We start from the raw sequence: 57,671 nt of genomic DNA, 5'->3' as shown, positions 1-57,671 counted from the left end.
AAGTACTCGTCCGGCCGCCCCAGCTCATCGAGCATATCGACAACTGTCTCGAGCAGAGGACCAGCATCCCCAGAAATCCGCCCCGTATCGGCAGCAAGCCCAACAGCCTCATCAAACGAAAGCAACTCAAACGAGAAAGGAACGACATACGACCCAGAACGCTTAGCCATAACCCAAAGTCCCCTCAACATAAAAAGAGGCCCGAATCAACAACGAGCCCTTCCCATTCAAAATATCAGCCAAACACCGCTTTGCAGCAGAATCAAGGCCACAGCCAAGTGGCCTAACCCACCAGTTGCAAACAACCACGTAAACGACCTGGGAGCGGTTTGGGGCTTTGCTCGATACAAGTTCCGCACGAGCCGAAGGCCACTTAATGTGGCCTTCGTGCGAGCAGGACTGTCCGCAGTAGCGAGCAATGCCCCAAACCGCGTCCCCCAGTAACGCCTACGAGAAGTCAGCAACCTGAGCAGTCAGCGCCTCCAGGATCTCCTTGAGCTCAGCTGCACGGTCCCTCTTCTTCTGGACCACCGCGGGCGCGGCCTTGGCCACAAAGCCCTCGTTGGCGAGCGTCTTCTCGCAGCCGGCGAGCTCCTTCTGGGTTGCGGCAATCTCCTTCTCCAGACGTGCCTTCTCGGCCGAAAGATCGACCTTGCCCTCGAGCACCACAAAGACCTCGACGCCGCTGTCGACCATGGCGATGCTCGCGGCCGGCTTCTCAACATCGGTACCCATGACCAGCGAGGCGGTATTGGCCAGCGGCTCGATGGTCGAGCGCAGGCTCTCGAGCTTCTCGATGTCCTCGGCACCGGCACGCACGACCACGTCGAGCTCGGCCTTGGGGCTCAAGCGATAACGCGAACGCGTGGCGCGGGCGGCAGAAACGACGGTGCGACACAGCTCAAACGCGCGCTCGGCGTCCTCGTCGACATACTTGACATAGTCGGCAGGCTCGGGCCACTTGGCGATCATGAGCGCCTCGGCGCGGTCCACGTTGCCCTTGGCGTCCAGGTCGAGCACGCTCGCCGGCATGTTGTCCCAGATCTCCTCGGTGACAAACGGCATGAGCGGGTGCATCAGGCGAATAGAGGTATCGAGCACAAAGATCAGGTTTCGCTGCGCCTGCAGACGGCCCTCGCCCTTCAGGCGCGCCTTGGTGACTTCGACGTACCAGTCGCAGACCTCGTTCCAGAAGAACTGCTGAACGCCGCGGGCCATGTCGCCAAAGGTGTAGTTCTCGATGCCCTCTGTGACCATCTTGACGGCCTTGGCCAGACGGCTGAACATCCAGGCGTCGGCCGGCGTCTCCACGACGGGCTCGCCGGGCGTGTAGCCCTCCATGTTCATAAGCAGGAAGCGGCTCGCGTTCCAGATCTTGGTCACAAACGACTTGGCCTGCTCGGTACGCGGGCTGTCGATAAGCTTCTTGGTCTTCTTATCGATGTTCGCGTCAAACTTGACGTCCTGGTTGTTGGTGCAGAGCGTCAGCAGGTTGTAACGCATGGCATCGGCGCCGTACATGCCAATGAGGTCCATGGGGTCAACGCCGTTGCCCTTGGACTTGGACATGCGGCTGCCGTCCTTGGCAAGAATCGTCGGGTAGATGACGACGTCCTTAAACGGCACCTCGTCCAGGAAGTACAGCGAGCTCATGACCATGCGGGCGACCCACAGCGCGATGATGTCGCGCGCGGTGACGAGCGCCGTCGTGGGGTGATGTCCCTCGAGCAGCTCCGGCTTTTGGGGCCAGCCCTGCGTGGCGAAAGTCCACAGCTGCGAGCTGAACCAGGTGTCCAGCACGTTCTCGTCCTGATGCACGTGATGACCGCCGCACTTAGGGCACACGTCGGTGTCCTCGGTAAGGGCATCCTCCCAGCCGCAGTCCTCGCAGTAGAACACGGGAATACGGTGGCCCCACCACAGCTGGCGGCTGATGCACCAGTCCTTGAGGTTCTCCATCCAGGTGGTATAGGTCTGCGTCCAACGCGCGGGGTGGAAGGTCACCTTGCCGGAGTTGACGGCATCGAGCGCCGGCCCCTTGAGCTTGTCGACGGCCACAAACCACTGCTCGGACAGCCACGGCTCCAGTGCGGAGTCGCAACGGTAGCAGTGCATGACGGAGTGATCGTGATCCTCGACGTGATCGAGCAGGTCGTGCTCCTCAAACCACTTGATGACGGCCTCGCGGCACTCCTCGCGGGTCATGCCGGTAAACTCGCCGTAGCCCTCGACGACCACCGCATGCTCGTCAAAGATGTTGATCTGCGGCAGGCCGTGGGCCTGACCCATGGCGTAGTCGTTGGGGTCGTGGGCCGGGGTGACCTTGACAAAGCCGGAGCCAAAGTTGGCGTCGACATGCCAATCCTCAAAGATGGGGATCTCACGGTCGACGATGGGGAGCTTGACGGTCTTACCCACAAAGGCGGCCTTCTCGGGGTCCTTCGGGGAGACGGCCACGCCCGTGTCGCCGAGCATGGTCTCGGGGCGCGTAGTGGCGACGACGATGTAGTCCTGGCCGTTGACCGGCTCGGTCAGCGGGTAGCGCAGGTGCCACAGGTGACCCTTCTCGTCCTTGTACTCGGCCTCGTCGTCCGAGATGGCGGTGGTGCAGTTGGGGCACCAGTTGACGATGCGCTTGCCGCGGTAGATCAGGCCGTCGTGGTACCAGTCGCAGAACACCTTGCGCACGGCCTGGGCGTAGTCCTCGTCCATGGTAAAGCGCTCGTTATCAAAGTCGACGGAGCAGCCCATACGCTTGATCTGCTCGACGATGATGCCGCCGTACTCGTGGGTCCAATCCCAGCAGGCGTCGACAAACTTATCGCGGCCGATCTCCAGGCGGCTGATGCCCTCGCTCTTGAGCTTCTTGTCGACCTTGGTCTGCGTGGCGATACCGGCGTGGTCGGTACCGAGCACCCAGCGGGTGGACCTGCCGCGCATGCGGGCCATGCGGACGATGGCATCCTGGATGGAATCGTCGGTGGCGTGACCCATGTGGAGCTTGCCGGTCACGTTGGGAGGCGGAATGGTGACAGTGCAGTCGCCCACGCCCTCACGGCGCTTGTAGTAGCCGCCGTCGAGCCACTTCTGCAGGATCGCCGGCTCGTTGGTCGACGGATCGTAGTTTTTGGGCATTTCTTCCATATATCTCTCCCTGTCCCGCCGGCGTGTCCGCCTGCTTAGGTATCGATTACTTCAGTCTGTAATGACTTCGCTGAGGCTTAAACAAACACACAGAATAACACAGGTAGTTGGGGTTATTGCGTATATATAAAATAGCCTCCGACCGCGGGTGGTCGGAGGCTATTCAAATTCACATTTGCGAAACCTACCATTTAGGGACAGGTTTATTTTGGTCGGTTTTATATGGGCAAACGTCATTCTCCCTGATAAAACCTGCCAAAATAAACCTGTCCCTTTTTGGCAGGTTAGCCGTAGATGCGCTGGGGCTGCTCGGTGCCCTTTACGGAGGCTTCGGTCACGATGACCTTGGCGACTCCTTCCTCGCTCGGCAGGTCGAACATCGTCTGCTGCAGCACGTCCTCGCAGATGGAGCGCAGGCCGCGGGCGCCGGTCTTGCGGGCAAGCGCCATGCGGGCAATCTCGTGCAGGGCGGCGTCCTCAAACTCAAGCTCAACGTCCTCGAGCTGGAACATCTTGCGGTACTGACGCACAACGGCGTTCTTTGGCTCGGTCAGGATCGATACCAGGTCGTCCTCGTCGAGCGCCTGTGTCTGGGTGACGACGGGCGTACGTCCCACAAACTCGGGGATCATACCAAAGGCGTTGAGGTCCTGCGGGAGCACCTGACGCAGCAGGTCGTTCTCGTCGACCGAGGTTGGGCCGGCGATCTCGGAGTTAAAGCCCACGCCCTTGTTGCCCACGCGATCGGCGATAATCTTGTCCAGACCCACAAAGGCACCGCCGCAGATAAACAAGATATTGGTCGTGTCGATCTGCAGCAGCTCCTGCTGGGGGTGCTTGCGGCCGCCGGTGGGCGGAACGCTTGCCACCGTGCCCTCAAGGATCTTAAGCAGCGCCTGCTGAACGCCCTCGCCCGAAACGTCGCGGGTGATGGAGAGGTTCTCGGCCTTGCGGGCTATCTTGTCGATCTCGTCCACGTAGATGATGCCGACCTGCGCACGCTCGATATCGCCATCGGCAGCATTGATGAGCTTGAGCAGGATGTTCTCCACGTCCTCGCCCACGTAACCGGCCTCGGTGAGTGCGGTGGCGTCGGCGATGGCAAACGGCACCTCGAGGATGCGCGCGAGCGTCTGGGCGAGCAAGGTCTTACCGGTACCGGTGGGACCGAGCAGCAAGATGTTGGACTTGGCGAGCTCCACCTCGTCCATATCGTCGTCGAGCCGCGAACCCGCACCCGAGGCCTCGTCAAAGGCCGAAAGCGCGGCGCCGCCCTCGATCACGCGACGGTAGTGGTTGTACACGGCAACCGACATGGCGCGCTTGGCGTCTTCCTGACCCATGACATAGGCCGAAAGCTCGTCATAGATCTCGTGCGGGGTCGGCACGTGCGTAATGACCTGACGCACGTCGTCCTCGAGCTCAAAGCCCTCGGCCTCGGGATCCATGGCAGGCTGCCCGGCAGCCTGACCGTGGTCGTTGAGGAAGCCCGGCAGCTTGCCGTTGCAGGCGGCATCCATAAAGTCCGAAGCCAGCGACTCCTCCAAGATCTCGGAGCAGGCGGCAACGCACTCGTCGCAGATAAAGATGTTGGTGGGGCCCTTTACAAGGCGGCGCACCTGACCCTGCTCTTTTCCGCAGAAGGAGCAGCGGATGGGGTTGCCGTTCTCGTCAAAGTTGTCCTGCATGTTACCGGCCATCCTAGGCGTCCTTCGCGGCAAGATCGCGCGAGGTAACGATACGGTCGATCAGGCCGTAGTCAAGCGCCTCGGCAGCGGTCAGGTAGTTGTCGCGCTCGGTATCGGCCTGGACCTTCTCGATCGGCTGGCCCGAGGCGTCGGACAAGATCTGGTTGAGCTCGCGACGGGTCTTCTTGATCTCCTCGGCCACGATCTCGATCTCGGTCTGCTGACCCTGGGCACCGCCACTGGGCTGGTGAATCATGACCTTGGAGTGCGGCAGGCAGAAGCGCTTGCCCTTGGCGCCGGCCGAAAGCAGCACGGCGGCCATAGACGCGGCCATACCGACGCAAATGGTGGAGACCTGCGGCTTTATAAAGTTCATAGTGTCCAGAATCGCCAGGCCGGAGTAGACCTCGCCACCGGGCGAATTGATGTAGAGCGAGATATCCTTCTCGGCATCCTGGCTCTCAAGATGCAGCAGCTGGGCAACGACCAGGTTGGCACTGACGGAGTTGATCTCCTCGCCCAAGAAGATGATGCGGTCGTTGAGCAGGCGCGAATAGATATCGTAGCTGCGCTCGCCGCGCGGCGTCTGCTCGATAACGTATGGCACGAGGGCGGAATCGAACTTAGCGATCATACGCATCTCCATTTCTCTCTTGCGGACCAAATTGGTTCTAGATAAACGTACGGTGCCCGCATGCTATGCATTGGCTGGCACCGTACGAAGCAACCGAATAACCGGTTTATAACTTTACCCCATCACGGGCGCCTGCATGCGCTCGCGGGAAAGGTGGCGAGAATTACTCGGCGTCCTTGGCGGTCTCGTCGACCTCGGTCACCTTGGCGTTCTCGACCAGGTGGTCGACGGCCTTGGAGCGACGGATGGACTCGCGGACGGCAGGCATGCGTCCATCGGCGATGAACTCGGCCTTGGAAGCCTCGACGTCCTTGACGCCGGCCTTCTCGAACTCGGCGTTGACGTCGTCCTCGGTGACCTCGATCTTGAGCTCACGCGCGAGGGCGTCGAGCGCCAGGGACTCGCGGGCAACATCGTTGGCCTGCTTGTGCAGGTCGCCGATGAACTGCTCCATGGTCAGGCCGGAAGCGGGCAGCCAGGTGTCCAGCGTCATGCCGCGGGCAGCGAGGTTGGACAGGAAGTTCTGGCCAAGCTCCTCAAAGACAGACTGCTCGTAGTCGGCGTCCATCTCCTCGAGCTGCAGACGCTCGGCGAGAGCGGCGACGCAACGGTTCTCCTTCTCGGCCGGAAGGCGGGAAGCCTTGTCCTGCTCGATCTCGAGCTTGATGGCGTCGCGCATAGCGTCGATGCTGTCGAAGCCAAAGTCGGACTTGACAAGCTCGTCGGTGAGCTCGGGGGTGTTGCGGACCTTGATGCCCTTGACGGTGATCTCGACGGTGTGGGTCTCGGCCTCCTCGCCATCCTCGACCTCGTCGGTCCAGGTGACGGTCTTGACGTCGTCGACGTTAGCACCGATCAGAGCCTCGTTGAACTCCTTGGGGTTGCTGTCGCTACCGGCGATGAGCATGCGGCCCTCGGCAGCGAAGTTGTCGGCGTTCTCGACGGCCTTGAGGTCGACGGTAACGTAGTCCTCGGCCTCGACGGCGCGACCCTCGACGTCCTCGAAGGTGGCACGGTAGTTGAGGAGCATCTCGACCTGGTTGTTGATCTCGGACTCGGTGACCTCCGCGGGAGGCATCTCGATCTCGACGGCGTCGTAGGAGGAGAGCTCGGCAGCAGGACGCAGGGAGAACTCGACGGTGTAGGTGTAGTCCTCGTGATCCTTGGCGAGGTCGAGCTCCTTGTAGTCACCGTTCTTGGTGGGGACGATGTCCAGCTCGTTGAGGACGGCGGGCTCGTTGGCGGCGATCAGATCGTTGGTGGCCTGAGCGAGGGTGGCCTCGGCGCCAAGAGCAGCGTCGATGACCGGACGGGGAGCCTTGCCGGCACGGAAGCCCGGGAAGCGGTACTTCTTGGCGGTGTCCTTGTAGGCCTTCTTGATCGCGGCGTCGACGTCGGCGGCCGGGATGGTGACCGTAGCGGTGAGCTTGGCGTCCTTGACGTCAGAAGCGGTGATGTTCAACACGTTCCTCCTCATACTGCCCAGCTTATCTGAGGTGCTGGTACCTTTATGCAACAAAGTGTCGCGACGGCCGAGGCCGACGCAGGTGCGTTGGTGCGGGCGAAAGGACTCGAACCTTCACGGGAATCCCACCAGAACCTAAATCTGGCGCGTCTACCAATTCCGCCACGCCCGCATGAGCGCACAGACTAGGAATGATAGCAGATACGAACGGCAAGCGCACGCACACCTTTTTAGGCCCACGACCTCACCACGAGTTACAGCGGAACAGGGTAGCTAATTTGGGACGGGGCTTTTTTTAGCTACCCCGCTTTTGGGGGTAGCTAAAAAAGCCCCGTCCCAAATTAGCTACCCCCATCGGCTATCTCCTGCAGCCCACAATTCGGTTGAAAAGTGGGCTGCAGTTTCCTCGGGCTTGCCAAAGAGCGGCGGCTGCCGCGCCTCGCCTACTCCCCCAGCAGGGCCTTCTCGGGCGTGATCGGCAGCGAGCGAACCTGGTGGCCGGTGGCGTGCGCCACGGCCGAGGCAACGGCGGCGAGCGGTGTGTTGATGACGACCTCGCCGATCGACTTGGCGCCAAACGGGCCCGTCGGCTCGTAGCTCGGCTCAAAGGCCACGCGAATGCTGCCGATATCCAGGCGCGTGGGCAGCTTGTAGCTCATAAAGTTACCGGTGCGCAGGCGGCCGCGGTCGTCGTGCTCGACAATCTCGTAGAGTGCGTGACCGATGCCCTGGGCAATGCCGCCCTCGGCCTGGACACGCGCGAGTGCCTCGTTGATCACGGTGCCGCAGTCCACAGCCGCCGCATAGTCCACCACAGTCACCTTGCCGGTGGCCTTGTCGACCTCGACCTCGGCAATGCCGGCCATAAACGGCGGAGGCGAAACGGGCAGGCAGGCAGAAGCATGCGAGGTGAGCGCGTCGCCGCCCGCGATGTTCTTGACGCACAGGTTGGCAAAGTCGCGCAGCGTGAGGTAGCGGCCGCACTCGCGAGCGGCGCGCTCGTCAGACAGACGCACGTACTGGCCGTCGAAGACCACGTCGGCGGCGTCCACGTCCCACATCTGGGCGGCCTTGGCGCAGATCTTCTCGCGCAGCTCGGTCGCGGCATTCTTGGCTGCCAGGCCCGTCACGTACGTGCCCGAGCTCGCGTACGAGCCGGCATCGAACGGCGAGACGTCGGTGTCCACGCCGCGCACCACGATAAGCGAGCTCTCCACGCCCAGCTCCTCGGCGGCAATCTGCGCCAGGATCGTGTCGACACCCATGCCGTTATCGGTGGCGCCGGTGCCGATGGTAATGAAGCCATCCTCCTCCAGGCGCATGTCGATGCCGGCGATATCCACATTGGAAATGCCCGAGCCCTGCATGGTGAGCGCGCAGCCCAGGGCGCGCACGCGGTCGCCCAGGTCCACGGCCAGCGGCTTGTCGCGCCAGCCGATCATGTCCATCGCACGCAGCAGGCAGCGGTCGAGCGCGCAGGCGTTGAGCTTTTCGTTGTAGTACTGCGGCATAATCTCGCCCTCGCGCACGATGTTCTTAAGGCGCAGGTCGGCGGGGTCCATGTGCAGCATGTCGGCGAGCTCGTTGACGGCGCTCTCCACGGCAAACTGGCCCTGGGTGGCGCCGTAGCCGCGATACGCACCGCCGCGGTTGGTGTTGGTGTAGACGGCGTCCCACCTAAAGCGGCTCGCCTTCACGTGGTTGTAGATGGGCAGGCTCTTGTGACCCGAGAGGCCGATCGTCGTGGTGGCATGCTCGCCATACGCGCCGGCGTTGGACAACGTGTGCAGGTCGATGGCCGTGATGGTGCCGTCTTTCATGGCGCCCAGCTTGACGGTCATCTGCATCTGGTGACGCGAGTTGCCCGCAGTGATGGTCTCCTCGCGGGTGTAGCAGCAATAGCTCGGACGGCCAGTCTGCTGCGTCACGAACGCCACGAAGATCTCGCAGCAGCCCGTCTGCTTGGAGCCAAAGCCGCCGCCGATGCGCGGCTTAATAACCTGCACCTGCGACTGCGGAATGTCGAGCGACTGCGCGACCATGCGGCGCACATGAAAGGGCACCTGCGTGGAGGTGGTCACCGAGATGCGGCCGAACGCGTCGGTCGTCGCGAAGGCACGGAAGGTCTCCATGGGCGCGGTCTGCGTGGCCTGGCTGGTGTAAGTGCGCTCAAAGACGATGTCGCTCTGGGCGAAGGCCTCGTCCAGGTCGCCAAAATCGCTGGTACCGCTGCACACCAGGTTGCGAGCAACGTCGCCGCCCTGCGGGAACATAAAGGTCACGTCGCCCTCGGGGTGGACCACGATGTCGTTATCGAGCGCCTGGGTAAAGTCGAGCAGAGGCTCGAGCACCTCGTAGTCGACCTTGATGAGCTTGAGCGCCTTGTCGGCGGCCTCCTCGGTCTCGGCGGCGACGATCGCCACCTCCTCGTTTTGGTAGCGCACCAGGTTCTCGAGGATCAGGCGGTCGTAGGGGCTCGGCTGCGGATAGCTCTGGCCGGCGATGGTAAAGCGGCGCTTGGGCACGTCCTCGTAGGTGTAGACGCCCACCACGCCGGGCACCTTCAGGGCGCTCGACGTATCGATGGAGCGGATCTTGGCACGGGCATACGGGCTGCGCTTGAGCTTGACGATAAGGGCGCCGGCGGGCACCAGGTCTCCTGTGTAGACGGGACGCCCCTCGAGCAGGGCCTTCGAGTCCTTCTTGGGCTGCTTATGGGTGATCTGCTTGTACGAGACGCCATCGCAGCTGGTGTCGTTGACCGGAAGCTCGGGCATCTCAAAGCCCACCTGCACACCGGACTCGTTAAGGAAGCGGACGATGGCGCGCAGCTGGCTCTCGTAGCCGCTGCAACGGCAGAGGTTGCCGGCGAGCTGGCGCGAGAGCTCTTCGCGCGTGGCGACGAGGCTCGGGTCCTCCTTGGCGGCGCGGGCAAGCGCCAGCACGTTCATGATGAGGCCGGAGGCGCAAAAACCGCACTGCTCGGCGCCTTCGGCAGCCATTGCGTGGGCGAGCGCCTCGGACTCGGCCTTGAGGCCCTCGAGCGTGGTGACGGAGCGGCCCTCGACGCGCGCAGCGGGAACCGAGCAGCTCAGCACCGGGTCGCCATCGAGCCACACCGTGCACAGGCCGCAGTTGGTGGTTTCGCAGGCGCAGCGCACCGACGCGCAGCCCTGCTCGCGCAGCAGCGCAAAGAGCATGGTGTCGGGGGCAATCTGAACCTTGACCTTGCGGCCGTTGAGCGTAAAGGAAAGATCGATGAGTTTGGCAGCCATTAGCGCACCTCGCTAGAATCGACGCCGGGCACGCGGCGGCAGGAATACTCGTCCGTGGCAAACTTAGGCACTTGCACGCCCTCGAGCTCGCGGGCAAGCGAGGCCGAAAGCTCGATGCCGGCGGCGCGGCGCACGGCCTGCACGGCAAGCGGCGCCGAGATACGACGACGGTACTCGGCCGAGCCCCACAGGTTGGTGCCGTAGCTCAGCGCGCGTACGGACGCGGCCAGGGCGCGCAGCTCGTCCTCGGAAGGCTGCTCGCTCACCAGGCCGCACGCCTCGCCCTGCAGCAGGGTCGCGCGCAGCGGGCGTGCGCCCACGGTGACATGCCAGCTGTTGTCCCACCAGGCAGCGGTGACATTAAGCGAGGGGAAGTCGGTCGCGGCCTTGCGCACGGCCTCGTAGCTTGCGCGGTAATCGTGCTTAACGACCACCACGTGCTCGATCACGTCGCGCACGTAGCCCATATCCACGAACTCGGCGAGCGGCACGCGGCCGGCACCCGTCAGCTCAACGTACGAATCGAGCGCCAAAAAGGCCGAGAGCACGTCCGAGAAACCAAAGCGACCGTAGATGCTGCCGCCCACCGTGGCGGTGTTGCGCAGCTGCACGCCCACGATATCGTGGACGGCGAACTCAAAGACATGGTTGACAAGCGCGTTGAGCTCGGCATGGCGCTCGAGCTGGCGCAGGGTGCACATGGCACCGATGCGAAACTCGGTCTCGGTCTCCTCGATCTGATCGAGTCCGCAGGCCGAAAGGTCAATCGCCGTCGCCACGCGACGCGAACCCAGGCGCATCCAGATGCCGCCGCCCACAATCTTGTTGTTGCGGTTCTTCTGTAAGAGCTCATAGGCTTCGGCCGCGTTTCCAACGCGAACGTAGGTACCGAACTTGAGCACGTTCTCCCCCATCTCTTCACTTGTCCAGTACCTCTAAGTGTACCAAACGAGGGCGCACAGCCCTCGCCACCATAGAAAAAGGCTCCCAGCCTGATGGCTGGGAGCCTCATCACATGCTATGTCAAGCGAAGATTTAGCAGACGCCCTGGGCGAGCATGGCGTCGGCGACCTTCAGGAAGCCGGCGATGTTGGCGCCCATGACAAAGTTGCCCTCCTGGCCGTACTCCTTGGCGGTGTCGTCCACGTTGTGGAACATGCCGCGCATGAGCTGCTCGAGCTTGCCGTCGACCTCCTCGAAGGTCCATGACAGGTGCTCGGCGTTCTGGCTCATCTCCAGGCCGGACACGAGCACGCCGCCGGCGTTGGCAGCCTTACCGGGCATAAAGGCGACGCCGTTCTCCTGGAAGTAAGTCGTGGCCTCGATGGTCGTGGGCATGTTCGCGCCCTCGCCGACCACCTTGCAGCCGTTGGCGACGAGCGCCTGGGCGTCCTCGAGCAGCAGCGTGTTCTCGCGAGCGCAGGGCAGCGCGATATCGCAGGGCAGCTGCCACACGCCGCGGCCGTCTCCCTCGTGCCACACGGCGTTGGGCTTCTCGTCAACATACATGGCGAGCGTGACGCCCTTGTCGTGGCCGGAGCGCTTCTTGTTGTAGACGTGCTCGAGCACGGTGTAGTCGATGCCGTCGGGATCCTCGACCCAGCCGTGGGTATCGGAGCAGGCGAGCACCTTGCCGCCGAGCTGGGCGACCTTCTGGACCGCGTAGATAGCGACGTTACCGGAGCCGTGAACGACAACGTTCTTGCCCTCGAAGGAGTCGCCGCGGCTCTTGAGGTACTCGTCCACAAAGTAGACCAGACCGTAACCGGTGGCCTCGGTACGGGCGAGCGAGCCGCCAAAGGAGAGGCCCTTGCCGGTAAGGACGCCGGTCCACTCGTTGGTCAGGCGCTTGTACTGACCGAACATGTAGGCAACCTCGCGGCCGCCAACGCCCAGGTCGCCGGCGGGAACGTCGGTGTTGGGGCCAATGTGGCGATAGAGCTCGGTCATGAAGGACTGGCAGAAGTGCATGATCTCGTTGTTGGACTTGCCCTTGGGGTCAAAGTCGGAGCCGCCCTTGCCGCCGCCCATGGGAAGGGTGGTCAGGCTGTTCTTGAGGATCTGCTCCAGACCCAGGAACTTGAGCATACCCAGGGTGACCGTCGGGTTAAAGCGCAGGCCGCCCTTGTAGGGTCCAATGGCAGAGTTGAACTCGACGCGGTAACCGCGGTTGACCTGAACCTTGCCCTGATCGTCGACCCAGGGAACACGGAACATGACGATGCGCTCGGGCTCGACGAGGCGCTCCAGCAGGGCGGCCTCCTCGTACTCGGGGTGGGCATCGAGCGCCGGCTGGATGGTGCCGAGGATCTCGGTCGCGGCCTGGATGAACTCAGGCTGCTCGGGATAGCGGGCCTTGAGCTCTTCGAGAACTTTCTGCGTGTAGCTCATGCTTCCTCCAATGATGGGAAACGAAAATGTCGGTCACGGCACCCTATGCGCCGCGAACTTTATCGTGTATGGATAATATCGCACTGTTGCAGCAAAGTTTCGCATAAGCCGACGAGCAGATGTTTCATTTTGATTACGATGCAGGTAGAAGCGTTTTTGAGCACCCGACGTACAAATCGCGTGTTTCGAAGCTGTTTCGTCCACATGTTCCAAACCACCACAAAGGTGCCTGTCCCCAATGTGGTGGTGTTGGTGGTTAGAGGACGAGCTGGTGGTAGTCGGCAGGGGTTATGCGGCCTTCGGTGACAGCGCGGAAGGCGGCGAGTGCATCGCCCGAGAACGGCATGGCCCAGCACAGGCCGCAACCTGCGGTAATGGAGCCGGGCAAAGGCATAATGCGCCCGGGCACGCCGGCATCCAGGCACAGCCGCTCGCATTCCATCACATCGAAGGTGCTATCGAACGAAACGATGATCTTGCGTTCGTGGTCGAGGGCATCACCGGACGGGCCTTCGCGGTGTGCCTCACGATACGCCGCGGCGGCCGCTTCCTCTTCCGCAGTATGTCCACAGCCACCGCAACCACAGGTACAGGGCTCGGAACCATCGCAAGTGCAAGGCTCTCCCGTGTCGGGGCAAATATCGTGAGACATGGCAACTCCAATCGTCTAGGCGAGTAACTCGGCCGCCGCAAACTCCTCGGGCGTATTGACGTTCTCGAAGCAGAGCGTCGAACCCGCGGACTTAACAATCTGCGGCTCATCCATATAACCAGCCTGAACGCGATTGATCAGGCAGCGAATCCGCTGGCGGTCGCAGGCGAGCAACTCTTGGGCAACCGGCGCACACGCGTCACGGCGCCAGACGGCGCAAAGCGGCTCAATCCCCCGCTCCTCGCGCGGTACGCACACGTCGAGCGCCTCGGCCTCAACACGATCGGCAAGCGTGCCGATGAGCTCCGGCGAGACAAACGGCATATCGCAGGCGACGATCGCCACGAGCGGCAATCGGGTCGCGGCCAACGAGCTCGCGATGCCGCGCATGGCACCCGCCGGCCCTTCAAGGTCCGCCACCACACGCGGCACCAGGCCGCCAAACGCGTGCTCCTCAAGATAGGCAAGCTCGCTGGGACGCGAAGTTGTCACGACCAACTCGCCGGCAACTGGCGCCAGCCGACCAAGCACGCGCTCGATGAGCGGCTCGCCGCAAAACGCCATGCGCGCCTTATCGCAGCCCATGCGCGACGACAACCCGCCCGCCTGGACGACACAAGAAAGATCGGCCCGTCTTACGGTAGTCATACGGCAAACCACCCCCATCGGCATGCTCAAAACCCGGCACACGAAGCCAAATGCCGTCGCCGATAAAGCCGGCGGCACGGCAAACCCATGCAAAAACAAAACAGCGCCTTTGCGGCACGCAGCAAGACCGCGAGCACAAAAGCGCTGGTAGCGTATGGCGGGAACGTATGTGAATCGAACACATCCAAGACGTTTTGCACGCCTCGCAACGGTTTTGAGGACCGCGGAGCCCACCGGAGCCCATCCGTTCCCGAGTGCGGAGGTATTTTACCAAACCGTGCAGCCAATCTAGCGCAGGGACCTCAGGCCGCCGGCATCCTTGTCGAGCACCGTAAAGCGCACGGCATCCAGGTGCTCCAAGATGCTGATGGCGCGTTTGCGCGACACACCCAGGGCCTCGCGCAGTACGCTCGTGGTCGCAGCGCCGCCGGCTGTCTCAATGGCGGCGGCGACGAGCTCACGCGCATGGGCCTCGGCGGCGGCAGACAGGGCAACGTCGCGCTCGACCTTAACGATCGAGCGGTTGAGCGAAAGCTCGCGCAGGGCACGCGTCATGGTGTCGCGACCGAGCTGCAGCTGTTCGCCCACCTCGGGAAGCGCCGGTGCATCCAGGCCAGCCTCGTCAAGCAGCGCGACGATGCGCTCGCAAGCCTCTCGCACCACGCGTGCCGCCGCGGCGGCCGAATGCGGATCGAATACCTCGGCGCCCTCGGCGGCGCACACGCCACGCGAGCAGCCCTCGGCAATCAGAGCCGAGGCAACGCCTTCATCAGCGGCAGGCCACGCAGCATGGGCAACGGCGCCAGGCGTAAAGCCCGTCTCCTTGGGAGCCGCCGCGTGCATGGCTGACAGGGTCGCCGCCAGCGCATCCATAGCGGCGTCGAGCGCGGAAGAATCTGCATACAGCGAGCCATCCGAGCCAGCAAGCGCGCAAGCAGCGCCCTGCGCCACCAGCCCGCGCAGCGCGGTATCGACCTCGCCGATACCAAGATCCAAACCCCTAGCAACATCAACGGCCGCAACCGGCAACGTCTGCAGCGCCAACCACGCCTCAACACCAGCGACGGCATCGCCGGCCTCAAGCGCTGCAAGCAGCGTGCGCTCCCCCGCCGAAAGCTCGCGCGAGCGACGGCAGCGCGAAAGCAGCACACGCCCGCCGCCAATGAGCATAACGGGCGAATACGACAGCACCACGGCATGGTCTCCGGCTCGCAGCGGCAGCGGCTCCTCCAAGCGCACTTGTACGGTACGGGTCTCGCCCACCGCCATGGGGGCCTCACCCTCCAAAAGCATGATGCGGCCAACAACCTCGGCCGTGCCGGCCATCACATGCACGCGCGCGCCCGACTCGAGCACGCGCGGCTTGGCGCCCTCGCGACCCAGGTAGGTGAATGTCATCATAAAGCGCAACGTCTGACCAAAACGGCCCTCCACGCCGAGCATCTCACCGCGATCGAGCGCGGCGACAGCATCGCCCACCAAGTTGAGCGCCACGCGCTGTCCGGGCAGTGCCAGCGGCGTGTCACCATGCACCTGAATCCCGCGCACGCGACAGACCGTACGCGACGGCAAGGCCATCAGCTCGTTGCCCACCGCAACCGGCGCATCGTGCAGCGTTCCCGTCACGACGGTGCCGACGCCCTTGATCGTAAAGCAGCGGTCAATCGGCAGGCGCGGCGCAGCATCGCCACGCTCGGCACGCTCGCGACAGGAATCCCAGTAGGCACTTACCTGCTCGTCGAGCACCGCAAGGAGCCCGTCGATCCCCTCGCCCGTCTTAGACGACACGGGCACAATCGGCGCGCCCGCAAACACGGTACCCGACAAAAAGTCATCGACATCGAGCTCGGCCAGCTCAATCATTTCGCTATCGGCCAGGTCGCACATCGTCAGCGCGACCACCATATGCGTAACGCCCAGCAGCTCCAGCACATGCACGTGCTCGCGGGTCTGCGGCATAACGCCCTCGACGGCCGAGACCACCAGCACGGCCACGTCGATACCCGTGGCGCCCTGCACCATGGCGCGCAAGTAATGCGCGTGGCCCGGCACGTCGACCAGGCCCACGATCTTGCCGCTCGGCAACGCCAGCTCGCCAAAGCCGAGCTCCACGGTCATACCGCGACGGCGCTCAACCTCCAGACGGTCGGGATTCTTGCCGGTCAGAGCCTCGATCAGTGCCGACTTACCGTGGTCGACGTGGCCCGCCGTGCCAACGATAACGGGACACTCCACCAGCGCCTGAACCTCACTCATCGTGCAACCGCCTTCTCAACGCACGCGACGAGCGTCGATGCCGCCGTCTCGACATCGCGGTCGCCCACGAGCGTGCGCACATCAAACAGAATGCGGTCGTGCGAGGCGCGCGTGACGACCGGCGTATCGAAGTCTTGGACGAGCGAGCGCTTGAGCGCGTCGAGGGACAGGCGCCCGTCGACCGGGCAGACGGCCACGCACATCGTGGGTAGCTCCACGGTAGGCAGCGAGCCGCCGCCGGGAGTCGACGACTCCTCGACGATTTCCACCTGCACGGCGCACGGACAGCCAGCCTTATCGAGGCCCGCCACCATCAGCTCGCGCAGCTTGCGTGCGCGACGCTCCAGATGAGCCTGCGGAAGCGTGAGCATGTTGAGCACCGGCACCTCACGATGGGCCACATCCGCCCCATCCATGTAAATGCGCAGTGTAGCCTCGAGCGCTGCCAGCGCGAGCTTGCCCGGGCGCAGGGCACGCATGAGCGGATGCGACCCGCAGGCCTGGACCAGATCGCGACGGCCCATGATAATGCCCGCCTGTGCGGCACCGAGCAGCTTATCGCCCGAGCACGACACGATATCGAGCCCCGCCGCGACCGAAGCCGGCGTGGGCTCCTCACCGCCGCGCACCAGGATATCATCGGGCAACAGCGCGCCCGAGCCCTGGTCCTCGTAGAACAGCAGGCCATGCTTGTGAGCAAGCGCCGCAAGCTCCCGAGAACCCACCTCCTCGTGAAAACCCTCGATGCGATAGTTGGAAGGATGAACCTTAAGGATCATCGCCGTATCGGGCGTGATGGCGCGCTCGTAGTCGCTCAAATGCGTGCGGTTGGTGGCCCCGACCTCGACGAGTTTGGCGCCCGAGGCCACCATGACATCGGGAATGCGGAAGCTGCCGCCAATCTCGACAAGCTCGCCGCGGCTGACGATGACCTCCTTGCCCGCGGCATGGGTTGCCAACACCAACAGCACGGCGGCCGCGTTATTGTTGACGACCAGCGCATCCTCGGCACCGGTAAGCGAGCGGATGAGTTGCGCGGCATGCTCTTTGCGCGACCCGCGCGAGCAGGTGTCCACGCTGTACTCGAGCGTGCTGTAGCCGCGTGCGACCTCGGCCACGGCCTTGGCGGCCGACTCCGCGAGCGGGGCTCGACCCAGATTTGTATGGATAACAACACCCGTGGCGTTGACGGCGGGACGCAGGCTCGGCAGCGCGGAGCGATGCGCACGCCACTCGATAGCCGATGCCAGCTCGCGCTTAGAGCGCGGGGCGGCACCGGCGCGAATGGCGGCGCGCTCCTCGTCGAGCTCGGCCGTGACGGCGGCATGCACCACCGCGTCGCAGGTCTCCCCCGCCGCCTTCACCACCGGCCACTCGGCAAGCAGCTCGTTGACGGAAGGAATGGCGCGCAGGCGGACGCGCACCTCATCGGACATGTTCTGGCTATCGCTCATGTGCGGCCTTTCAAAAGAAACGTGGATCAGTCGAATACATCAGCTGAGTCAATTACTCGTCATTATCCCCGCGCGCGACAATCTTTTCCACGCGAACGGCGTTTTCCTGGGTGAGCGCTGCACCCGTCAACGGGTCCCAGCGCAGCGGCGTGTGGTCGAGCGGCCCGACACCCAGGGCCTGCCGGCCACCACCCTCAGCACCCAATGCGCGTCCGCCGGGAGCGGCCGAGGTGAAGATGCACGCCGGATGCAGATACGGCGTCGTCTCCACGCGCACGCGATCGCGGCCCATGTCGCTCACAAGCTCGACGACCTCGCCATCGGCGATACCCATGTGAGCGGCGACATCCGCGTTCATCTGCACGGCGTCCAAGTCCGACCCCGCCTCGGCGGCACCGGCCGCCGCGAGCCTGCGCGAGGTATGCGACTCAAAGGGTCGATTGCCGCTAATGAGGCGAAACATCCCCGGGCCAGGCTCCACCATGGGAGCGATCCAGTTGGGTACACGACCCAGGCCGGCTCGTTCCCATACGTCACTTGCCAGCGCAATTTTGCCGCCGGCAAGCGGAATCACCGGCTCACCCGTGCGCGACGGCAGCGCCACGCCCGTATCGGCCCAACCGCGCTCCTTGAGTGCGGCAAGATCAATCCCAAACGGAGCCACCTGAGCAGCGGCCAGATCGTCGAACGTAAAGTCGAAGCACTCGCCAACGCCGCAGGCCGCAGCCAACCCGGCAAAAATCTCCCGCCCCGGTCTCGTGTCGTCATGCAAAATGGGCAGCACGGCGTTGCGGTAGAACACGCGCGAATCGTTGACGCCCACGACCGTGCCCACGCCGCGGTCGGCCTCCAGATACGTCACGTCGGGCAGCACGAAGTCAGAAGCACGCGCCGTCTCGGACCAGCGAATATCAATCGTCACGAGCAAGTCGAGCTGCTGCAAAATACCCAACCAAGCCTGTGCATTGCCATAGCCCGCACCGGGGTTACTGGCATAGACGATGAGCCCACGCAAATCGCCGGCAAGAATCGACTGACCGATGGTCGTGCACAGGCCGCGCACCGGATCGACCAGTGGATAACGCTCGGACCCCAGCTTGGGCCTGCGCGGCACCGGCGGCGTCGCAAAGCGTGCGGGATCGAGATCGCCCAACACAAGCGGCGTGGGCGGATTGAGCGCACCGCCCTCATGCCCGATGCAGCCCAGCAGCACATCGACCAAGCAAATTGCGCGCGCGGTCTGGGTGCTATTGGCATACGCGATACCGATGCCGCCATGAAAGCCCGCATCCACCACAGTGGCAGGCGCTGCGGCAGCGAGATCGCGCGCCGTGGCGACAATCTCTGCGGCCGGCACGTCGCACATCGACTCGGCCCACTCGGGCGTCCAAGCACTGGCCGCCTGCGCCAGCTCGTCAAAACCCGTGGTATAGCGGTCCACGAACTCGTGATCGTACAGGTCCTCGGCAATCAACACGTGGACAATACCCAACAGCAGCGCCAAGTCGCAGCCCGGGCGCACGCGGAGCCAGCGATCGGCAAGCGCGGCCGAGCCGCTGCGCCGGGGGTCAACCACGATGATCTTCGCCCCGCGCCGGCGCGCATCGTTGAGCGCATCGACGGCCCCCATCGTCGACGAATCGACAATGGAACGCCCCAGGTACATGATGCAGTCGGTATGCGCCAGGTCGGAGGCGGGACTATAGCCCAGGCTGTGCTCCCAACCGGTAAGTCGGCTCACCTCGCAGGCGCCATCGGCACCGTACACGTTGGGCGAACCCAGCGCATGCATAAAACGATACGCCCAGTAGCGGTCGAACGAGGGCACACCAAGTGTCATGCCCAGCGCACGGGGCCCGCGCTCGTCAACAATCCCCAAAAGGCGCTCGGCAATCTGCGCGAACGCCTCGTCCCAAGTAATCGCATCAAACCCCGAGCCATCCCGGCGGCGTCGCATGGGGTGCACGATGCGGTCGCGCTCGTCAAACGGCATTGCCAGGCGATGCCGTCCGCGGGCGCACAGGGCACGCGCCGCGCACGGATGTCCCGGCACTGGCAACTCGGCCACCACACGCCCATCCTCAACATGGGCCGCAAAGGCGCAATCGGCATAGCATCCCCCGCATGTCGTCACCACGGAGCGACCGTCATGCATAGCTCTCGATGCCATCTCGATTATTCCTTCCAGCTCAGGGGTTCAGGCCCCACCACACCACAGCTCTGCCACCAGCTGCCGCGACGCAAAACCCGCAGCATCCACCGCAGCAAGACACGAAGAGCCTCCCAAAAGGCAGACGCCCCTCGGGAGGCCCGTACGTCATTCCGGTTTATTACGCCTCGGACTTCTTGGCGTAGATAAACCAGTAGCCGAGCGCGACCAGAACCGCGCCGCCCACGATGTTGCCCAGCGTGGCGGCGGACAGGTTAAACGCAATGCCCGCGGCGTTGAGCGCATCGGCGCCGGCGACGTCGGCACCATAGCCGCACGCGTGCATCACGGCACCCATGGGCAAAAAGTACATGTTGGCGACGCAGTGCTCAAAACCGCAGGCCACAAAGGCGGCGATGGGCAGCAGAATGCCCACAACCTTATCGACCACGGTCTTGCCGGCGGTACCGATCCACACGGCCAGGCACACAAAGATGTTGCACAGGATGCCGCGGAAGAAGATCGTCACCCAGTCGATCGTCACCTTGCCGGCGGCGACGCTCACCATGGAATTAGCGACCGCCTCGCCGTTGAGCTTGTAAATGCCGGCCATGTACACCAAAAAGACGATGAACAGGGCACCGACAAAGTTACCGACCCATACGACGACCCAAGCCTTGAGCATCTGGACCAGGGTGATCTTTTTGCTCTTGAGTGCGCAGACCATAAGCGAATTGCCGGTAAACAGCTCGGCGCCGCACACCAGCACCAGCACCAGGCCCAGGCAAAAGCTCAAGCCGCCCACAAAGCGCTGGGCGCCCCAGCCGAGCGTGCTATCGCTCAAAAACACGGTAAAGAACAGGCCGCCGAAGGCGATGAACGCACCGGCGAACATCGCCAAGATAAAAGCCTTTGCGACCGGCAGGTTGGCCTTGGTCACACCGGCGGCCTCGGTCTTTGCCTCGATCGCGGCGGGTGCCAGGCAATCGGGAGCGGGATACTCCACCTTGGTATCTGCCATGTCAATCACTTCTTTCCTAATGGGCAGGGACAAGCGCTTCTACAGCTCCTGCCCCAAGCGGACAAAGTGGGAAAAGTCGTTGGCGGCCACGGCGTCGTACACGGCGTCGACGGCGTCAAAGACCTCCGGGGACATGGGGTTGTAGAACTCCGTGTCGCCCGGCTGAATCCCTACGAAGACGATATCATCGCATGATTGCTCGATCTCTTCGATCAGAATCGAGAGCGGAAGCGAATGTGTGGTGAACATCGACTTGCGCGCGACGTCGGTCTTATCGAGCAGTCGGATGGATCCGACGGGAAGGGCCATGTCGGCGGCATCGACCAAAACGAGGCGTGGCGGACGCTCGCGCTTGACCTCGATGATGTCGTCCTCGGGCGTCTGGCCGCCATCGATGGTGTACCAGCCGGCAAGAGGCGCGTCCTCCATCTTTTTGGAGAGCACGGGGCCGGCGGCATCGTCGGCGCGCAGCACGCTTCCCGCCGTGAGCACAATGCCCGCAAAGGGCGCACCGTTCACGCGGCCATCGACATCGCGGCCCATTACTGCAGCCTCCCCGTCAGATACACGCCCGATACGTCGCGCACGCGCTCAACCAGGTCGCGGAACTTCATCAGAAACGCGACCTGCTGGGCATGCAGGCCAAAGTCGTCGTCGAACACCGAGATACCGGCCTTGGCCGAGCCGCGAAAGCCGCGCTCGTCGAGCAGCGTGTCGCATGCCTCGAGCAGGGACGGCACCGCGGCCTTGTCGAGCTGGCACTCGCCAAAGGAGCTGATGGCCTCAAACTTTGTCCGGGCTTCCCCCTCCGGCAGCGCGTCGACCAGCGAATAGAACACGTCCACCGGCACCGACAGGCGCGGCTCAAAGCAATCGAGCACGCCGGTGTGGTGGCCCACGCCGAGCGTGTAGTACAGCACGTCGCAGGCCTCCTGGGGAACGTCTTCCTCGGTCTCGACAAACTTGCGCGTGAGCTCGTAGAAGACCACCTGGTCGGGCTCGTGGGCCAAGCAGGGGTCGGCGACGCCCTCGGCGGCCTCTACGCTCGCGCGCGAGGCGTCACCGAAGGAGCCGCCGAGCATACCGGGGCCCGCAAAGTAACCAGAGCGGTCCGTAAGCTCCATCTAGCGACCTCCGGCCAGCACCAGATCCTGCAGCGCCGAGTAGACCTCGACGCGGCGGGGATCATCCTGCTTGTCGATCAGCAGCGCCATGGCACCGCGGATGTCGCCCTTGGGCGCGCCCTCGAGCGTGTCCATAAACTCGTTGGCCAGGTCGCGGCCGTAGCGGTAGCCGCTCATGGCGCGAGCCTCGCGCTCGATAGCCACGCGCAGCTTGTACGGCACGCCGGGGTGCAGAATATCGGCCTGCTCGCCTTCGGCCTCCACCGTGGTCTCGGCATGGAGCTTTTGGTCCAGCAGACCAAGCGCCATGGCAAAACCGTAGATGGTCTGCGCGGGGCTGGGCGGGCAGCCGGGGATGTACACGTCGACCGGCAAGATCTTGTCCGTGCCGCCCCACACGCAGTAGTTGTCGTAGAAGATGCCGCCGGTGCAGCCGCATGCGCCGTAGGACACCACGATCTTGGGATCGGGCGCGGCCTCAAAGGCACGCAGGGCCGGCATGCGCATGGCACGCGTCACGGCACCGGTGTACAGCAGGATGTCGGCATGACGGGGCGAGGGCACGACCTTGATACCAAAACGCTCCACGTCAAAGACGGGTGTGATGGAACCGAAGATCTCGATCTCGCAGCCGTTGCAGCCGCCGCAGTCAACACGGTAGACGTATACCGAGCGCTTGATCTTCTTAAGAAGGGCGGCCTTGGCCTTCTCGATGCTCTCGTCGAGCTCGATCTTGGTCGGGCGGTACTGAAGCCGCTCGGGCAAAAGCGTGGGTTCGGCCATGGTTACTCCTCCTTCGAATCAAAATCCATGATGATGCCCTCGACCGGCGCGGGACCGGCGGGAATCTCGGGCGCATCGGGGTTGAGCTCGCGGTCGATATACTCCGGGTTCACGCCGTGGCCGCCCAGATACTCCATGCCGGGGCCCTGGGGCTCGCCGGACGTAAGCGTCTCGTTGGCGGCCATGCCGGCAGCGTTGCCGGTCTTTACGGCCGAGGCGGCGCGCAGGGCGTCGAGCTCGCGCTTGCACTCCTGGCACATACCGACGGTGCGGGCGGCCTGCTCGGCCTCCATGCCGCCGGCCTTTTGCAGCAGGCGCTTGGCGTAGTCGATCTCCTTGTGCGGGGCAAACGGCTTGCCGCAGCGCGAGCAGTGCTCGAGCGTGTAGACGCTCTTGCTGGTGAGGTCGTCCTTGCTCATGACGGCCAGCTCAAACTCCTCGGTGAGCTTGATGGCCTCCATGGGGCAGGCTTCCTCGCAGCGGCCGCAAAAGATGCAGCGGCCGTAGTCGATCGACCAGGTGATGGTGTCGGCCGCAAGGTCGGTGTCCATGCGAATGGCATCGGCCGGGCACGCCACGCCGCAGGCTCCGCAGGCGATGCAGAGCTCGGCATTGTGCTCGGGCTTGCCGCGCATGTCCTTGTTGGTGGGGAACGGCGCAAACGGGTACTTGACCGTCGCGTCGCCGGCCTTGGCGTTAACCTTCCAAAGCTTCAGCATATTAGAGCGCCTCCTCATCGAGCGGAGCGGCCATGGTGCCCTCGCCCGCAAGCGGCGACTTGTCGCGCCAGACGTTCTCGAACTGCTCCTTGTCGAGCACGTGGTCGCGCTTGGCGGCGATATCGGTCACCGTCACGCGGTCGGTGCAGGAGTAGCACGGGTCGAGCGAGCCGACGATCAACGCAGCGTCACCCACGGTGTTGCCGCGGAACATGTAGCGCAGGACCGGCCAGTTGCTGTACGTGGCGGCCTTGGCGCGCCAGCGGTAGCACTTCTGGTTGTTGCCGAGCATGGCCCAGTGCACGTCCTCGCCGCGCGGAGCCTCGGTGGCGCCGATGGCGTACTTGTGCGGGGTGTACTCCCAATCCGTGGTGAGGATGGGGCCCGACGGGCAATTCTCGAGCATGGTCTCGATCATGTCGATCGAATCGTAGACCTCCTGGATGCGAACGGCGGTACGGCCGAAGGCATCGCAGGTGTCGGCCGTAGCGGCGTGCATCTTTTGGACATCCGGATCGGCGTAGCCGTCGAAGGGATGGTCAAAGCGCACGTCGCGGGCATAGCCCGAGCCACGCATGAGCGGGCCAACCGGCGAGAAGTCGCGTGCAATCTTGCGGTCCAAGATGCCGATGCCACTCGTACGCTCGATAAAGTTGGGCGTGGAGAGCAGCACGTCGACGAGCTCCTGAACCTCGGAGCGCAGCTGGTGGATGGTCGTGAGCGTGGAGAGCTTCTGCTCGGCCAAAATGTCGCGACGCACGCCGCCAATCACGTTGAGGCCGTAGGTCTTGCGGTGACCGGAGAGCTTCTCGGCCAGATCCATGGACTTCTCGCGGACGCGGAAGAACTGCTGGAAGCCGGAGTCGAAGCCCGTGTAGTGCGACGCCAGGCCAATATTGAGCAGATGCGAGTGCAGGCGCTCGACCTCGAGCATGATGGCGCGGATGTACTGGGCGCGCGGCGGGACATGAATGCCCTGGGCGCGCTCGACGGCCTCGGCGTAGGCCACCGAGTGGGCGCAGCCGCAGATGCCGCAGATACGGTCGGCGAGGAACGTCACGGCGTCATAGTTCAGGCGTGTCTCGGCAACCTTCTCCATGCCGCGGTGCACGTAGAACAGACGGTAGTCGGCGTCGACGATCGTCTCGCCCTCGACGAACAGGCGGAAGTGGCCGGGCTCGTCGGAGGTAATGTGCAACGGGCCCATGGGGACGAGTGTCGTCTCCTTGCCCTTGGTATCGGCCAAGAACTCGTAGTTTTCCATGTCGCTCGCGGGAGCGGGACGGAAGCGGTAGTCCATGGAGTCCTTGCGCAGCGGGTACAGGCCGCTGGGCCAATCGTCGGGAAGCACCAGGCGGCGACGATCGGGCAGGCCCTCGGGGATCAGGCCGAACATGTCGCGCAGCTCGCGCTCGCCCCACACGCAGGCGGGGACGAACGGCGTCACGGACGGGAACGTCATCTTGGCGGGATCGACCTCGGTGCGCACGGTCACCCAGCCGGGGTCCTCCCCCTCCATGGAGATGACGTAGTACACGGCGTAGCGACCGCACAGACTGCGCTCGTCGTTGCCGACGATCACGGGAATCCAGCCGTAGCGCTCGTAATACAGGTAGTGGACGGCCTCGGGCAGCTTGTCCTGCTTGACGGTGATCGTCAGCTGGTCCTCGCACTGCCACTCGACCTTCTCGATGCAGCCCGGAACGGCGCGGCGCAGGGCCTCGACATGGCTCTCGCAGCGACGGGCATACACCTTGTTCTCAGTTTCAATCATTCGTTACTCCACCTCGCTCTGAGCGGTCTCGGAGCCAAAGAATTCGCGGAACATCGGGGCCGTATGCAGGGCATCGGTATCCTGATCAAGCACGATGGCGACGGCGTTCTCAACACCGCGCACAACGGGCAGAGGCGTGGCAAGACCAAACCAGATCAGGCACACGGCAAGCAGGGCCTCGGGGACGAGCATCCAGACGCTCGACTCGCGACGCTCGGTATCGACGGGCTCATGCAGGGTCTTACCAAAGACCGACGAGATGACGACGCGCGTCAGGCCGCTAATGGCAACGGTCAGGGCGAGCGCCACGATCACGACAAGCCACCAGGGGCTACCGGCGGCAAAGGCCGCCACAAAGGTGCCGAACTCCGAGATGAACATGGCAAAGGGCGGAAAACCAGCCAGCGCCAAAAAGCCGATAACCATAAGGGCGGCCGTAATGGGCGCACGCTCGACGATACCGCGAATCTGGGTAAGGTCACGCGTGCCAAAGGCATGCTCGACGTTCTCAGTCAGGCAGAAGCACAGGGACTTGGCAAGGCCGTGGAACATGCTGTGCAACAGAGCCGCGGCGATACCAAGCGGACCACCAATACCCAAGCAGAGCATGATGACGCCAGCGTTCTCGCACGAAGAGTACGCAAGCTTGCGCTTGATATCGGTCTGCGCAAAGAGAGCAAAGCTCGAGAACACAATCGACAGCACGCCGATCACCAGCAAGAGCAGGCTCGGGAAGTCGTTGCCGATGGCATGGGAGGCGAGCATGTCAAAGCGGATGATGATGAGCATGGAGCACTTGAGCACCACGCCCGACAGCAGCGCCGAAATGGAACCCGGTGCCTGGGAGAGCGTATCGGGCATCCAGGTGTGCATCGGGAAGACCTCGGCCTTGGTGCCAAAGCCAATCACGATAAACGCGAACGCCAGGCGCACGATCGCCGGGTCGAGCTTGTCGGCCTCGGGAAGAATGCCCGAGAGGAACGCGGCCATATGCGGGTTCGAGATCACATCGGCGGCGTTGGCGTAGATCAACAGCGTGCCAAACAGACCAAAGGCCACGCCCGCGGTGCAGACCATGATGTATTTCCACGTGGCCTCGAGGGCGTGACGCGTGTTCTTGAGAGCCACGAGCAGTGCCGAAGCCAACGTGGTTGCCTCGATGGCCGCCCACATAATGATGATGTTGTTGGTCGTCGCTGCCAAAAGCATCGTGAACAGGAACAGGCTGTAGAACGCGTAGTACTGCTTTACCTGCGAGGGACCATAGGTGCCCTCGGCGACGAGCTGACGGACCAGGCCAACCGAGTACACGGCGATGCAAAAGCCGATGACACCGATGATAAGTACGAACAGCGCGCCCAGGGCGTCGACATGGAACCAGGGGTCGAGTGCCCAGATCTCGCCGCCGTCCGTAAAGACGGGCAATGCGATGGCGAGCGAGCCGGCAAGCACGACGACCGCCGAGACGGCATGGCAGAGCTCAAAGACACCACGCGCCGCGGTCTTGGGAACGATGGCCATGATGGCGGACAGGGCCAGGGGGCACACAACGAGTGCCAGTAGCATTGTGGAAGTATCCATGTGCCTAGCCCTTCAGATCGGAAAGGTCGTGCGAATCGAGCGACTGGTAGGTACGCCAAATCTTGAGCACGACGACGGACATGATGATGACCGCGAAGATGGCATCGGTTGCGATACCGGTCTCGACGATCTCGGGAGCCGTGGGCGCCAGCAGGGCGAGCGTCACGTGGCTTCCGTTTTCCATAAGGCAGTATCCAAAGATCTGCTTCATGATGTTGCGCTGCGTGATGATGCAAGACAGGCCCACAAAGAAGTGCGCAAAGCTGATGGCCAGGGCAGGCGTGGCGACCTCGGCGGTGGGAAGCTTGATCTGCGTCACGACGGCAAAGCAGACGGCCACCTCGACGGCAATGAGGCAGATGGTCCACGCCGGCTTGGTGCCGTGCGAAAGCCCCAGATCGCTCGGCTCGCCCATCTTGCGATAGGCATACGAGAGGATGAGCGGCACCAGGACGACCTTAGTCACAAATGCCGACACGGCCCACATGAGCAGCTCGGAGGCGCCGGTGACGTTGCCGAGGGTGGCAAGCAGGCCCACCAGAATCAGCGACTGCACCGCATACCAGCGGATGGCGACCTTAATGGATTTGCTGATGACGACCATGGTCGAGGTAACGATCAAAAGGCCGCCCAGCAAGTTGACAAGTTGGTAACCCATGTTCTACCTCCTAACCGATCCAGCTGGCCGAAAGAGGGCCGCTAACGATGACCATGATGACGAGCACGACGAACACGAAGGCCATGGCCTTGGGGAGGGGCGCTCCGGCGGCGACTTCCTCGGACGGCTCGCCGGGCAGGCAGTAACCCATCCACTTGAGGAACCACGCAAAGGTGGCGACCGTCTCGGCCACCATGATGAGCACGAGTACCATGATCGCGGCGTTGCCCGCACCGACGGTAAAGCCGCCGGCGATGATCTGGAACTTGGAGAAGAACGTGTTCATGGGCGGCACGCCGGCGATAGCGAGCGCGGCGATTGCAAAGCCAATGCCGCTGACGGGGTACTTCTTGAGCACGCCGCGAAGCTTAGGCAGCATACGCGTGCCAAGCGTAAAGGAGAACGAACCGGCGACGAGGAAGAACAAAGTCTTGGCAAAGGCGTGGTTAAAGATGTGGCAGACGGCGCCGTCAAAGGCGAGCTGGCTACCAAAGACCGAAAGGCCCAGGCCAAAGAACACATAGGAGAGCTGGGCGATCGTTGAGAAGGCCAGCAGGCGCTTCATGTCCTTTTGCGGCAGATACATGAGGAAGCCAAAGAGCATGGTAATCATGGCGTCGATAACGGCGACCCAGCCCACGATCTGGGGCACGTCGCCGGCAGAGACGAGCGCACGCGCGAACACGCACACGCCAACCTTCACCATCGAGGCGCCGTGGAGGTAGGCCGACACAGGCGTCGGCGCTTCCATGGCCGAAGGCAGCCACATGTACATGGGGACCTGCGCGGACTTTGCCCAGGCGGCAAAGAGCACCATCAAAAGCGCCGCGGCCTTAACGCTCGTATCGAGACCCGAGATGGCCGTGATAGCGAACGTGCCGGTGTTGGCGAAGAGCACGGCAGCGCCCAGGTACAGGCCAAGCGCACCGATATGCGTGATGATGAGGGCCTTCATGCCGGCCTTCTTGGCCGTCGGCGTCATGTAATAGCTAATAAGACCCCAGGAGCAGGCACCCGTGATCTCAAAGAACACGAGCTGGCCCACGAGCGTGGAGCTATACACCAAGCCGGCCATGGCACCAATAAAGGTGGAGAGGTAGGCATAGAAGCGGCGACGCGGCAGGTCGGGATGCTCGCGGTTGCTCTGGCTCATGTACGGGATCGAATAGATCACGACAAGAAAGCCGATGCCCACAAAGGCGGGCGCAAGCAGCGTCGACATGCGATCGAACACAAAGCCCAGCACGAGCGCTTTGCCAAACGATACAAACGGAACCGAAAGCTCGGGAAAGCCCGCCTGTGCATACATGGCGGCAAGCGCCACGCTCGACACGGTGGCGATGGCCGCAGCGACGGCCGACGTCCACTTGGCATACGGACGCGGCAGGATGGCCACGACCAGCGAACCAACCATGGGCGCCAGGATGGCGACCAGGCCGAGAAGGGACAGACTGGTAGAAAGTGTCATTGTTACTCCCCTCTCCTACACGCCGACGATGACGAAGACAAACGCCAGAACGGCGACGCCCACGACGGCCCAAGTCTGATTACCGAGCACCTTGAAGCGCGAACGAGAGCAGGAGTTCTCGATCACACCGCACACGACAAAGTCGATCAGGCACTTAACAAGGAAGATGACCGCGCCCAGAATGGCTGCGACACCCATGGCCTGAGGCTCTCCCCAAGGTACGAAGATCGCGCAGAACCATGAGACGATCACGACCTGCTTCATGGACATGGCGAGCTTGGCCATGGCGAGCGACGGGCCGGAAAGCTCGGCAAGCGGGCCCTCCTGAAGCTCCTGCTCGGCTTCGGCCTGGTCAAACGGCAGCTTACCCAGCTCCATATAGCAGGCGGCGGCAAAGGCGATGCCCGCAAGGACGACCGCGACGGGCGCCTGGATATCTCCGGCCAGGATGCGCTGGCCCATGGTGGCGATATCGGTCGAGCCGCACACGAGCGCCGTGGCGAACAGCGCCAACAGCATGGAAGGCTCGATAAGCACACTCATGAGCAGCTCGCGGATGCCGCCGATACCGGCGTAGGCGTTGGACGAATCGACGCCAGCCAGCGAGAAGAAGAAGCGCGCGAGCGCCAAGCTGTACATGATGGTGATAGCGTCACCGAAGACCGGCATGGGGCTTTCGGCCGTAAAGATAGGAAGGCCCATGGCGAGCATAAAGGTGACGGCAAAAAACAGCGGGGGCATGATGCGGATGGCGAAGCTCGCGTCCTCGCTCACCGACTCGGGGCGAGCCAGGAGCTTGGCGATATCGCGGTAGTCCTGCAAGATGCTCGGACCGCGGCGGTTGTGCATCTTGGCGCGGATCACGCGGCCGAGACCGGAGAAGAACGGCGCGACGGCCATGACGACCACGCCCTGCAGAACGGCAAGTACGATGTTGTTCATACGCTCCCCTCCTTAACCCATAAACACGGCGAGTGCCAAGAAGGCCACCAGCGCCACGACGATATAGACGATATACAGGCTGTAGTCGCCGCTCTCGAGCTTAGTCGAGACCTGGGCGAGCCACTCGACGCCACGATGCGGAGCGTCCACAAGCACGCGGTCGGGCACGGGCTCCACGGCCTCGGCAACACCGGTGAGCTTTTGGAAGAAGCGCGCGATCGACCAGCAGATGGCCGTGCAGCGGTCACGCAGGTCGTACAGCGGCTTCATAAACCAGGCGACGTCGGAGGCAAAGGTGGTGGCGACGACGGGCATCTCGGCATCGGGGGCATAACCGCACGCCCACGGCTGAGACTTCTGCGCCGGTCCAACCTGCTTTGCCTTACGGAAGGCGCAGGCGATTGCCACAAGCACCACAAGCGCAATGGCGATTGCGGGCGTGGAGGTCGCAGCGCCGGAGTACTGGTTCATAAGCTCCATGCCCTCAGACGCAAAGATGCCACCCGCAGGGTTGAGCACCGAAGATGCAACGTCGACGAGCACCGGCGCGATGACCGGAGAGCCAATGCCGAGTACGACACAGATGGCAGCCAGCAGACCCTGGGCAAAGACCATGGGCGCCGGAACCTCTTTGGCGTTGGCAGCGGCCTCGGAGCGCGGGGCCGATACAAACGAGACACCGTACGCCTTGACAAAGCAGGTCACCGCAAGCGCGCCCGTGATGGCAAGCGCGACGGCCGAGAACACGGCCACGATCATGACGGGCTTGTCGGCAAGCGTCGACACGTTAAAGAGCGACTGGTAGGTAAACCACTCGGACACAAAGCCGTTAAAGGGCGGAATGGCCGAGATGGCAAGCGCGCCAATAAGGAAGCAGATAGCCGTAGCCGGCATGCGGCGGAACAGACCGCCCATCTTCTCCATATTGCGCGTGCCCGTGGCATAGAGCAGCGCGCCGGCACCCAAGAACAGCTCGCCCTTAAACATGGCGTGGTTGAACGTGTGATAGAGCGCAGCCATCAGCGCCAGGACGGCGATGCCGGTGTAGCCGAGTGCCTGCGCGCAAATCGACGCGCCCACGCCCAGTAGGATGATGCCGATGTTCTCGACGGAATGGTAGGCCAAAAGGCGCTTGATATCGTGCTCTTGCAGGGCGAAGGCAACGCCGAGGACCGACGAGACCGCGCCGATTACGAGCACGAGCATGCCCCACCACGTCTGAACGCCCGAGGCGCCCAGCAGGTCGAGACCCACCTTGAGGATGCCGAAGATACCGATCTTGATCATGCCGCCGGACATAAGGGCGGACACGTTGGACGGTGCCTCGGGGTGCGCCTTGGGCAGCCACGAATGCAGCGGGATAATACCGGCCTTGGCACCAAAGCCAAAGAAGGCAAGCACAAAGCAGACCGAGGCGATGGTGGGATCGAAGGCCGTGGAGCGGATGTCGGCAAAGGCAAACGAGCCGCCAGCATGGTTGGCAAGGATCAGGAAGCTCGCCATGATGAGCACGAAGCCCACGTGGGCAATCACAAAGTAGAGCCAACCGCCATGGATGGAGTTCTCGTTCTCCTCGATCACGACCAGGAAGTACGAGGTCAGCGACATGAGCTCAAAGGCGACCAGGAACCAGAACACGTTGTCGGCCGTGAGCACCAGCAGCATGGACGCGACAAAGGTGTTAAAGAAGAAGCCCGCGCGGGCCTTCTTGCCCGGATACTCGTCAAAGTAGTTAAGGCCGTAGATCGACCCGGCAAACGCCAATACCGATATGAGTGCGACAAAGACACCCGACAGGCGGTTGAGCAGCAGTTGGAACCGAGCGAACGGGAAAAACAGCACGGTATCGATGACGGTAACGTCGCCGAGAACGGCCTGGATACCGGCGGCAAACGAAAGCACCGCTGCAGCGGCACCAAAAAGGCAGCCAGCGGTCTTGGCGGCGTTATCGGACTTGATCAGCAGAACAGAGGCGAGCGCGCCGATGCACGAGACGGCAAGCGATGCGACAAACAGCGTCATGCTATCCATTGTTTACGCTCCCTTCTGCTTTCTCGGACAGGCCCTGGGCCACAGCAGCGACGTCGACGGCAGGGCTGTTCTCGATAGAGCGCAGGCGTTTGGCCTCGTCGAGCTCGCGATCGGCCGTGCCGCCCATGACGGTCAGCGCCTTGGTGGGACAGGCCGCCACGCAATGCGGGCCGTCCGGGTCAAAGGCGCACAGGTCGCACTTGACGGCGCACGTGTACTGACCAGGAGCCCACGTAAGCAGGCTGCTCAGGGACTTAGGATACGAAGGCGTCGGGTCGCACATGCCTGCGACGCCGGCGATGGACGTGCCATCGGGGTGGATGGCACCGAAGGGGCACGCGATGGCGCACAGCCTGCACCCGATGCACTCCTGCTCCTTGACGTGGATGCGGTCGCCGTCGTGCTCGATGGCGTTCACCGGGCAGACCTCGGCGCAGGGGGCACCCTCGCAATGGTGGCAGGCAAGGGCGGCCGAGATGCCGCCGGTCTTCACGAGCGCCAGACGAGGCGTGTCCTGAAGACCCTGCATCCGGTGGGCGTCGGCACAGGCGGACTGGCATGTACCGCAGCCGATGCACCTCTCCGGGTTGATGTCGATGAAGCGGTTCATCCCCACTTCCTTTCAAAATAACGGGCCGGGTTCCCGAACGTACGGGACGCCCGGCCCAAATAGCCAACGAGAACGGGACTACACGATTTGATTCACGTGCGTCTCGTCGTCGAACTTGGCGGCGCCGGGCTCAACGTCCTGGGGAGCGGCGGCGTCCACCAGAGCCTGCTTGAGCTCGGTGTACTGACGCTCGACTTCGCCCTCGGCCCAGACCTGGTCGGCGATAGCGTCGACCTGGCAGGCGGAGAACTTGTCCTCGGGCGTGTGCGAGACCGGGTCGACCTTGTGGATGGTCAGCTCGTTGCATTTGCCGATCCACCACTGGTAGGTCATGTAGACCGTGCCCTTGTTGATGCGATCGCTCACGTCGGCACGGCTGTATACCTGGCCGCGGCGGCTGTGAATCGAGACGATGTCGCCATTCTTGATGCCGCGTGCCTCGGCGTCCGCGGGATTCATGCGGACAAAGCCGGGCTCGTCGGCAAGCAGCGCCAGCGTCTTGCAGTTGCCGGTCATCGAGCGGCAGCTGTAGTGGCCGACCTCGCGGACGGTGCACAGGATGAGCGGGTACTCATCGTCGGGAAGCTCGGAGGGCGCCTCCCAATCGTGCGCCATCAGGTTGGCGCGGCCGTCCTTGGTGGTGAACTTGCCACCAGCGAACATGTCGGGCGTACCGTGGTCGTTCACATCGGTGCTCTTGACGGGCCACTGGGCGTAGCCGCCCTCGGGAGCCATCTTCTCGTAGGTCGCGCCCACAAAGTTGGGGCACAGGCTAATGCACTCGTTCCAGATCTGCTCGGTGTTGTCGTAGTGCATGGGGTAACCCATACGCGTGGACAGGTCCGCGAAGATCTCCCAGTCGTGACGGCACTCGCCCTTGGGCGGAACGGCCGCGTCAAAGTGCTGGAAGCTACGGTCGGATGCGGTAAAGACACCCTCGTGCTCGCCCCAAGAGGTAGCGGGCAGGATGACGTCGGCGAGCATGGTCGTCTGCGTCATAAAGATGTCCTGGCAAATGAACAGATCCAGCTCGGAGAGCGTCTTGCGCATACCGGCCGAATCGGGCTCGGTCTGCACCGGGTCCTCGCCGTAGTTGTAGAAGCAGTGCACCTTGCCCTCGTCGACCAGGTGGCCCAGGTCGGTGAGCTTGTAGCCCTCCTCGAGCGGGAGCTTTTCCTCGGGCACGCCCCATGCCTTGGCAAACTTGGCACGCACTGCCGGGTCGGTGACCTTCTGGTAGCCAGGGTACAGGTTGGGCAGCATGCCCATATCGCAGGAGCCCTGGACGTTATTCTGACCGCGCACGGGCGCGAGGCCGGAATTGGGTTTGCCGATCTGGCCGGCAACGCAGGCGATGGAGGCGATGGTGTGCACCGTCTTCAGGTTCTGCTTCTGCTGGCATACGCCCATACCCCAGCCAATGATGGCAGAGGGCTTCGCCGTGGCGTACATCTCGGCAGCTTGGTGGATCAACGCGGGCTCGACACCCGTGATGTCCTGTACGGATTCGGGAGTGTAGTTCTTGATGGTCTCCCACCACTCGTCAAAGCCGTTCGTGTGCTCGGCGACGAATTCCTTGTCGTAGAGGCCATCGTTGACCAAGCAGTTGGCAAAGGCGTTGAGGAACGCAACGTTGCAACCGTTCTTGATCGGAAGGTAGAGATCGGCGATACGCGCGGTTTCGATATGGCGCGGATCGGCGACGATGATCTTGCAACCCTTTTCTTTGGCTCGCACGATACGCCTTGCGACGATGGGGTGCGAATCGGCAGGGTTATAGCCGAAGAGGAAAATGCAGCCCGCATCCTCCATACCGGGGATGGAGCATGACATGCAACCTGAACCAACCGTGTCCATCAGACCGAGGACAGTAGGGCCGTGTCAAGTACGGGCGCAGTTGTCCACGCTGTGGGTGCCGATGCACGCACGCGTAAACTTCTGCATGACGTAGTTCGCCTCATTGCCGCCGCCTCGCGAAGAGCCGGTGGTCATGACAGCGTTAGGACCATATTCGTCAATTATGGCCTGCATCTTAGATGCGGTGAAATCCAGTGCCTCGTCCCAGCTTACGCGCTCAAGATCCGCGCCCTTGGTGCGGCGGATCATCGGGTGCAGTACGCGAGGAGTCAAGATCTTGGTGTCGTTGATGAAGTCATAGCCGCTCATGCCCTTAAGGCACAGCTCGCTCTGGTTGGTGATGCCGTTGAGCGGTTCGGTGCCCACGACCTGGCCGTTTTGGACCAGGAGGTTAAACTGGCAACCGGCGCCGCAATACGGGCAGATCACTTTATGCTTCTCCATGACACCCTCCTTCCTTTTTCTGCTACCGATTACTCGGTACTAATTTGACAATCATTGGGCCTGTCGCCCCAACGCTTACGCCTCGTTTTCGATGGTGGCGCGGGCACGCTCGGCAGTCAGTTCTGCCAGGCGCTCCTCGTCTACCAGGGTGAGGCCCTTGGTCGGGCACGCCTCGGCACACGCCGGACCGCCGGGACGGTCCACGCACAGGTCGCACTTGAGCACGAAGCTCTTGGTCTGCGAACCCACGCGAACGTCGCCCATCAAGACCGGAACCTGCGTGGTCGCCACACTCACGGCGCCAAAGGGGCAGGCCATGACGCAGCTCTTGCAGCCGATGCAGTTGTCCTCGTTAACACCGATGCGATGGTTCTTTGGATCAAAGAACAAGGCGCCCGTGGGGCAGGCCTTCGCGCACGGGGCATCCTCGCAGTGATGGCAAGCCACCGGTGCGGAGATCTCGTACGTACGCGTCACGCGCAGGCGCGGCGCGGCGATGTTACCGGGGATGTCGTGCGCCTCGATACACGCCGCCATGCAGGTTTGACACCCAATGCAGCGCGAAGAATCGGCTACGACTCGCTTATTGCCCATGTTGTTCACTCCCTCCTGAATCCCTTGCCGGAGAGACCCTGTCGACATTGACCCAAGCCGCCCGTGGCCTGGCATCGACGAATCGAATGCATGCGGCGAAACATGCACTCGGTAGAGTTTCTCCAACGATATACAGGTTAAATATACGCAGTTGCAGGGGGCAAACTTGAGCATAGGCCCTGCAATACGGGTGTATTGCAGGGGTTTTGGCAGGTTGGAATTATTCTCTAGAAGCTATAAAGGTGAGTGTATTACATGCGTACGCCTCAGAGATTTTTATGCGCTCTCATTTTGGATGTACTACGCTTGTATTCGTGTTTATGGTTATCAACTTGAGTGAAATAAAGCAATCGTTATAAGATGCTCAAGTATCGGCACATGCCGCATTTGACCGACTATATTGCACGCTCATTAAGGGGGCCAGTGATGTCATCGACTCAAAAAAGAGCCATCCTGCAGGTGCGCATTCGCGAAGAGGACAAACAGCATGCCGAGCATCTCTACGATGCCATGGGCACATCGCTCGCCGAGGCTGTCCGCTTATTTGTCGCGCAAAGCATTTTGATGCGCAAGCTCCCCTTTCAGCCGGTCGCCGTGCGCTCAAAGAACGGCACCGCCGCCTATGGATCGCTCAAAGCATATGGTGACCCCAATCGCCGCACCGAGGAGCGCAATGCCTGGATTGAATACCTTGCCACAGAAAGCGACGATTCGGTTTTGGGCCCCGAGGAAGTAGATATCCATGAGTAGCACCATCATCGACGAGACCGTCATCCTACGCTACCTGCTTGACGACGACGAAGTTCTGTCACCGCGCGCCGCCAAGGTCATCGCCACGCGCACCGCTCGCGTCTACCCCGAAATCATCACGCGCGTCGCCGTTACGCTGCGCGACGTCTACAAGGTCCCGCGCGTGGAGATTGCGACGGCCATGACCAAGCTGCTCGATGACGTCATGGTCGACGAGCCCACCGTTATCGCCCTTGCCATCAAACTCTTTGGCAAGACCCATATGGACTTTACCGACTGCCTCCTCGCAGCCCGAACCGCCATCTATAACGACGACGTCGTGAGCTTTGGCAAGCCCATCATCCAAGGCATGATCGACTACCGCCGCCAGCGCCAAACCGCCGCCGACGCCCGCAGCCGAAGCACCGACTCCACCATCGACAAGCTCCGCCACCGCCCCCGCAGCTAACCCCATCCTCCTTAAGTTGCTGTGAAATAGTTCCTGTTTTCAAGCTTCCACGGGTCTTTTAGGAACTATTCCACCGCAACTTCCAGGTTGTCCATCCGAAACCGGCAACCTTGGACCGTGAATCCTACTGTTTGCCACGACATGGGCCTATCTACTACGTTTAACCGATTACCCTCGACCACACCGAAATCCGAAATATCAAAACCGCTGGTAGACGGCTTACCGATTTTCCGAAAATGCTGCTATGGTCGACCCCTGCGGGCCAAACGTAGTAGATGGGCCGCTTTCGTGGCTCAGCACCAGACCAGTCATTTTGGAACAGGGGTTTTTGACCACATTTGCCAGCCGATCGCTAGAGTAGTCAAACAGCCCCGTCCCAAATTAGCTACCCCAGCCTTCAATAGGTTCACAAAAGCCAATAGACAGTCCGTATTTCACCGCAACTTAGGAGGGAATGTGGGGTTCACGGCATGTATATGAAAATGCTCTGCTTCCAAAAGGAAGCAGAGCCATACATCAATCTTATGGAGCGGGCGACGGGAAGTCCAAGGGTTTGCTTCGCAAACCCTTGTTTCGCTGCGGGCCATTGGCCCTTGCGTGTTGCGCTGGAAAATGCTCACGCATTTTCTCAGCTTCGCACCCTGCCGGGTTCGATCCCCGTCGCCCGGCACGCTTATGAAAACGGCTCTGGCAGCAAATGGAGCCAAAGCCGTTAAAACTATCCTATGGAGCGGGCGACGGGAATCGAACCCGCGTCATCAGCTTGGAAGGCTGGGGTTCTACCATTGAACTACGCCCGCAAGATATGGTCGGGACGACAGGATTTGAACCTGCGACATCCTGCTCCCAAAGCAGGCGCGCTACCAAACTGCGCCACGTCCCGAAGGTGTTGAGCAGCTAAGGTCTAAACCTTGCGTGTCCCAAAGCGAAGGAAATTATAGGGGAGACTTCCCGCCTGTGCAAGCGACGATACCCTAGCTCCTCGAATGTGCGACAAACTGGCTATGAACCAGACCGATCACAAACGCCACCACGGCGACCGGCGCCCAAGCAGCGCCGATATCTGCCAGCGGCAGCGCATCGAACGGCAGCCACGCGCCCGCAAAGAACGCGTCGCGGACCGAGGTGATCACGCTCTGCACCGCGACGACGCCGCCGACCCAGACCCACACCTGCGGATGCGCATCGCAAAAACCGTGCACCAGGCCCATAAGCACCAGCACGATGGCAACGGGATACAGGGCGTTGAGCATGGGCACCGAGAACATGAGGATCGCGTCGAGGCCCACGTTGGAGAGCACGCAAGAAAACGCCGCGAACACAAAGGCGAGAACCGCGAAGGGACGGCGCATAGCCTCCTCGGAAGCCCCCGCTCCCCCTTCGACCACATACGTCTCGCAGAAGTAGCGCGAGCAGCAGCTGATGAGGCCGATGCACACGTTCATGCAGGCGAGGAAAAAGATCGCAAAGACCACGACCGTGCCGGCAAGACCAAAGTGTATGGAGGCAGAGCGGGCAAGGATGGCGGCGCCGTTGGTAGCGTCGGGTATAACCGTGCCGAGCTGCATGCCGGCAAGCGCCAGGCCGCAGTAGATGATGGCCATGAGCACACCGGCGATCACACCGGAACGCGAAATCTCGAAGGCCACGCGCTTGTCATCGGTCACGCCCAGCTCGTGGATGGTCTCGGCGATGATAATGCCAAAGGCGAGCGACGCAAGCAGGTCCATGGTCTGGTAGCCGGTCAAAAACCCCTGCACGGCAGCGCCTGCGTCGTAGGGAGCCTGCGGCGCGCCAGCGGGACCCAACGGCGAGACCACGGCGGCACCCACGACCAGCACGATGAGCGCAATGAGCGCGGGGCCCGTAATGCGGCCGAGCACGCGCGTGATAACGCCCGGACGCAGCGTGAGCGCAAACGCGACGACAAAGAAGCCAACGGCAAACACCAGGCGAGCCGTGCCGAGCGAGACGCCCTCGGGCAGCAGCGGTACCAGCATCTCGAAGGCCGTGGAGCTCGTGCGCGGAATAGCCAGGCACGGGCCGATGGCTAGATACACCGCCGCAACGAAGAATTCTCCAAATTTAGGATGCACACGCCCGGCCAGCTCGCGCGCCGTTCCGGCAAGCGCCACGGCGATAAAGCCCATGACGGGCAGACCGATGGCGGCGATGAGAAAGCCGAGCATGGCGAGCGGCGTGGCAGAGCCTGCCTGCAGCGCCAGCAGCGGCGGAATGATGAGGTTGCCGGCGCCAAAGAGCATCGAGAACAGGGCGATGCCGACGGTAACGACATGGTCGGAGCGCAGGCCGCGCGGGGCGGATGAGGCCATGGGACCACCTTTCGGGTCGAAACAAAAACGGGACGGGCAAAAGACCCGTCCCGCAAGTATATACGCTCTAGCAGGCTAAATCGCGGAGCGCGTCAATCGCGGTGTCGACTTCCCCGTCCGTGTTGAAATACCCAAACGAGAAACGAACGACACCCTGACGCTCGGTCCCGAGCGCGCGGTGCATGAGCGGGGCACAATGGGCGCCGGGGCGCGTCGCAATCCCCCACCCCTGCATGAGCGCGTCCGAAATCTGGGCAGAGTCGATATCGCCCACGTTGAGTGAGACGATCGCCGAGCGCACGGGCTGGTCAAAGGCACCGTAGAGCTTAATCCCCGGAATCTCGCGCACGCCGGCAAGGAAGCGCTCTGCAAGCGAGCGCTCATGCGCCGCAATCGCCTCGATCCCGCCCTGGGCCTCGATAAAGTCGAGGCTGGCAGAAAGGCCCGCGATACCGTGACCGTTGAGCGTGCCCGCCTCAAGGCGCGTGGGCCACTCAAGCGGCTGCAGCGCATCGAAGCTGTGTACACCGGTGCCGCCCATGGCCCACGGTGCCACGTCAATGCCTTCCGCCACGGCTAGGCCGCCGGTCCCCTGCGGACCCATAAGCCCCTTGTGGCCGGTAAAACACACCACGTCGAGCCCCATGGCGTGCATATCGATATGCGCCGTGCCGGCAGACTGCGAGGCATCGACGATCACCAGCGCACCTGCCGCATGGGCCATAGCCGCCACGCGCGCAATGTCGACTGCGTTGCCGGTTACGTTGGAGGCGTGCGTCACCACCACAGCGCGCGTGTCCGGCGTGACCAACCGCTCGAGCTCGTCGTAGTCGAGCACGCCGTTCGCGTCGCAGCCCGCATGCTCAACCGCCACACCCTGTTCCGCCGCCAGGCGGTTGAGCGGACGCAGCACCGAGTTGTGCTCGAGCACCGTCGCAACCACACGGTCGCCGGGGCGCACCACGCCACAGATGGCGGTGTTGAGCGCAGCCGTGGAGTTGGGCGTAAAGCACACATGGTCCGCTCTCGGGCAACCCAAAAGGCGCGCGAGCTTAGCACGGCAACCGTGAATCGTACGAGCCGCATCGAGAGCACCCGACGTGGCGCCGCGCCCGGCATTGCCGAGCGAGCACATCGCCTGCGTCACGGCATCGATGACCGTCTGCGGCTTATGCATGGTCGTCGCCGCGTTATCCAGATAGATCATCGCACGACCTCCCACATGTCAATCACCGTAAAGCCCTCGGTGGGAACACCAGCTGCGGCAAGCTCGGCGCGCAGCAGCTCCTCATCGGCAGGCAACGCCTTCCACGCCAAGCCGCAGCCGGCAGCGACCTCCCCGGGCACGGGAATCGTGCGCCCGGGAAGGCCGCGCTCGATGCATAGGGTCTCGCAGCCCATGGCGGCCGCCGTGGTGGGAAACGTGATGACAAGCGCCGGGCGCTTCTCCCTCATGGCAACTCCAACCAATACGCTACGGGCGCACGACGCGCACGGCCTGCTCCATCTTCTCCACGATCACGTACATGTTGGTGACCTCGCCCACCGCAAGCTGGTCTTTAATGCCAAAGTGGTCCAGGCAGGTACCGCAGGTGAGAATCTCGACGCCATGCTCGGCCAGACCCTTCAGGTCATCGAGCACCGGCGAGCCCTCGACGGTAAGTTTAGCGCCGCCGTTGTAGAACAGCATGGTCGCGGGCAGCTCCTCCTGCTGAGTCACGGCAAAGATGAACGCCTTCATGAGCTTGTGGCCCAACTCGTCGTCGCCGCGGCCCATGCAGTCGGTGTAGACGGAAATGACGAGCTTGCCCTTGCCGGCGCTGGCATCACAGAAGGCAGCACCGTCCTGCTCGGGGTCCGCAACGGCCACGGCACTGGCGGTCGCCACGGTCACGTGCCACTCGGCGTCAGAAACCTTCTCGACCGAGGCCGTGCAGCCCTTCTCCTGCGCCATCTTGGAGATGTTCTTGACGGCGGTCTCGTTATCGACCGAGGTCACGACAACGCCCTCGCCATCGAGCTGCTTGAGCGCCTTAAGCGTCTTGACGACGGGCAGCGGGCAGGCATCGCCCATGGCATTGACTTCAATCTTGGTAGACATAGCATTTCCTTTCGAAAGAACCGTTCTAGAGAACGGTAAACAGTTACATAAACGTGCGGGCTAGCGGACAACGTGGACGGCAGAACCGCCCGGCACCGGCTCGCACACGAGGCCGACGACGGAGGCGATACGTCCTTCGGCATGCAGACGGCGCGCAAGCTCATCCACATCGGCAGCAGGTGCCGCGATAAGCAGGCCTCCCGAGGTCTGCGGATCGTACAGCGCATCCAGCATCCCCGGCTCCAGACCATCGTCGACCGCCACGCGCGAGCCAAAGAAGTCCTGGTTGCGGTAGGCGCCGGCAGGGATAATGCCCAGACGTGCCATGTCGAGCACCTGGTCAAAGAGCGGCACCGCCCCCGACACAAGCTCAATCTGCACGCCCGAGCTCTCGGCCATCTCGCACGCATGTCCGATCAGGCCAAAGCCCGTGATGTCGGTGCAGCCATGAAGCTCGAGGTCCTCGGCCAGACGAATCGGAGCCTCGTTGAGGGTCCGCATCGAGTCAAACATGGCTGCGGCCTCGTCCTGTTCGATGAGCTCGCCCTTAATGGCCGTAGTGATGATGCCCGAGCCGATCGCCTTGGTCAGCAGCAGAACATCGCCTACGCGTGCGCCGCTGTTGGCGAGCATACGGTCAAGCGCGACAAAGCCACTCACGGACAGGCCGTACTTGGGCTCGTCGTCGTTGATGGTGTGGCCGCCCGCGATGGCACAGCAGGCCTCGACGCACTTGTCGGCGCCGCCCGCCAGAATCTGGCCGGCAACCTCAACGCCCAGGCAACTGGGTATGCAAAGCAGGTTCATGGCATGGCTCGGCCGCCCACCCATGGCGTATATGTCCGACAGCGAGTTTGCCGCGGCGATCTGGCCAAACAGGAACGGGTCGTCGACCATCGGTGGGAAGAAGTCGATGGACTGCACGAGGCCCAAGTTATCGCCAACGCGGAAGACGCTCGCATCGTCGGAGGTATCGAACCCCACGAGCAGGTTGTCGTTATGTACATTGGGTAAGTCGCCCAGGACCTGGGCGAGGGCTCCAGGAGCCAACTTAGCGGCTCAACCGCTCGCGGCAGTCATCTGCGTGAGCTTCATGAGATCGTCAGCCATCGATTCCTCCTCTCATCGGTCAATCAGTTCCTCCCAGTATACGCATGGCGGCGCCGAGAGCGGACAATTTATCGCACCGGCCCCCTACGCGAGCGCCTGGGCGCGAATGGCCGCACCGATGGCACCGGCAAAGCGGGCCTGGGGCGAGGTGGTGACCGGCGAGCCCACCAATGCGCCAAGACGCTCGACGACATAGGCGTTTTCGCACAGACCACCGGTCAGATAGTACGGGGCGCCCGCGGCTTGCGAGGCCATGGTCGCCACACGCGACACGACGCTCTCGATCACACCGCGGGCAATGTTCTCGCGCGGCTCGCCGCGGCCGATCAGACTAATGACCTCGCTCTCGGCAAACACCGTGCACATGCTGCTGATCTTGGTGGGCTCGCCGGAACGCGCCAGGTCGGCCATCTGCTGCTGGGTAATGCCCAGGCGGTCGGCCATGATCTCCAAAAAGCGCCCCGTACCGGCGGCGCACTTGTCGTTCATGGCGAACTTTGCCACGCGGCCGCCCTTGATCGTAATGACCTTGGTATCCTGGCCGCCCACGTCAATCACCGTGCCATGGTCGCCAAACAGACGCACGGCACCGGTACCGTGGCAGGTAATCTCGGTCACAACCTTGTGTGCATAGGGCACGGCGACACGACCATATCCGGTCGCGACCACGCGCACATCATCGGCAGCCACGTCATAGCCAGCCGCGGCAAGCTCGCCACGCAGACGCTCGGAAGCATCGACCGAGGAGAACCCGGTTGGCTGCACGCACGTCCACGCCACCAAACCCTCCCCATCGACCACAGCGGCCTTAGCCGCCGTAGACCCAATATCGATCCCGATCCCTATCATGGCTCTCTCCCAATCTAAACATCAAAGGTAGCGGCGCGTTCAGGCGCCTTAGCTCTAGGTTTCTCAGGTGCCGGAGATTGCCCCGAAAGAGGAGCGCAGCGTACTTTGGGTACGCAAGCGACGGTTTGAGGGGCAAGATCCGGTGCCTGAGGAAACTAGAGGGTTTCGATGAAGGCGGCGATGCGCGTCTCAATCTGGCCCATGTCGCCATTGCTGTAATCGGTCTCAATCTTCATATACGGAATGCCTGCGCCCTCAACGGCCTCCTGCATGCGTGCACTCTCCACGTTAAAGGTGTGACAAGCCTGCAGCACGTTCTCCACTACGCCATCGACGTGGTACTTCTCGCACATGGCCAGCGTGTTCTGCATACGACCGTCGTTGGGCGTCATGACCGAGCAGTTGATGTCCAGGTAGCGGTCGGCGATGGCGCGCAGAATGTCGGGTGCATCCGGGTCGATCATCATGGCCGCCGTGCGCTCACCCGAGCAGTCGTCCATGCACACGACCACGCCGCCGTTGGACTCGATGGTGCGACCGATCTTGTTGATCACGCCGCCCACCGGGCAGCCGGTGATCAGAATGCGCTTGGCATCCGCCGCAACCGGACGCTCGCCCGCGTTGTAGGCCTCGCGCAGCTTGGCAACCTTTTGCTCTAGCTGCTGCGTATAGGCCTCGATATCAAAGCTGAACGTACCGGCAAACATGGTGCTCATCAGGTCGACGCCGCTCATGGCCGCCGGCTGATTGGCCTGCAGCGCAAACATGTCGAGCTGGGCCGCACGCAAGCGGTTGCGACGACGGACGGCAGCGCGCAGGTCATCGTCGGTAATCGTGATGCCGTAGAAGCCCTCGAGCTCCTCCTTGAGCAGGCGGCACTCCTCGTACCAGCCTTCACGCTCGTAGGCGCGGTCGCGACCCTGAGGAAGATGCAGAATGTGCGTGCGCTTGAGCTCCCCCAGCAGCTCGTACATCTTCTTCTTGCCGTCGCAGGTGGTCTCGCCGATGATCATGTCGCTAAAGTACGTAAACGGGCACTTTTGCGAGTAGGCAAAGCCGTACGTCGACTTGATGAGCGGACATAGATTTGCCGGCAGCACCTTCTCGGCCTCGGGAATCACCTCGTCGGACGTACCGCACAGAGCCACGCTTGCAGCCCCCGCGGCATCGATAATCTCGAGCGGCGTATAGCTGCACAAAAAGCCGACCAGGCGATTACCCGCCTGCTTATAATCCTTGACGCGAATAAACGCCGCCTTGCGCTGCTCGTTGAACTCCTCAAACGTGGACGGCAACGGCTGCTCAATTTTTTCCGACATATAACTCCTAAACTTTTTACCAACCAAGGAAACGGCTTTCCCAGGTGCCCGAGGTTGCCGTGAAAGAGGAGCGCCGCATACTTTGGTAGCAAGCGACGGTTTGAACGGCAAGATCGGGTGCCCGGGGAAACCGCCGAGACGGATAGCCCTAAATGGTTTCCAAGAAAGCCTCAATCCTGGTTTGCAGTTGGCCTGCATCCTCGCCGGCGTAGTCGGTCGTGATGTGCATAAACGGAATGCCGGCCTCCTCGGCGGCCTTCTCCACGGCAAACGACTCCATCTCGTAGAGCGTGCAGAACTGCAGGGCCACGTCGACGATACCGTCGGCATGCAGGTCCTTGGCCATCTGGACAATGTCCTTCATACGCTGGTCGTTGGGCGTAAAGACAGCACAGTTGATCTTAAAGTAGCGCTCGGCGATGGCGTCGAGCATCTCGTCGACCGTCTCACCGGACTCGTCGACCAAGTCCTTGTAATAGCGCGAACCCGTGCAGGACTCCTCGCCCACCACGACGCCGCCGGCCTTCTCGATGAGGTTGAACAGCTTCCAGTTGGGCACGGCCATGGGCGTACCGGTGTACAGGATGCGCTTGGTCCCCTTGGGCGCCACGCCCTCGCCGGCCTCGACACGCTGCTCGCACTCAGCCGCCATATCGTTAATGGCTCCTGTCAGACGCGGCGTGTCGTCCATAAAGGCGGCCTGGACGGTTAGCAGGCTGTCGAGACCGCTGATGGGCGCCGGGTCGGCAGCGCGTGTGGCAGCGAGGCGCTGCAGGGCGCGACGCTTCTCATTGACGACGTGGATGGCGGCCTTCAGACGCTCGGGCGTAATCTTGACGCCGCACTCTTCCTCAATCTTGGCGGCGAGCTTCTTGACCTCGGCCTTCCAGGTCACGAGCGTCGACTCGTTGTGTACGTTGGGAATATCCATGACGTACATGTTCTTTTGCGTGGCAAAAAACTCGTAGGCCTTCTTCTTGCCATCGCAGGTGTTCTCGCCCACCACCAGGTCGCTCGACTCAATGTAGGGGCAGACCTCGCCCAGCTTAAAGCCGGCAAAGCTCTTGATAAGCGGACAGGTGTTGCGGGGCAGGTGCTCCTCGACCTTATCGGTTGCCCAATCGGCACCAGAGCACAGACCCACGGGGATACCGTCGCAGGCAAGTACGATCTCCTCGGGCACGTAGACGCAGAACGAACCGACGATCTTGGTGGCCTCGCCGGCCTCCTTCTTGTCGAGCATCTCCTTAATGCGGCCGCTGTGGATGTTGGTGGCGACAAAGTCCAGGTAGGACGTGGACTTGGGACGGTTGTTCTGCGTCAGGAACATGTCGCCGTACATCTGGCCCACGGCGCCCAGCAGCATGTCGTGGTCGGCAAGATTCATGCCGAGGCTCTCCCACATCGGATGGAAATCGAATTCTTCAGCCATAACGGTTCCCCTCTCGAACCAAAAACGGATAACAGCGGTATCGATGCACGACGGACGGCGATTGCCCGGCCGTGCTCAAACCCGGAATTTTGGGGAACCTGCTTTGCAGCTGATTATTTAGTTGTGCGTCGTCTCTCCCGGAGCCGTGAACATACCTGCTCATATGCGGCTCCGAGCCATATATAGGGCACGCGCGGCAACGCGGCGAATGTATGTCGTCTGCGGCATGTGCGCACCCTCCTTAACCAGTTGAGGTCAACTATATCAACGGTCATCGACCATGCGAACACCGTTGACATTCGTACGACAGCATCGTGTGCCGTCGTTTAATAAATAATTATCTTGATTGATAAGAGTTTGTCATCCCTCATTCGGCGAACGGCAAGGCAAAGCCGCCGAGACTTATATCCCCGACGGCATTACCCGGCGCTATCGACAAACCAAATGAATCCTGCTCGCATCAAAATGCATGCGCAGCGTCTCGCCTGCTTGCGGTAGCTCGTCGACAGGCACTCTCACCTTGTTGACCTTCCACTGCAGGCGCGTGGGCGCATCGACGCGCGGTACGTCCAGCAGCACCAGGCGCTCAAAACGCGAATCGCTCACTCGGGCCACGTGCAAATCATAGCTGTTGCGGCCCCGCTCGGCACGGTTGTCAACATGGAAGTAACTTGCGCGAATGCCCAGGTACGCCACATTATCGGGAACCTCGCGACCCACGTTAAAGGTCATGCCCCAATCGAGCGCCTCAACTTCTTCATCGCCGATCTTGCGCGCCCGGCTTGTGTTCTTGCAGCCCGTCAAGCGCAGCGCCGCCAGCGTCTGCGGACGGCGGACCACGTCCTCGACGGAGCCGATCTCCTCCACATGCCCGTTATGCATCACGCAGATGCGCTGGCAGAGGCGGCACGCTTCGTCGATGTCGTGGCTCACGTAGAGCACGGTACGGTTGCACACATCGAACAGGTCGAGCATGTTCTGTTCGAGGGCGCTCTTAAGATAGGAATCGAGTGCGCTCATGGGCTCGTCGAACATAAAAATGCCCGGATGCGCCGCCACCATGCGCGCAAGCGCCACACGTTGCTGCTGGCCGCCCGAGAGGCGCGCGGGATAGCGGTCGGCAAAATCGGCCAGACCGAAAATGCCCAGATAGCGCTCGGCCAACCTTTTGCGCGCGGCGGCGTCGCCCGCGTCCTTTACACCGGCACATACGTTATCGGCCACCGTCATGTTGGGAAACAGCTGATAGTTTTGGAACAGCAGGGCACATTTGCGCGCCTGGGGCGACAGGTTGATGCCCGCCGCCGAGTCAAAAAAGGTCATGCCGTTGACAACGATCTTGCCCTCGTCGGGCGTCTCCACGCCGGCGATGCAGCGAAGTGTGCAGCTCTTGCCGCAACCCGAGGCACCCAGCAGCGCCACGCGCTCCTCGCCGGCCTCAAGCTGCATGTCGAGCGTAAACCCGGGATAGCGTTTTTTGATATCCAGAACGAGTGACATGGCCTATCGACCTCCCTGCAAAGCGGCATCATCGCGCATGAGCTCGGCCAACGCCTCGCGATCGATACGCAAGGCATCGCCGCCCGCCGGATCGAGCGAATCGCCCCGTCCGGCGAGATCTTTGGCCTGCTTGCGCTCCGCACGGGAAAGGCCCCGCTCGCGATACTTTTGCGAATGCGCAGTGTATATGTTGATGAACAGGATGACTAGGAAACTAAACACGATTACGACGATGACCCAAAAGAGGGCCACCGACGTATTGCCGCCCATCCATTCAAAGTAAATGGCGATGGGAATGGTCTGCGTAATACCGGCGTAGTTGCCCGCAAAGAACAGCGTGCAGCCAAACTCGCCCATTGCGCGGGCAAAGGCGAGCACCGTGCCGGCGGCGATGGAGGGCCAGCCGAGCGGCATCATGAGCTTGGCAAAGATACGGCGTTCGGACCATCCCAGAGTTCGCGCGGCGTCGAGCATCTGCGTGTCGAGGCTCTCGAAGGCACCGAGTGCCGTACGATAGACGAGCGGGAACGACACCACCACAGCAGAGACCACCGCCGCGGGCCACGTAAAGACGATCGAGACGCCGTGCGCGATGAGCCACTGGCCCACCCCGGTCGAGCGACCAAACAGCATGAGGAGCAGAAAGCCGCAGACCGTGGGCGGCAATACCATAGGAATCGTAAAGACCGAATCGAGCAGGCCCCTGATGCGGCTCGAGGTACCCATAGTCTTCCACGCGGCGAACAGTCCCAGCGCAAAGGAGATCAGCAGGGCAAGGCCGCTCGTTTTAATGGACACCCAAAACGGGCGATAGTCGATGTCGCCCAAAAAGGAGGCCAGAGAGGTCAAGGGCCCCCGCTCATCCCGCAACACGACAGACGACGCTTCTACCATTTGAGCGCTATCAAGCCAACGCGCGCCGCCCTTGGCATCACCCGAGGCTGATGCAATCACCACATAGCGGTCCCCATCCGCACCGCGCTCGTCAAAGCCATAGGTATACCCGCCGGATTCAAACGTTGTTTCCGCCGTAACATACCAAGGAAGATCCACGTCCTCTAGCTGCGCACCTCCCATGCAGTTTGCGCTGTCGAGCTCACAGACGAGGGCCTTGAGACCCGATACGCACTCGTTGTCCTGCGGATCCAATCCATACTTCTCGACCGCCTTGGGCGACATCCACACCACAACACGATCGGCAGCAGGCACCACTACAAGGTCCACGTCCTCGTCAACGGGAAACCGGTAGCCCTCAGGCTGGCCCTCCATGGCACGAGCGGTCCCCTTGGCCAGCCGCTCAAAACCCTCGATCCCATAGGAAAGCCCATGAGCGGTCGCAGCAACCTGGGCCCCGTCCTCAGCGTCCCCAGCAAACGCAAATCCCGGCACCCAGCAAAGCGCGAAGGTCAAAGCACAGGCGACAAGCATGCGGAATCTATTAAGCACAAAAAGCTCCAAGCGAATACAAGGACGGAGTGAAACACAAAACGATGGAATTATCGCGCCAAGCCGCGCTACTCGGAAAGCTCAAAGCCGTACTTAGCCCAAATCTTCTGAGCCTTCTTGTTGGTCAGACAGAAGTCGATGAACGCCTTGGCCTCGTCGGCGTGCTCGGAGCTCTCGGCAACGGCGCCCGGATACACGATGGGCTTGTGCGAATCCTTGGGGCACACGAAGGCCTCCTCGATGCCGTCGTAGCGGAAGATATCGGAGCTGTAGACAAAGCCAGCCACGCAGTCGCCCGTGGACACATAGGCGGCGGCGGTACCAACTTTGTCGGCCAGGGCCACCTTGTCGGCGATCTCGGGCGCATACTCGCCGTCGTCGCCCTCGGTGCCGGTATAAAGGCCCACAGAAGCCAGCGCCTGGTTGGCGTACTTGCCGGCCGGAACGGTCTTGGCATCGCCGATGGCGATCTTGCCGTCCAGGTTCGCGACGTCGGCGATGGCCTCGACCTTGGTGTCGGAGCCCTCGGCACGAATGACCACGAGGTCGTTGACGAACATGTCCTCACGCGTGTCGGCGTCGACGAGCTCGGCGGCCTCGGCGTCGTCCATGGTGCCCTTGGAGGCCGTGATGAGCACGTCGACGGCGGCACCGGCGCGCATCTGCTCGACAAGGTCGCCAGACGCCTTAAACTGCGTGTCGGCAAACGTGGTGCCGGCCTGCTCTGTGTAGAGCACCTGAACCTCGGGCAGGGCCTTCTCGAGCGAGTTGGCAGCAAAGACTTGCAGCTCGACAGCCTTCTTGGAAGATGCCTTAGCAGAACCGGCATCGGAGCCAGTCGGCCCAGACGTCTTGCTGCCGGAACAGCCGGCAAGGCCAAGGCCGGCAGCGGCGACAGCGGAAAGTGAAACGAACCCGCGGCGAGAAACCATATCGAACATGTTCAACCCTTTCGAACGCTACGCCCGGGCACCCCGCCGCAAGCTTTATTCTGTTACTAGATTATACTTTTGCGCGAATAGTGTTTGTGATAAATATTTCTCGTCTAATAATTTTCCTTTACCGATAACCACGAGACAGCCCGCACTGTCGCTGCATAAAAAAGGCGGAGCAGCCCGTAAGGTCACTCCGCCGCAGGTAATGCGCTTATTTGGCGTGCCCGCCGCCCGCCGTCATTTGAGCTGCGTGCTCCAGCTGGTCGCTCACAGCCTCCCAGCTTTCACGGGCCGCTTTCGTTGATCCCGGAAAGTTGATGACAAGCGTATGCCCACGCTGCATGCACACGGCGCGCGAAAGCATAGCGCGGCGCGTCTTGGTCATGGAGTACGCACGGATTGCCTCTGCAATACCCGGTACATCGCGGTCGCAGACGGCACGCGTCGCCTCGGGCGTCACGTCGCGCATCGAAAGGCCCGTGCCGCCGCAGGTGAGCACGACATTGGCGTGGCACTCATCGGCCGCTTCCACAATGGCATCACCGATCTCGCTGACATCGTCGCGCACGACCACATGCGAGGCGACCGTCCAGCCCTGCGCCGCGATGAGTTCCTCGAGCGCAGCACCCGCCTCGTCCTGGGCAAGATCGCGCGTATCCGAGCACGTCACAATCGATATCTTCAGCTCCATAGCATTCCTCCTATAGCACCGCGCCCTCAGGCAAGTCGACACGCACGACATCAACGACGTCGCCCGCCTTGAGGTCACACGGGCCTTCGTCAATACGCAGCAGGCAGTTGGCCCGCTGCATCGTTCCGAGCAGCGCCGAATTCTGCGTCTTGGCCTCGGTCACCAACAACTCACCGGTCTCGGGGTCACGCAAAACCGTAGCGCGATCGAAGAAGCGACGATCCTGTCGCTTTTTCACGCCGTGCGTGAGCGTCGCCCGCTGCACGGGACGCACGCCCTCGGCAAAGCCGCGCATCTTGCGAATCGCCGGACGGGCAAGCATCTCAAAGCCTACATACGCCGCGGCCGGATTGCCCGAAAGTCCCAGGTAGGGCTTACCTGCGAGCAAGCCAAACGTAATGGCCTTGCCCGGACGCATCGAGATGCGGTCAAACAGCACCTCGCCCTCGCGCCGGACGAGCGCCGTCACGAAATCGTAATCGCCCGCCGAGGCGCCACCACTCGTAATGACAAAATCGCACTCCTGCGCGGCGCGATGCACCAACTCGGCAATCGCCTGCTCATCATCGGGCGCAATGCCGTAGAACACGGGCTCGGCTCCTGCATCGAGCGCCTCGGCCATCAACGCCGACGAGTTGGAGTCGCGAATCTGCCCGCGCGCCGGCACGTTACTTGGTGCGACCAGTTCCGTCCCCAGCGAGATAATGCCCACGCGCGGCGCGGCATGCACCTTCACGCTCGCATACCCGGCGCTCGCCAGCAAACCGGCGCCCGCCGGAGCCACAACCTCTCCAGCGTACATCACGACGTCGCCAGCATGCGCTTCCTCAGCAGCCGATCGAACGTTCTCCCCCACCTTGGCCGGCGCCGAGAATCTCACACGCGAACCCTCGTTGCCGTCACCGTCGAGCACATCGACGATCTCGTACTTCACCACGGCATCGGCGCCTTCGGGTACCGGCGCGCCCGTCATGATACGAACCGTGTCGCCCGCGCCGATTGCGCCCTCAAAGACATGGCCCGCCGCCTCGTGCCCCACGACAGAAAGCGTCACGGGCGCATCGGTGGACGCTTTGGCGAGGTCAACGGCGCGCACGGCATATCCGTCCATAGCGCTGTTGGCAAACGGCGAAATGTCGATATCGGCCACCGCGTCCTCGGCCAAGGGAAGACCGGCGGCCTGCCACACGGGAATCTCGACGAGATCGGTCGGAGCAACGTGCGACAGAACAATCGACTGCGCGTCCTCCAGCGGAATGAGTTTCTCTGCCATATGCACCTCTTAATGCCACAGCGCACAACGGGGGCGCCAATTCTTTATGCTTGTCTCAGTATAATCCCCTGCCGCACGACGGCGAAACGACCCACGTTCTCGAATACAGCTGTCGGCCGCAAGCCGCGTAACAGAACCGAAACCAACCTGCCGGTTTGTCACGTTTGGCACGTTCTATAATGCTCGTGTTGCAACCTAAAAGAGGAACGTATGGCTTTTACCGACAAACCCGAAAGCGCAAACGAGGCGCAGGATCATTCCCAGCCGCTCGACGACGGCGGCTTGTTCTCCCTGAACGACGTCATCATGGCAGGCAGGCAACAGCTCACCCGCTCCGAGCATCTCTTGGCTGCCGACACGCGCCGCAATGCCCACAACCTACTCGCGAGCGCTAAGTTGCTCGTTCTCGTCGCCATCGTCTCGCTCGCCATGGGCGTTGCCGCTTGGGCGTTTTTGGCCTCGTTGAATATCGCGACCGACTATCGCGAGCACCATACGTGGATTTACGCGCTGCTTCCCGTTGTGGGCGTTGCCACCGCATGGGTGTACAAAAACCACGGTCTTGCCGCCAAACGCGGTAACAACCTGGTCATCGACTCCGCTCTGGGCACACGCCTCATCCATAAGCGCATGGCCGTCCTCACCTTCGTCTGCTCCACGCTCACGCACCTAACGGGCGGATCGGCCGGTCGCGAGGGAGCCGCGGTGCAGATTGGCGGCACCATCGCCAGCAACATCTCAAGCCTCGCCCACCTCAAAAAGCATGACCACCACGACCTCATGCTCGCCGGCATCTCGTCGGCCTTTGGCGCCGTATTCGGCTCTCCCCTTGCCGGAGCTTTCTTTGGCATGGAGATGTGCTTTATCGGCAAGATCGACTACACCGCAGGGATCTACTGCCTGGTCGCCTCGTTTACCGGCTACTTTACATCACTCGCCCTGGGTACCGAGTACGAAGCGAATGCCATCGCCAGCGTTCCCGCCATGACGCCCAAAACGGTCGTTATCGTTGTTATCAGCGCCATTATCTTCGGTCTGACGGCACGCCTCTTTGCCTGGTCGGTTCGAACCGTCAAGAGCCTGTACGGTCGCTTTATCACCAATTACCTCGTTCGCGCACTTATAGGCGCACTCGTGGTTTTGGCTGTCTATGCTCTCCTCGACGCCTGGGACTACGCCGGCCTTTCCACGTGGCTTTCGGGCGCCGGGTTTGCCGGCAACACCACCCTCGCCGACGCCGCCATCAAGCTCGTCGTAACGGCACTCACCCTGGGTGCCGGTTTCCAAGGCGGCGAGGTCACGCCCCTGTTTGGCATCGGTGCGGCACTCGGTGGCTGGATCGGTTGCCTTACCGGGCTCGACCCCAGTTTTCTGGCGGCTCTCGGCATGCTCGGCGTGTTCTGTGCCGGCCTTAACGTGCCCATCACCACCTGCATGATGGCCATCGACCTGTTCCACGGCACGGCCGCCGGGTTCTTTGTCATCGTGGCCTTTATCAGCTATCTCGCCGGCGGACACCGCGGCGTGTACCCTGCCCAGCGCATCATATCACCCAAGCGCCGTTCGCTTATAGTGGATGAGGGCGGTACGGTAGCGGATGCTATCGAGCGCCACAACGACCTGATAGAGTAGACGTAAGTATTCGCCGTGCAGCCACAATCGGGGGGCAATTCGACCCGAGCGCGACCGCACCGTCACGCCATATGCCGGGAGTCGCCCATGCACGCAACTGATTTTGGTCGCACGCTCATCATCGCCAACCCAGCCGCCCAATCGGGTGCGGCGCGCGAAGTTGCCGAGCGCCTGCAACGCTTTTTGGACATGACTGCACGCGCATCCCAGTTTGACCTGGTATTGACCGAGCGTATGGGGCACGCCAAGGAGCTGGCCGCACAGGCTCAGGGCTATCGCACCGTTATCGCCCTTGGCGGCGACGGCGTGATCCACGAGGTCGTCAACGGGCTTATGGCACAAAAGGAGGACCCCCGCCCCGCTCTTGCCATCCTACCCGTGGGTTCCGGCAACGATTTTGCCCAAACGCTCGGTATAGAAGATTTCTCCGGCAAGGATTTTGGCGCGCTGCTCACCTGCGAGCTGCAGCGTCAGGACATCGGTCGCATTCGCTCATGGAACCCCGCAAGCGGTAGCGGCGAGGCTACCGTTGAGTACTACGACCAGACGCTCTCCGTCGGTATTGACGCCGCCATCGGCCTGGGCACCACCGAGCTGCGCAAAAAAACGGGCCTCACCGGCGCTCCGCTCTACACCCTCTCGGGACTTGAACAGTTTGGCCTGCGCTATCGCAACTACCCCATGACAGTCAGCTTTGACGGCGCGCCCGCCGAGCGCGTGAGGGCGATCATCATGGCGATTCAGCTGGGCCCCACGTATGGCTCGGGCTATCGCATCTGTCCCGACGCCGACCCGTGCGACGGCATGCTCGACGTTTGCTACGCCTACGGCCCCGTTCCGCGCGCGGTCGCGCTTCCCATGTTCCTTTCGGCCAAGGACGGCCACCATACCAAGTTGCCGCCGGTTTGCATGCGCCGCTGCCGCCATGCCGAGCTTACCTTTGAGGAGCCCGACTACCCCATCCAGGCCGACGGCGAACCTGTTATCGCCTCGCGCATCGAAGTCGACATCCTACCCGGCGCCCTCCAAGTCTGGCGCCCAACCCGCTAACCACCCCTAAGTTGCGGTGAAATAGGGACTGTTTATGCAGGTAAAGCCGCAAAACAGCCCCTATTTCACCGCAACTTATTCAGAAGATCACTCCTCCCCGCCCGGCTTGCGGCGGTTGGCCTTTTTAATGGCGTTGAAGTGCTTGTCATTAAGTCTGCGCTGGCGAGAGCGCTGAGGCACCTTGGTCTTTACGCGTCGACGCGGTGGACGCCCGCGACGCTCAAGCTCAGCGTGTAGCTTACGTAAACAGCAGCTACGATTTTGGAACTGGCTGCGACTCTCGCGCGCCGTCACGGTAATCCCCGTAGGGATATGTTTCATGCGCACCGCCGAGTCCGTCGTGTTCACGCCTTGCCCGCCCGGGCCCGTCGCGCGAAACACCTGCACCTCGCAATCGCGCGCCAGCTCCTCGACCGGCATCTCGGCATAGCGCGCATACTCACGCCATCCCATCTTGTTCTCATCCATATCAACACCTCCCCTCATACAAAAAATGTGACAAAGGGACAGTCCCTTTGTCACATCGCATACCAATCGCTTGTGTTGCGAGCCTAGGCGAAGGTGATCTCGCCGTTCTCACAGTCCATATCGGCGATACGGGCCAGGCTCTCAACACGGAAGCCGCGCTCGCGGAGCTTATCGCCACCGCCCTGGAAGCCCTTCTCCACCGCAATGCCAATGCCGGACACCTCGGCACCCGCAGCCTCGCAGATCTTGATAAGACCCTCAAGCGCGCATCCGTTGGCCAGGAAGTCGTCGATAATCAGAACCTTGTCGCCCTCGGACAGGAAGCGCTTGCCAACGATGACCGGGTACTCCCTCTGCTTGGTAAAGGAGTAGATGGTCGTGGCATACTGCTCGCCGTCGAGGTTGATGGACTGCGCCTTCTTGGCAAAGACCACCGGCACGCCGCCAAAATGCTGGGCTGCGATGCAGGCCATGCCAATGCCCGAAGCCTCAATCGTAAGGATCTTGTTAATCTCGACATCCTCGAACAGACGGGCCCACTCGGCGCCCATGTGGTCAAACAGCTCAACGTCGCACTGGTGGTTGAGGAAAGCATCAACCTTAAGGACATTACCGGCCTTTACGATGCCGTCATGGCGAATACGGTCCTCAAGCTCCTGCATGGCGCAACCCCTTCTCGCGGCAACGATACCGCGCGATTAATAAACGTTGTTCGATAGTCTACCACGGACCGACCCCCGCCCGCCCCACAAGCCGCATCGCACCACAAAGCCGCATCGCACCACAAAGCCGCAAGCAGATACACCGAGCTTACCAGCTGAATGCGATCGAGGCCCACGCCCGGCCCCTTTTGCATCACGGGCAGCGCCACGGTCACGACGGTCGAATCCAGACACACCATAAACGTCATGATGAGCACCGTAAACAGAATCGCCCATTTGTTCTTGCCATGGGTGTCTCCCTCAAGAGCGATGTGTTCGCGGCGCAGCTGCTCTGCGGTTTTCTCCATATCCATCCTTTCGAGTGGCGCAACACAAAAACGGGGCCCCAATCGCCTTCAAACAGTCGCGATTGGGGCCCCGCCTACGGTATCGGGACTAAAGGTCGCCGAAGCTTTCTGCCGGCATCGGCGCCTTGCACGAACGCTAGCCTAGCACTGCTCGAGCGCCTGCTCAAGGTCGGCAATCATATCGGCCGTGTCCTCGAGGCCGCACGACAGGCGCACCATGTCGGCGGAGATACCACAGGCGATAAGCTCCTCATCGTTCATCTGGCGGTGCGTGGCGTTAGCGGGATGCAGGCAGCAAGTGCGGGCGTCGGCCACATGCGTGGCGATCTGAGCGAGCTTGAGGCTCTTCATAAAGGTCTCTGCCGCCGCGCGACCACCGTTAAAGCCAAAGCTCACAACGCCGCAGGTGCCGTTGGGCATGTACTTTTGAGCTAGGTCATAGTACTTGTCGCCCTCCAGACCCGGATAGCTCACGAAGCGCACCTTGGGATGGCTCTGCAGGAACTTGGCAACAGCCAGGCCGTTCTCGCAATGACGCGGCATGCGCACATGCAGGCTCTCGAGCGAGCTGTTCAGGAAAAATGCCGCCTGCGGGTTCTGCATGGGGCCGAGGTCGCGCATGAGCTGAGCGGTTGCCTTGGTAATGAAGGCGCCCTCGCGACCGAACTTCTCGGCATAGGTCACGCCGTGGTAGCTCTCATCGGGCGTGGTGAGACCCGGGAACTTGTCCGCATGGGCCATCCAATCAAACTGGCCGTGGTCGACGATCACGCCGCCCAGGCAGGCCCCATGTCCATCCATGTACTTGGTGGTGGAGTGCGTAACGATATCGGCGCCCCACTCAAAGGGACGGCACATCACGGGCGTCGGGAAGGTGTTGTCGACCATCAGCGGCACGCCGTGGTCATGCGCGGCCTTGGCAAAGCGCTCAATATCGAGCACGGCAAGGGCAGGGTTGGCGATCGTCTCGCCAAAGACGAGCTTGGTATTGGGCTCAAAGGCTGCCTCGAGCTCCTCATCGGTGCAATCGGGGGCAACGAACGTGCAGGTAACGCCCATACGACCCATGGTATGGGCAAGCAGGTTGTAGGTACCGCCGTAGATGGCCGAGCTTGCGACCACATGATCGCCGGCGCCGGCCACGTTAAAGATTGCGAGGAAGTTCGCAGCCATGCCCGAGCTCGTGAGCATCGCAGCGGTGCCGCCCTCCATCTCGCAGATCTTGGCGGCAACCAGATCGCACGTAGGGTTCTGCAGACGGCTGTAGAAATAGCCAGACTCCTCCAGGTCAAACAGCTTGCCCATGTGCTCGGACGTGTCATACTTCCACGTGGTGGACTGGTAGATGGGCACCTGGCGCGGCTCCGCGTCTCCCGGGTGATAGCCGCCCTGAACACATGTCGTACCGATGGTCTGCTCGCTCATATCTAGCTCCCTTGCCTGGGTTACATTTTTATCCGGTTCACGATACCGCTACCCCGCACCCCTCTCAACCCATCCCCAAGGTAGGTTATGAGACAAATCAACCGGGGGCATTTATCGCAGATCTTGGCATTTATTCGATAGATAAAAATGAGGCATACATGAGGCTTTCGATGAACAAATGCATCGGCAAGGGTACCATAGGCGAGTACACCGTTACCGAGGAGACAACGATGAAGCAAATCGATACTGCCCAGCTCGACATCACCGCCTGTCAGGCTCAGGCTGCCGAATACCACGCCCGTGGCTTTAACTGCGCACAGGCCGTCGCCTGCACGCTCGCACCCGCCGTCGGGCTCGACCCCCAGACCGCCTTTATCCTCACCGAGGGCTTTGGCGCCGGCATGGGCGGCATGACCGAGACCTGCGGCGCTATCTCGGGCGCCGTGGCCATCATGGGCTTTGTAATGAGCGACGGCATGGATAACCCCAAGACCAAGGGCCAGACTTACAAGCTGTCGCGCGAAATCGCCAAGCGTTT

49 protein-coding genes and 4 tRNA genes (2 of these 53 cut by a window edge) are annotated in these 57,671 nt (G+C 62.2%); 5 read left to right on the top strand and 48 right to left on the bottom strand.

Features of this window, described 5'->3' with window-relative positions; translation table 11 throughout:
* The 29 genes from ACTQV4_RS02125 to ACTQV4_RS01985 all read right to left on the bottom strand — a co-directional run.
* Nucleotides 1-170: the 5' portion of a bifunctional folylpolyglutamate synthase/dihydrofolate synthase gene (locus tag ACTQV4_RS02125; RefSeq protein WP_441569190.1), read on the bottom strand. Its footprint begins 1,174 nt before the window's first position; the window shows 170 of its 1,344 coding nt (coding positions 1-170); it begins with the start codon at nucleotides 168-170; its stop codon lies beyond the left edge, outside the window.
* A gap of 277 nt (nucleotides 171-447) precedes the next feature.
* Nucleotides 448-3,144 carry a valine--tRNA ligase gene (locus ACTQV4_RS02120; protein ID WP_441569189.1) on the bottom strand — a complete coding sequence of 899 codons (2,697 nt, stop codon included), beginning with the start codon at nucleotides 3,142-3,144 and terminating at the stop codon, nucleotides 448-450.
* Between the two features lie 284 nt (nucleotides 3,145-3,428).
* On the bottom strand, nucleotides 3,429-4,844 hold the full coding sequence (gene clpX / locus ACTQV4_RS02115; RefSeq protein ID WP_154515377.1) for an ATP-dependent Clp protease ATP-binding subunit ClpX: 1,416 nt from the start codon (nucleotides 4,842-4,844) through the stop codon (nucleotides 3,429-3,431).
* A 1-nt stretch (nucleotide 4,845) separates the two neighbouring features.
* Nucleotides 4,846-5,466: an ATP-dependent Clp protease proteolytic subunit gene (locus ACTQV4_RS02110; protein WP_022095182.1), complete on the bottom strand. Its 621-nt coding sequence runs from the start codon at nucleotides 5,464-5,466 to the stop codon at nucleotides 4,846-4,848.
* A gap of 163 nt (nucleotides 5,467-5,629) precedes the next feature.
* A complete protein-coding gene (gene tig / locus ACTQV4_RS02105; protein WP_441031803.1) occupies nucleotides 5,630-6,931 on the bottom strand; it encodes a trigger factor in 1,302 nt (433 codons plus the stop codon).
* A gap of 88 nt (nucleotides 6,932-7,019) precedes the next feature.
* Nucleotides 7,020-7,103 (bottom strand) — tRNA-Leu (locus ACTQV4_RS02100).
* Nucleotides 7,104-7,374: 271 nt separating this feature from the next.
* Entirely contained in the window at nucleotides 7,375-10,206 is a 2,832-nt protein-coding gene (locus ACTQV4_RS02095) for a molybdopterin-dependent oxidoreductase (protein WP_441569188.1), read from the bottom strand.
* On the bottom strand, nucleotides 10,206-11,108 hold the full coding sequence (locus ACTQV4_RS02090) for an FAD binding domain-containing protein (protein ID WP_441569187.1): 903 nt from the start codon (nucleotides 11,106-11,108) through the stop codon (nucleotides 10,206-10,208). Before ACTQV4_RS02090 ends, ACTQV4_RS02095 begins: the two co-directional genes overlap by 1 nt.
* 133 nt (nucleotides 11,109-11,241) lie before the next feature.
* Nucleotides 11,242-12,597 carry an NADP-specific glutamate dehydrogenase gene (gene gdhA / locus ACTQV4_RS02085; protein WP_154515369.1) on the bottom strand — a complete coding sequence of 452 codons (1,356 nt, stop codon included), beginning with the start codon at nucleotides 12,595-12,597 and terminating at the stop codon, nucleotides 11,242-11,244.
* A gap of 256 nt (nucleotides 12,598-12,853) precedes the next feature.
* Nucleotides 12,854-13,249, bottom strand: coding sequence for a DUF3343 domain-containing protein (locus ACTQV4_RS02080; RefSeq protein ID WP_441569186.1), 396 nt, complete (start codon nucleotides 13,247-13,249; stop codon nucleotides 12,854-12,856).
* A gap of 15 nt (nucleotides 13,250-13,264) precedes the next feature.
* Nucleotides 13,265-13,897, bottom strand: a complete 633-nt coding sequence (gene mobA / locus ACTQV4_RS02075; RefSeq protein ID WP_441540683.1) for a molybdenum cofactor guanylyltransferase — start codon at nucleotides 13,895-13,897, stop codon at nucleotides 13,265-13,267.
* A gap of 155 nt (nucleotides 13,898-14,052) precedes the next feature.
* Nucleotides 14,053-14,149, bottom strand: a tRNA-Sec gene (locus ACTQV4_RS02070).
* A 36-nt stretch (nucleotides 14,150-14,185) separates the two neighbouring features.
* Nucleotides 14,186-16,153, bottom strand: coding sequence for a selenocysteine-specific translation elongation factor (gene selB / locus ACTQV4_RS02065; protein WP_441569185.1), 1,968 nt, complete (start codon nucleotides 16,151-16,153; stop codon nucleotides 14,186-14,188).
* Nucleotides 16,150-17,607 carry an L-seryl-tRNA(Sec) selenium transferase gene (gene selA / locus ACTQV4_RS02060; protein WP_441540681.1) on the bottom strand — a complete coding sequence of 486 codons (1,458 nt, stop codon included), beginning with the start codon at nucleotides 17,605-17,607 and terminating at the stop codon, nucleotides 16,150-16,152. Before selA ends, selB begins: the two co-directional genes overlap by 4 nt.
* Before the next feature lie 52 nt (nucleotides 17,608-17,659).
* On the bottom strand, nucleotides 17,660-19,777 hold the full coding sequence (locus tag ACTQV4_RS02055; RefSeq protein ID WP_441569184.1) for a molybdopterin-containing oxidoreductase family protein: 2,118 nt from the start codon (nucleotides 19,775-19,777) through the stop codon (nucleotides 17,660-17,662).
* A 160-nt stretch (nucleotides 19,778-19,937) separates the two neighbouring features.
* Complete coding sequence (locus ACTQV4_RS02050; protein ID WP_441569183.1) at nucleotides 19,938-20,777, bottom strand: formate/nitrite transporter family protein; 840 nt, start codon at nucleotides 20,775-20,777, stop codon at nucleotides 19,938-19,940.
* Nucleotides 20,778-20,816: 39 nt separating this feature from the next.
* Nucleotides 20,817-21,320, bottom strand: a complete 504-nt coding sequence (gene hycI / locus ACTQV4_RS02045) for a hydrogenase maturation peptidase HycI (RefSeq protein ID WP_441569182.1) — start codon at nucleotides 21,318-21,320, stop codon at nucleotides 20,817-20,819.
* Nucleotides 21,320-21,901: a formate hydrogenlyase maturation HycH family protein gene (locus ACTQV4_RS02040; RefSeq protein ID WP_441569181.1), complete on the bottom strand. Its 582-nt coding sequence runs from the start codon at nucleotides 21,899-21,901 to the stop codon at nucleotides 21,320-21,322. Before ACTQV4_RS02040 ends, hycI begins: the two co-directional genes overlap by 1 nt.
* Nucleotides 21,902-22,684: an NADH-quinone oxidoreductase subunit B family protein gene (locus ACTQV4_RS02035; RefSeq protein ID WP_441569180.1), complete on the bottom strand. Its 783-nt coding sequence runs from the start codon at nucleotides 22,682-22,684 to the stop codon at nucleotides 21,902-21,904.
* A 2-nt stretch (nucleotides 22,685-22,686) separates the two neighbouring features.
* Complete coding sequence (locus ACTQV4_RS02030) at nucleotides 22,687-23,403, bottom strand: formate hydrogenlyase complex iron-sulfur subunit (protein ID WP_441569179.1); 717 nt, start codon at nucleotides 23,401-23,403, stop codon at nucleotides 22,687-22,689.
* 1 nt (nucleotide 23,404) lies between these two features.
* The gene (locus tag ACTQV4_RS02025) at nucleotides 23,405-25,177 is read right to left on the bottom strand and encodes a hydrogenase large subunit (RefSeq protein ID WP_441569178.1); all 1,773 of its coding nucleotides are present in this window, start codon (nucleotides 25,175-25,177) and stop codon (nucleotides 23,405-23,407) included.
* A 3-nt stretch (nucleotides 25,178-25,180) separates the two neighbouring features.
* Entirely contained in the window at nucleotides 25,181-26,758 is a 1,578-nt protein-coding gene (locus ACTQV4_RS02020; protein ID WP_441569177.1) for a hydrogenase 4 subunit F, read from the bottom strand.
* A gap of 4 nt (nucleotides 26,759-26,762) precedes the next feature.
* Entirely contained in the window at nucleotides 26,763-27,416 is a 654-nt protein-coding gene (hyfE, locus tag ACTQV4_RS02015; protein ID WP_441569176.1) for a hydrogenase 4 membrane subunit, read from the bottom strand.
* 10 nt (nucleotides 27,417-27,426) lie between these two features.
* Nucleotides 27,427-28,884, bottom strand: coding sequence for a hydrogenase 4 subunit D (locus ACTQV4_RS02010; RefSeq protein WP_441569175.1), 1,458 nt, complete (start codon nucleotides 28,882-28,884; stop codon nucleotides 27,427-27,429).
* Between the two features lie 15 nt (nucleotides 28,885-28,899).
* A complete protein-coding gene (locus ACTQV4_RS02005; RefSeq protein WP_441569174.1) occupies nucleotides 28,900-29,826 on the bottom strand; it encodes a respiratory chain complex I subunit 1 family protein in 927 nt (308 codons plus the stop codon).
* 12 nt (nucleotides 29,827-29,838) lie between these two features.
* A complete protein-coding gene (gene hyfB, locus ACTQV4_RS02000; RefSeq protein ID WP_441569173.1) occupies nucleotides 29,839-31,857 on the bottom strand; it encodes a hydrogenase 4 subunit B in 2,019 nt (672 codons plus the stop codon).
* Nucleotides 31,850-32,467 (bottom strand): 4Fe-4S dicluster domain-containing protein, encoded by a 618-nt coding sequence (locus tag ACTQV4_RS01995; protein ID WP_441569172.1) that lies wholly within the window; start codon nucleotides 32,465-32,467, stop codon nucleotides 31,850-31,852. The genes hyfB and ACTQV4_RS01995 overlap by 8 nt, the downstream gene beginning before the upstream one ends.
* Before the next feature lie 78 nt (nucleotides 32,468-32,545).
* Nucleotides 32,546-34,768 carry a formate dehydrogenase subunit alpha gene (gene fdhF, locus ACTQV4_RS01990; RefSeq protein ID WP_195239652.1) on the bottom strand — a complete coding sequence of 741 codons (2,223 nt, stop codon included), beginning with the start codon at nucleotides 34,766-34,768 and terminating at the stop codon, nucleotides 32,546-32,548.
* Between the two features lie 75 nt (nucleotides 34,769-34,843).
* Nucleotides 34,844-35,362 carry a 4Fe-4S dicluster domain-containing protein gene (locus tag ACTQV4_RS01985; protein ID WP_022095206.1) on the bottom strand — a complete coding sequence of 173 codons (519 nt, stop codon included), beginning with the start codon at nucleotides 35,360-35,362 and terminating at the stop codon, nucleotides 34,844-34,846.
* Nucleotides 35,363-35,788: 426 nt separating this feature from the next.
* Here ACTQV4_RS01985 and ACTQV4_RS01980 point away from each other — a divergent pair, with 426 nt between their 5' ends.
* Nucleotides 35,789-36,112: a type II toxin-antitoxin system RelB/DinJ family antitoxin gene (locus tag ACTQV4_RS01980; protein WP_441569171.1), complete on the top strand. Its 324-nt coding sequence runs from the start codon at nucleotides 35,789-35,791 to the stop codon at nucleotides 36,110-36,112.
* Nucleotides 36,105-36,560 carry a PIN domain-containing protein gene (locus ACTQV4_RS01975; RefSeq protein ID WP_441540669.1) on the top strand — a complete coding sequence of 152 codons (456 nt, stop codon included), beginning with the start codon at nucleotides 36,105-36,107 and terminating at the stop codon, nucleotides 36,558-36,560. The genes ACTQV4_RS01980 and ACTQV4_RS01975 overlap by 8 nt, the downstream gene beginning before the upstream one ends.
* Nucleotides 36,561-37,286: 726 nt before the next feature.
* On the opposite strand, the gene ACTQV4_RS01970 is transcribed toward ACTQV4_RS01975, so the two are convergent.
* The 15 genes from ACTQV4_RS01970 to ACTQV4_RS01900 form a co-directional block, all read right to left on the bottom strand.
* Nucleotides 37,287-37,360 (bottom strand) — tRNA-Gly (locus tag ACTQV4_RS01970).
* Nucleotides 37,361-37,366: 6 nt separating this feature from the next.
* Nucleotides 37,367-37,443: transfer RNA gene (locus ACTQV4_RS01965), tRNA-Pro, on the bottom strand.
* Between the two features lie 91 nt (nucleotides 37,444-37,534).
* Complete coding sequence (gene brnQ, locus ACTQV4_RS01960) at nucleotides 37,535-38,893, bottom strand: branched-chain amino acid transport system II carrier protein (protein ID WP_441540668.1); 1,359 nt, start codon at nucleotides 38,891-38,893, stop codon at nucleotides 37,535-37,537.
* A 67-nt stretch (nucleotides 38,894-38,960) separates the two neighbouring features.
* Nucleotides 38,961-40,100: an aminotransferase class V-fold PLP-dependent enzyme gene (locus tag ACTQV4_RS01955; protein WP_441540667.1), complete on the bottom strand. Its 1,140-nt coding sequence runs from the start codon at nucleotides 40,098-40,100 to the stop codon at nucleotides 38,961-38,963.
* Nucleotides 40,097-40,348 carry a DUF3343 domain-containing protein gene (locus ACTQV4_RS01950; RefSeq protein WP_427795782.1) on the bottom strand — a complete coding sequence of 84 codons (252 nt, stop codon included), beginning with the start codon at nucleotides 40,346-40,348 and terminating at the stop codon, nucleotides 40,097-40,099. Before ACTQV4_RS01950 ends, ACTQV4_RS01955 begins: the two co-directional genes overlap by 4 nt.
* Nucleotides 40,349-40,367: 19 nt before the next feature.
* Nucleotides 40,368-40,994 carry a sulfurtransferase-like selenium metabolism protein YedF gene (gene yedF, locus ACTQV4_RS01945; RefSeq protein WP_441559863.1) on the bottom strand — a complete coding sequence of 209 codons (627 nt, stop codon included), beginning with the start codon at nucleotides 40,992-40,994 and terminating at the stop codon, nucleotides 40,368-40,370.
* A gap of 60 nt (nucleotides 40,995-41,054) precedes the next feature.
* Nucleotides 41,055-42,104 carry a selenide, water dikinase SelD gene (selD, locus tag ACTQV4_RS01940; protein WP_441540665.1) on the bottom strand — a complete coding sequence of 350 codons (1,050 nt, stop codon included), beginning with the start codon at nucleotides 42,102-42,104 and terminating at the stop codon, nucleotides 41,055-41,057.
* Nucleotides 42,105-42,188: 84 nt separating this feature from the next.
* The gene (locus ACTQV4_RS01935) at nucleotides 42,189-42,953 is read right to left on the bottom strand and encodes an acyl-CoA dehydratase activase (RefSeq protein ID WP_441540664.1); all 765 of its coding nucleotides are present in this window, start codon (nucleotides 42,951-42,953) and stop codon (nucleotides 42,189-42,191) included.
* Nucleotides 42,954-43,108: 155 nt separating this feature from the next.
* Complete coding sequence (locus tag ACTQV4_RS01930; protein WP_441540663.1) at nucleotides 43,109-44,272, bottom strand: double-cubane-cluster-containing anaerobic reductase; 1,164 nt, start codon at nucleotides 44,270-44,272, stop codon at nucleotides 43,109-43,111.
* A 148-nt stretch (nucleotides 44,273-44,420) separates the two neighbouring features.
* Nucleotides 44,421-45,704: a double-cubane-cluster-containing anaerobic reductase gene (locus ACTQV4_RS01925; protein ID WP_441569170.1), complete on the bottom strand. Its 1,284-nt coding sequence runs from the start codon at nucleotides 45,702-45,704 to the stop codon at nucleotides 44,421-44,423.
* 429 nt (nucleotides 45,705-46,133) lie between these two features.
* Nucleotides 46,134-47,204, bottom strand: coding sequence for a sulfate/molybdate ABC transporter ATP-binding protein (locus tag ACTQV4_RS01920; protein WP_441569169.1), 1,071 nt, complete (start codon nucleotides 47,202-47,204; stop codon nucleotides 46,134-46,136).
* A gap of 3 nt (nucleotides 47,205-47,207) precedes the next feature.
* Entirely contained in the window at nucleotides 47,208-48,650 is a 1,443-nt protein-coding gene (modB, locus tag ACTQV4_RS01915) for a molybdate ABC transporter permease subunit (RefSeq protein ID WP_441569168.1), read from the bottom strand.
* 68 nt (nucleotides 48,651-48,718) lie between these two features.
* Nucleotides 48,719-49,591: a molybdate ABC transporter substrate-binding protein gene (modA, locus tag ACTQV4_RS01910; RefSeq protein WP_441540659.1), complete on the bottom strand. Its 873-nt coding sequence runs from the start codon at nucleotides 49,589-49,591 to the stop codon at nucleotides 48,719-48,721.
* Nucleotides 49,592-49,796: 205 nt separating this feature from the next.
* Nucleotides 49,797-50,276, bottom strand: a complete 480-nt coding sequence (locus ACTQV4_RS01905) for a MogA/MoaB family molybdenum cofactor biosynthesis protein (protein WP_427794485.1) — start codon at nucleotides 50,274-50,276, stop codon at nucleotides 49,797-49,799.
* Between the two features lie 10 nt (nucleotides 50,277-50,286).
* Nucleotides 50,287-51,549 carry a molybdopterin molybdotransferase MoeA gene (locus ACTQV4_RS01900; protein WP_441569167.1) on the bottom strand — a complete coding sequence of 421 codons (1,263 nt, stop codon included), beginning with the start codon at nucleotides 51,547-51,549 and terminating at the stop codon, nucleotides 50,287-50,289.
* A 210-nt stretch (nucleotides 51,550-51,759) separates the two neighbouring features.
* Between ACTQV4_RS01900 and ACTQV4_RS01895 the strand changes: the two genes are divergently transcribed.
* Both ACTQV4_RS01895 and ACTQV4_RS01890 read left to right on the top strand, forming a co-directional pair.
* Complete coding sequence (locus tag ACTQV4_RS01895; RefSeq protein WP_441569166.1) at nucleotides 51,760-53,181, top strand: chloride channel protein; 1,422 nt, start codon at nucleotides 51,760-51,762, stop codon at nucleotides 53,179-53,181.
* An 87-nt stretch (nucleotides 53,182-53,268) separates the two neighbouring features.
* Complete coding sequence (locus tag ACTQV4_RS01890) at nucleotides 53,269-54,231, top strand: diacylglycerol/lipid kinase family protein (protein WP_441569165.1); 963 nt, start codon at nucleotides 53,269-53,271, stop codon at nucleotides 54,229-54,231.
* A gap of 87 nt (nucleotides 54,232-54,318) precedes the next feature.
* Here ACTQV4_RS01890 and ACTQV4_RS01885 read toward each other — a convergent pair whose 3' ends face one another.
* The 4 genes from ACTQV4_RS01885 to ACTQV4_RS01870 form a co-directional block, all read right to left on the bottom strand.
* Entirely contained in the window at nucleotides 54,319-54,699 is a 381-nt protein-coding gene (locus ACTQV4_RS01885; RefSeq protein ID WP_441569164.1) for a peptide chain release factor family protein, read from the bottom strand.
* 83 nt (nucleotides 54,700-54,782) lie between these two features.
* Complete coding sequence (locus tag ACTQV4_RS01880; RefSeq protein WP_154515325.1) at nucleotides 54,783-55,361, bottom strand: xanthine phosphoribosyltransferase; 579 nt, start codon at nucleotides 55,359-55,361, stop codon at nucleotides 54,783-54,785.
* Nucleotides 55,319-55,708 (bottom strand): hypothetical protein, encoded by a 390-nt coding sequence (locus tag ACTQV4_RS01875; protein ID WP_441569163.1) that lies wholly within the window; start codon nucleotides 55,706-55,708, stop codon nucleotides 55,319-55,321. The genes ACTQV4_RS01880 and ACTQV4_RS01875 overlap by 43 nt, the downstream gene beginning before the upstream one ends.
* Nucleotides 55,709-55,849: 141 nt before the next feature.
* Nucleotides 55,850-57,133, bottom strand: coding sequence for an O-acetylhomoserine aminocarboxypropyltransferase/cysteine synthase family protein (locus ACTQV4_RS01870; RefSeq protein WP_441016249.1), 1,284 nt, complete (start codon nucleotides 57,131-57,133; stop codon nucleotides 55,850-55,852).
* A gap of 158 nt (nucleotides 57,134-57,291) precedes the next feature.
* Between ACTQV4_RS01870 and ACTQV4_RS01865 the strand changes: the two genes are divergently transcribed.
* A protein-coding gene (locus ACTQV4_RS01865) for a C-GCAxxG-C-C family protein (RefSeq protein WP_195838525.1) crosses the window boundary here: on the top strand, nucleotides 57,292-57,671 show its 5' portion. 139 nt of this gene lie beyond the right edge of the window; the window shows 380 of its 519 coding nt (coding positions 1-380); it begins with the start codon at nucleotides 57,292-57,294; its stop codon lies off the right edge, out of view.

This window comes from Collinsella sp. LCP19S3_B11, assembly GCF_052121915.1.
In the GTDB taxonomy this organism is placed as follows: Bacteria; Actinomycetota; Coriobacteriia; order Coriobacteriales; family Coriobacteriaceae; genus Collinsella.
The sequence above is the reverse complement of the archived record's forward strand: the minus strand, read 5'-3'. Positions and strand labels throughout refer to the sequence as shown.

Coding starts and splice junctions, on each gene's coding strand:
- ACTQV4_RS01895 (WP_441569166.1), top strand. CDS start 51,760: ATGGCTTTTACCGACAAACCCGAAAGCGCAAACGAGGCGCAGGATCAT.
- ACTQV4_RS02040 (WP_441569181.1), bottom strand. CDS start 21,901: ATGGAGCTTACGGACCGCTCTGGTTACTTTGCGGGCCCCGGTATGCTC.
- ACTQV4_RS01900 (WP_441569167.1), bottom strand. CDS start 51,549: ATGGCAGAGAAACTCATTCCGCTGGAGGACGCGCAGTCGATTGTTCTG.
- clpX (WP_154515377.1), bottom strand. CDS start 4,844: ATGGCCGGTAACATGCAGGACAACTTTGACGAGAACGGCAACCCCATC.
- mobA (WP_441540683.1), bottom strand. CDS start 13,897: ATGACTACCGTAAGACGGGCCGATCTTTCTTGTGTCGTCCAGGCGGGC.
- ACTQV4_RS02110 (WP_022095182.1), bottom strand. CDS start 5,466: ATGATCGCTAAGTTCGATTCCGCCCTCGTGCCATACGTTATCGAGCAG.
- ACTQV4_RS02020 (WP_441569177.1), bottom strand. CDS start 26,758: ATGGATACTTCCACAATGCTACTGGCACTCGTTGTGTGCCCCCTGGCC.
- ACTQV4_RS01925 (WP_441569170.1), bottom strand. CDS start 45,704: ATGGCTGAAGAATTCGATTTCCATCCGATGTGGGAGAGCCTCGGCATG.
- ACTQV4_RS02095 (WP_441569188.1), bottom strand. CDS start 10,206: ATGGCTGCCAAACTCATCGATCTTTCCTTTACGCTCAACGGCCGCAAG.
- brnQ (WP_441540668.1), bottom strand. CDS start 38,893: ATGGCCTCATCCGCCCCGCGCGGCCTGCGCTCCGACCATGTCGTTACC.
- hyfB (WP_441569173.1), bottom strand. CDS start 31,857: ATGGATAGCATGACGCTGTTTGTCGCATCGCTTGCCGTCTCGTGCATC.
- ACTQV4_RS02055 (WP_441569184.1), bottom strand. CDS start 19,777: ATGGCATCGAGAGCTATGCATGACGGTCGCTCCGTGGTGACGACATGC.
- ACTQV4_RS01920 (WP_441569169.1), bottom strand. CDS start 47,204: ATGTCACTCGTTCTGGATATCAAAAAACGCTATCCCGGGTTTACGCTC.
- ACTQV4_RS01880 (WP_154515325.1), bottom strand. CDS start 55,361: ATGCAGGAGCTTGAGGACCGTATTCGCCATGACGGCATCGTAAAGGCC.
- ACTQV4_RS02030 (WP_441569179.1), bottom strand. CDS start 23,403: ATGCTGAAGCTTTGGAAGGTTAACGCCAAGGCCGGCGACGCGACGGTC.
- ACTQV4_RS02035 (WP_441569180.1), bottom strand. CDS start 22,684: ATGGCCGAACCCACGCTTTTGCCCGAGCGGCTTCAGTACCGCCCGACC.
- ACTQV4_RS01875 (WP_441569163.1), bottom strand. CDS start 55,708: ATGGAGAAAACCGCAGAGCAGCTGCGCCGCGAACACATCGCTCTTGAG.
- modA (WP_441540659.1), bottom strand. CDS start 49,591: ATGTTCGATATGGTTTCTCGCCGCGGGTTCGTTTCACTTTCCGCTGTC.
- ACTQV4_RS02025 (WP_441569178.1), bottom strand. CDS start 25,177: ATGATTGAAACTGAGAACAAGGTGTATGCCCGTCGCTGCGAGAGCCAT.
- hycI (WP_441569182.1), bottom strand. CDS start 21,320: ATGGGCCGCGATGTCGATGGCCGCGTGAACGGTGCGCCCTTTGCGGGC.
- ACTQV4_RS01980 (WP_441569171.1), top strand. CDS start 35,789: ATGTCATCGACTCAAAAAAGAGCCATCCTGCAGGTGCGCATTCGCGAA.
- ACTQV4_RS02120 (WP_441569189.1), bottom strand. CDS start 3,144: ATGGAAGAAATGCCCAAAAACTACGATCCGTCGACCAACGAGCCGGCG.
- yedF (WP_441559863.1), bottom strand. CDS start 40,994: ATGTCTACCAAGATTGAAGTCAATGCCATGGGCGATGCCTGCCCGCTG.
- ACTQV4_RS01950 (WP_427795782.1), bottom strand. CDS start 40,348: ATGAGGGAGAAGCGCCCGGCGCTTGTCATCACGTTTCCCACCACGGCG.
- ACTQV4_RS01935 (WP_441540664.1), bottom strand. CDS start 42,953: ATGATAGGGATCGGGATCGATATTGGGTCTACGGCGGCTAAGGCCGCT.
- ACTQV4_RS01905 (WP_427794485.1), bottom strand. CDS start 50,276: ATGGAGCTGAAGATATCGATTGTGACGTGCTCGGATACGCGCGATCTT.
- ACTQV4_RS01890 (WP_441569165.1), top strand. CDS start 53,269: ATGCACGCAACTGATTTTGGTCGCACGCTCATCATCGCCAACCCAGCC.
- ACTQV4_RS01985 (WP_022095206.1), bottom strand. CDS start 35,362: ATGGGCAATAAGCGAGTCGTAGCCGATTCTTCGCGCTGCATTGGGTGT.
- ACTQV4_RS02050 (WP_441569183.1), bottom strand. CDS start 20,777: ATGGCAGATACCAAGGTGGAGTATCCCGCTCCCGATTGCCTGGCACCC.
- hyfE (WP_441569176.1), bottom strand. CDS start 27,416: ATGGGTTACCAACTTGTCAACTTGCTGGGCGGCCTTTTGATCGTTACC.
- ACTQV4_RS01995 (WP_441569172.1), bottom strand. CDS start 32,467: ATGAACCGCTTCATCGACATCAACCCGGAGAGGTGCATCGGCTGCGGT.
- selA (WP_441540681.1), bottom strand. CDS start 17,607: ATGAGCGATAGCCAGAACATGTCCGATGAGGTGCGCGTCCGCCTGCGC.
- ACTQV4_RS01930 (WP_441540663.1), bottom strand. CDS start 44,272: ATGTCGGAAAAAATTGAGCAGCCGTTGCCGTCCACGTTTGAGGAGTTC.
- selB (WP_441569185.1), bottom strand. CDS start 16,153: ATGAGTGAGGTTCAGGCGCTGGTGGAGTGTCCCGTTATCGTTGGCACG.
- ACTQV4_RS02080 (WP_441569186.1), bottom strand. CDS start 13,249: ATGTCTCACGATATTTGCCCCGACACGGGAGAGCCTTGCACTTGCGAT.
- gdhA (WP_154515369.1), bottom strand. CDS start 12,597: ATGAGCTACACGCAGAAAGTTCTCGAAGAGCTCAAGGCCCGCTATCCC.
- ACTQV4_RS02005 (WP_441569174.1), bottom strand. CDS start 29,826: ATGAACAACATCGTACTTGCCGTTCTGCAGGGCGTGGTCGTCATGGCC.
- ACTQV4_RS02010 (WP_441569175.1), bottom strand. CDS start 28,884: ATGACACTTTCTACCAGTCTGTCCCTTCTCGGCCTGGTCGCCATCCTG.
- ACTQV4_RS01870 (WP_441016249.1), bottom strand. CDS start 57,133: ATGAGCGAGCAGACCATCGGTACGACATGTGTTCAGGGCGGCTATCAC.
- ACTQV4_RS01885 (WP_441569164.1), bottom strand. CDS start 54,699: ATGGATGAGAACAAGATGGGATGGCGTGAGTATGCGCGCTATGCCGAG.
- ACTQV4_RS01955 (WP_441540667.1), bottom strand. CDS start 40,100: ATGATCTATCTGGATAACGCGGCGACGACCATGCATAAGCCGCAGACG.
- ACTQV4_RS01975 (WP_441540669.1), top strand. CDS start 36,105: ATGAGTAGCACCATCATCGACGAGACCGTCATCCTACGCTACCTGCTT.